The following is a 45,901-nucleotide window of genomic DNA, read 5'->3' on the forward strand; positions in this document are numbered from 1 at the left end:
AGCAGCGCCGTTTTCGCGTCCGTTCGCGCGATCTCCGCCTTCACCTCAGCGTGGGCGGCGGTCAGGTTCTTCTCCGTCGTGGTGCTCACGCGGCACCCCCCGACTGTTCCGTGCTGGCCGCCCGGTTCAGCAGGGCGACGCGAGCAGCAAGCGCCCGGCGGCGAGCCCGGCGGACGCGACGGGCATCCAGCTCGGTCGGGGTGCGGTCGAGGGTGACGATGTGCGCGTCCAGCAGGTCGACGTCCGCGAGAATCACGGGCATCTCGGTCTCGATCGCGTCCAGCTCTGCGTCGGTCGGCTCGCGCCAGTCGGCGAACGCGGTAACAGCGTCCTGAACAGTAACGATGGGATCCATTGGGTCTTGTTCCTCTCGCATAGGAACGGCCCGAACAGCGCCCCCGGTGTTCCCGCACCGGGGGCGCGCGCCGTTGAAGTCGGAACATCCGGCTCCCCTCGGCGCCACTCGTACGAGACGAGCGGCGGAGGCAACCGGCCGCCACGGCGAACCTGGCGGAGAGATTGATGTGCGCGGCGATCGCTGCCGCGCGATCCGTCTTTTCGACTCGGGGAGACGGGGCCCACCTATGCAGTTCTCAAGCGATGACTGGCGGCGGGGCTCCCTCGTGGACGACAGAGCTATCCCGAACCAGCGCAGCTAGCCCTCATTCGAAGCGGGGCGGCCTCGCATGCAACAGACTGGACCGGTGGACCGGTCCAGTCAAGCTCCTGAGCGGCAACGAATGACGGTGCGTCAGTAAACGCGCATGTCAACGCCACTACCCAGTCGAAAAAGCTGGACCGGTAGACCGGTCCAGCTAGGTGATGTCGGATGCGCGGCTACATCGCATAGGTGTCGATCTGCTCGAAGAGCGAAGACGGCGTCACGCCCTCTTCGCAGACCAGAGGGCGCCCCTGCTCATCCTTCGCCGTGTGGAGCAGGACAGCAACGGCCGTACCTGTCGGGACACCCAGCCGCTCGGCCTCCACCTCCGTGGCGAGGCGCACAGTTGTGATGTCCACGCCTTCAACTGGGAACCGCCCTGTCTGCCTACGAACATAACGCGTCGTACCTTCGGCGATCGGTGCAGTGTCGGCTAGGCGGGGCGCGGCCTCCGCGATCTCAGGAGGGAACCACGCCTCCACACAGCTATTTGCGGTGCCGTCCGGAAGTTGAAGGACCCGGACCCGCCTTAGGGCCAGCACTCCGTCAGCGAGCCCCAGTGCGACGGCGACCCGCGATGGGGGCTCGGCCCAGTCTGGCGTCCCGACCCGCTTGAACGGCATGCCCCCTAGGATGCGCGCTGACCCCGCGCGCCGGGCGCCGGCAGGTCGCGCGACGGGAGTTTCCGTCACCACGAAGCCGGTGCCTTGCTTGGCGACAACGACGCCATCATTCCGCAGCACGTCCACGGCCTTGATGGCGGTGGCGCGTGACACGCCCCACTGCTCGGCCAGGTCGCGCCCTGACGGGATAACTCCCCCGGGAGGGAACTCACCAGCGGCAATACGGACGCGCAAGGACTCGGCGATCTCTTCGTACTTCAGGACTGCCATGCCATCCTCTATTCCGCCCACTGGACTGGTCCACCGGTACACAGGATACTGCGAGCATGTCGAACCTCGAATTGGACTCCTCCGTCATGCGGTTCTACGGCGAGACAGTGAACGAGGACAGCCGCCTGCGAGTCTCGGCAGACGGGCGCATGGAACTGGTCAGAACGCAGGAGCTTCTCCGCCGCTTCATGCCCCCCGCGCCGGCCCGCGTGCTCGACGTGGGCGGAGCGACCGGGGTTCACGCAGAGTGGCTCGTGAAGGATGGCTATGAGGTCACCCTCGTAGACCCCGTCCCCCGCCACGTCGAGAGTGCGTCGGCCGTCTGTGCAGCGGTCCTCGGTGACGCCCGTGACCTGCGTGAGCCAGATGGCAGCTTCGATGTTGTGCAGCTTCTCGGCCCGCTGTACCACCTCCCCGATCCGGCCGACCGCGCCAAGGCGCTGTCGGAGGCGTGCCGTGTCGTGAAGCCGGGCGGCCTGGTAGCCGCGGCTGCAATCAACCGCTACGCCTCGCTCTTCGAGCACGTGACGTACGCCCACCTGCATAAAGAGCGGATTCACGACTCCGTCTCCAAGATTCTTGAGACGGCCACTTACGACGGCGTACGCGGTTTCACTGTCTCCTACTTCCACCGAGCCGAAGAACTGGTGGCTGAGCTGGTCACGGCCGGCCTGACAGGCGTGCAGGTCTTCGGTATCGAGGGGCCCGCGTGGTCACTGGTCAAGGCGGCAGAGCAGCAGCCGGGCGAGGGGCCTACGGACGATCTGATTGCCTCCGCCTTGGCCGCCGCGCGCATGGCGGAGCCTTACCCCGAGCTGCTTGCCGCCAGCTCGCACCTTCTGGCCGTAGGCACGGCTCCGGCCTGATGGCTGGTCACTATTGGCGTACGCCTGCAGTGGCGTACAACGATGACCGAAGACGCCTGGCATGACCTGCACCACGTGGCACGGCCCCCTCCCAGGCTCGGCCTTCGGGGGCCACCCTCTGGCCAAAGTGAGCTTTCAATCGTCGCGGCAGCCGGAAAATACCCGGTCAAAGGCGTTCGATGGCATTTGGGTAACGTTCTTGAAAACCGTCGTGCTCTTTGTCGAGTCTCAGCTGATGATTGACAGGTTGGCGTCGGGTGATGCTTGACGTCTTTCCTAGACGATCTTCCGGCGATTGTGTTCGCCGGACTTGCGGACCACCACCTCCTTCCTGGTGACACGGGGGACGGTGGTGATCAGCTCCTGACCGTGGAAGACACGGATCGTTTTCTCGCCCAGGTGGGCGGTGACGACCTGGTGGGCATAGCCGCGGCCGAGCTGGACGCGTTGTCCGGCGACCATGAAGCCGCCGACACTACTGACCGTCCGCTCGGCGATCTGCTCGGCGGGCGGTGGCAGCTGGGGAGGCGGCCCGGCCGGGCGGCCCCCTTGCAAGCGCCCGCAGGCCGAGGCCGGCAGCGGGCTGGGCAGGGTGGCCTGCAGAACACGCTGCTCGTTGAGGACCTGCAGCACTTTGCCGTCGAGCCGGAGCGTGACCCGCTGTCCGGCGAACGGCCAGCCGATCAGGACCTTGTCACCGCCCAGGCCGACGTAGCCGACCGCGTTCACGGTGCGGTCCACCTCCACCGCCCCCTTCGTGTCCTGCGCCGGGCCGGGGCCGTCCGCCCATGGTCCGGCTGGACGGGCGCCTCCGCCTGCCAGCAGGGCTTTGAGGTCCCGGCCGGACAGCTTCGAGGGCAGCGTCTTGTGCCGGCCGCCGCCGATCAGCACGTGCAGGCGGTTCACGTCGATCCGCAACGTCACCGTGGTCCCGGCCAGGGCCGGGCCGAACCAGATCTGCTGCCCGCGCAGGCTGAGGTTTCCCGACGCGGGCACCACCCGCTCCAGCTCGATCGCGCCGACCTCGCCCTCGGTCATCGGCCAGGAAACCGGCTCGGGCGGAGGCACCGGGACATCCGGGCTCGGGACCGGGTCGAGGCGGGCGGGCAGGACCACCGGCAGCGCGTCCTGCTCGGACCGCGGACGGGGGACGAACCGGCTGGCCGGGACGGCCATGTCCAGGGCCTGGTGCGGCCGCATCCGGTTGTAGTCCTCCAGCCAGGCATCCACCACCGCCTGCGCCGCCGCCAGATCGGCGAACGGATCACGCCGGTCGAGGAGTTCACGCCGCAGGGTCTGGTGGAAGCGTTCGATCTTCCCCGTGGTCGTCGGGGACTGCGGGCGGGTGAGCCGGTGGGTGATGCCGTTCTCCCGGCAGATCCGGTCGAACATCGTCTCTCCCGGCTTGCCGGGACTGAAGCGGGCGGTGAACTGCTTGCCGTTGTCCGTCAGCACCTCCTCGGGCACTCCGAACCGCACCAGTGCCTCGCCGAAGGCCGAGCAGACCGCCCGGGCTGTGGCCCGCTGCACCACCTTCGCGATCACCATGAACCGGGAGTGGTCGTCGATGCCGGTGACCATCTTGCACTCACTGCCGTCCGCCAGCAGGATGCCGCCGACGATGTCCATCTGCCACAGCTCCATCGCCGCCGACCGCTCCCACCTGCGGTAATCCGACCGGCGACGCTTACGCACTCCCGGCTCGACCAGACCGTTGCGGACCAGGACCCGATAAACAGTCGCCCGGGACGGCACCGGCGTGACGCCCCTGCCCTCCAGCTCATGCACCAGCCGCCGCGGACCCCACTCGGGATGCCGGCGCCGTAACTCACACACCACCGCCTCCACCTCCCCGGCGATCCGGTGCGGACACGACTCCGGCCGGTGCGACCGGTCCGCCAACCCCGGCAGACCCGACTGCTCGTACTTGCGCACCCAGGAGTGCACCGACTGCCTCGACACCCCATACCTGGCCGCTACTTGAGTGACCGGAACCCCCGCGGCGACCTCCATCACCGCGTGATACCGCTGCTCGACCACGCTCAGCCCCACCAGCACGGCCCCGGCCCTCCCTGCACGCGGATACGACGCGCACAGCCAAGCCGAGGCAAGCGGTGTCAAGCATCAGGTGAAGCCACAACGTCAAGCATCAACCGAGACAAGACAAACCGTCGTGCTCTTAGCGCGGTACAACCTTCTCTACTTCGTCAAGGGCCGGACCGCAGCGTGCTCTAGCCTGCCAGCCTTGCGTCGCGACCATGAGCACGCAAGCGGCGTATCGATAGGCTGTGGGCTTCTCAGCTGAGTCTTCCTCTAGCGCTCTTCACGCGTTGTTGGCGGATTGCGCGGGCGAGGTTATTGCGGCAGGTCAGAGTGTGGGGGTGCTTGGCGCCAAGGACCTGCTCGCACTGGGCCAGAGCGGTTTCGTACAGCGGAATAGCCTGGGCAAAGTAACCGGCGGACGCGTATGCAGCGGCTAGATTGTTTCGCAGAGTCAAGGTGTGAACGTGAGTGTCACCGAGAATCTGCTCGAACTGGACGAGGCTCTCCTCGCCCAGCGGAATAGCTTGAGCAAATTTTCCCGCCAGTCGATATACCTCGACCAGATTATTGCGTGAGACGAGGGTGTCGGTATGGGTCTCACCAAATATTTGCTTGCACTGGGCGAGAGCGGTCTCATACAGCACAACGGACCGGGGGAGGTCGCCAGCCATTCTGTAGGCCTCGGCTAGCCGCCTGCAGGAGGTAAAAGTACTGACGTGAGTGTCGCCTTGAGTCGCACTGGATAATGTCAGGTCAGATTCAAAAAGTGGAATGGCCTGGGCTAGGCGGTCGGTCATCGAGTAAGCGTGAGCCAAGTTAACACGGCTAGTCATCGTATAGCGATGGGTGCTACCCAATACTCGTTCACAGTCAATAAAAGACGACTTCAGTATTTCAATGGCCCGGTTTGGGTCGCCATCTTCCATGTAGGCGCATCCAAGATTAATTCGACTGAGCAGAGTTGTAGGATTTACGTTACCCAGGATCCTTCCGAAGTCGGCGCAGTTATCCTCGAACAAGCTGATTGCCTGGGGCAAGTTGCCGCTCGAACTATAGGCCGATGCGAGGTTGTTGCGACAGTTCAAAGTTTGGGGGTGGCTACCCCCGAGAGTCTCCTCGCACTGAGACAAAGCTTCCCGGAGTGCACTGAGTCCCTCGGCCACCCTTCCTGACTGAACATATTCGGTAGCCAGATTGATGCGGCTAAGTAGGGTATCTGGGTGGGTGTGACCCAGAAGATCTTCACGCTGGGCGAGGGTGTTTTCGCAGATATTTATTGCCCTAGTTGTATCCCCGGCGGACGAGTAGGCATGCGCGAGGTTGGATTGGCTGGTTAGAGTCTCCGGATGCATCTCGCCGAGAATTTTGATACGTTCGGTGAGGGTTTCTTCGAGCAGTTGGATGGCTCGATCCAAGTCGCCGAATTCCTCATATGCGAGCGCGAGATTGTTGCGACTTGTCAATGTCAGAGGGTGGGTCTCGCCGTGGACCTGTTCGCGCTGCGCAAGGGTGGACTCAAGTAGTGGGATGGCTTTCATCAGGTTGCCAGCCAAGCGGTATGCGCCAGCAAGATTATTTCGAGTGAGCAAAGTGCCGGGGTGGGTTGCTCCAAGGGCTTTTTCGCTCTGGGTTAGAGTCTTCTTATACAACGGGATGGCTTGAGCTAGATTGCCAGCCGACTCGTAAGCATGGGCAAGGTTGTTTCGGACGTTGAGAGTGTTAGCGTCGGTGTGGCCGAGTCTCTTCTCACTCTGGGTGAGAATGGACTTGAATAGAGAGATGGCGCGGGGAAGGTCGCCAGCTGTTTCATATGTGCAGGCGAGACCATTTCCGATTGTCAAGGTGGTCGGGTGGGTGCCCCCGAGGACCTCCTTGCTTTGAATAAAGGCAGTTTTTAGGAGCGGAAGCGCTCGTTGCAAGTCGCCAGCCATCCAGTAGGCGGCAGCGAGATTATTTCGGCCTACTAGGGAGTGGGCGTGGGTGTCGCCCAATTTCTCCTCTGAGTGGGAAAGGGTGGCTTTGTATAGAGGAATAGCGCGAACCTCGAGACCTTGACTGTGCAGATACTCTGCCGCGGTCTCGTACAGTGCTGCCGTGGGCTCATCTATTGGTCCAGGTGGACTACTTGAGGCCATGGCGATCAAATGTGGCAATAGGATGTCCCATTGCCGTGCAGATCCGACCACTGGTTCCGGCAGGCTCGCGAGGGCGCTCGTAAGTGCCTTTTCGGCTTCTCGACGGCCTACTGGGTGACGGTCACGTTCCCCCAATGCGGAGCGACGCAGGACAGTCTGGACGAGGCGGTGGACGCTGACAGTGTCCCGAGTGACGTTAGCCAGACTGTAGGCACGCAAGAGGCCGATGGCTTCGTGCAGATCATCGTTGTCGGCGTCAGCCGCTGTCAGCAACGTAATGGGGACATCGTCGGGGGCGAGCCAGGCCAGGGTGTATAGGGTGGTGACTGCAAGCGGGTTGCGCGCAGTCAGGGCTCGAAGGCTCTGCATCCAGATGCTGGCAATGGTGCGTTCGGGATCGATGCCTTCGGCAGCTTTATCCAGCTTGGTATCCAAGCGTCGGCGGTACTCGTCGATGCCGACAGTGGTGTGCTGTTGCAGGTAAGAGCCGGCCTGTTCCAGGGCCAAAGGTAGGTAGCCGAGATCAGCGGCGAGGGCGCGCGCGTCCCTGAGCTGGTGCGGATTGGCTGGAGCGCCATCCAGAGCGTAAGTGCACACCAACTCAGTGGCTTCATCTGGCGCAAGAACGCCGAGGGAGTAGGTGCGGTTTGTGGGAGGCCAGCCGATAGCGCGGCGGCTGGTGACGAGGTGATGCCCGGCATTCATGGAACCGATGTATGGCCGGAGGTCGGTGGTGTCTTCCACATTATCGAAGACCAGCAGCCATCCGGGGTGCCATTGGAGCCAGGTCATCGCCCATGCGGCCTGTTCGCTCTGGGATGCGCTGCTGGCCCAGCTTGGGTACAGCCGCAAGGCGAGGTCTGCGAGTGACCGTTCAATGCTGGCCGGGGAGTCGGCGGTGATCCACCAGACGAGGGTGTAGTCCTGGCGGTGCCGGTGCGCATAGGCAAGGGTCAGTGTCGTCTTGCCGACGCCGCCGAGGCCGTGGACAGTAGGAATCTGCCTGATCGCATTCTCTCCATCATCAGCCAGGGTGCGCCGGATCCAGCCCAGGGCGCTCTCGCGGCCAAGGCACAGCGATGGTGGGGAGAGGTTAGTGAGACCAGGCGGAGCCTGGATGTCGCGGGTCGTATTTAGGACTTCGCTGGGCAGTACGGTCACGTCGCCGGTCACGGCGGTCCCGATGGTATTGGCGGATACCGCTCTTGAACCTGAGGCCTGGAACTGGTTGGTGGTCACTGGCCGGGGCGGTGGCCGTCGCCAGTGATGGCCGTGGTGATGGTCTGGGCTGCGATCGCCCGCTCTCCAGACGCGGTGATAGTCACGGGACCGGTCGCTGGCGTGGGCAGCAACTCGGTGAGCTCCCTTCGAAGCTCCGCGTCCTCGCGTAGGGCCCGCTTGACGCACTGGCGAAGTGCAGCCGCGGCATCCGCGTCCTCGAGGTTCTCAGCGGCGTCGTGCACCGCAGCTTCCATCGCGGCCTGTTCGGCTTCTCCTCGGCGGCGCCAGACGACATGGAAGATACGGCGTCCCAGGTTTGCGGTGGCATCCACCGCGGTGCTTTCTGCGCGCGTGAGCACTGCACCTCCGTAGGCACCCAGCGCCGCCGTGAGGTACGGGCTGGCCTGCTCCACCAAACCCACGATCTCCGCACTCATCCCGCAGCCCCCTCGCGTGTCTCTGCGGCTACCAGGCCGCCACGATGCAGCGTAGATGTGACAGCAGCGGTACTCGAAGGGTTTCAGCGAATGCGCTGCGTAGGGCCAACGGCGTTGGAGCGCCGACCAGGGTTGCTCCCGCCGTCGCCAGAGCGCGCATGGGGTGCTTCACTGCCCGAAGCGTAGGCACGTTGAGCAGCGAGCAGCACTTGTCGTTCCCCCCATGCGTCCCCCGACGACATCAGTTTCACGGGAACCCACAGGTCGCAAGAGTCGGACTGGGCCCGCTGTAAACCTGCTGCCGAGCCGAGCCAGGGCGACGGGTGCCGTGCTCACTCAGGATTAGGAGCGCGCACGGCTCCAGCCCGGTGGTGCATCAGGAGCGGGGGTTTGGATAGGCGCCGAGGAGGTTGGGTACGCCGCAGGCGGTGGCGAGGAGGTCGGCGTACGCGGTAAGGACGCGACTGGTGTCGTTCACTGCGGTGCGGAGGTGAGCGGCCTTGTCTCAGGCGCGCTCGTGGTCGCAGCGGGAGCGGTCCGCGGGCCGGCGGCTCTCCCCTGGCGAGCCGCACCGGTTCGGTGCGGCAGCGCCGTCGCGTCGACATGCTCAGTGCGCGGCTGTGATTCCCTGCGCGCGCCGGGTGGCCAGGATGTGCAACAGCGCAACGAGGGTGCCTGACCCCCATCAGCTCATCGCGAGCCATGAGCCCCGGGACGTCGGCGAGGGGAACCCACTCGATGTGGCCCGCTTCTTCCTGGTCTGTCGGTGAACCGACCTTCTCGGCTCCGTGGCCGACGAAGATCTCGTGGGGCGAATCGACCATGCCGACCATGAGCTGTTAGCTCACGACGTGTTCCAGCGTCTTCGGACGCCACCCGGTCTCTTCGACCACTTCCCGCAGCGCCGTATCCAGCGGTTCCTCGCCAGGGTCAACAATGCCGCCCGGGAGCTCCCAGCCGAACTGTTGGGGGACGAAGCGGTACCTCCACATCATGAGAACGCGGTCTTGGTCGTCCAGAACGGCGGTGACGGCCATGGTGCAGCTTCACCATGTGATGCTCAAACGACTTCATGCCGGGTGGCTCCACGTCCCAGAGCTGAAGCTTCACCCACGGTTGTCGTACAGGTCGCGCTCACCGTGGATGCGCCACGGCTCCACTCCTTCCGGCCGCCCAACGCTCACCGCGCCCGGCACCCGATACGAACTACGGCCCCGTACCTCCAACGCACCTTCGGCAACGAGACGGGCCAGCACTTGCCGCAGTGCCGTCCGACCGATGCCAAGTTCTTCGACCAGCGCACGTTCCGAAGGGAGCTTGTCTCCAGGGGCGTACTCGCCAGCTGCGAGCCGCTCACGAAGCGTGTCGTAAACCTTGGTCGTCTTCGGTCCCATCCGCGGAGCACTCTCTGAAGTGGTGCGTACCAGCGTAGCGGGCCCGACTGTGCTAGCCCGGCCCCGTGAGCGATGACCGCCCTGCCGCACGTAACCGTGAGCCGTGGCCTATACCTGATCAACCTGACAGGTACTCGAGTACTGCGGTCACAGCCGCGTTTCTCATCTGCCTTGCGCGCTTAGTTCCGACATAGTAGGCACGCTTGAATGCCTCCTCGTCCGACTTCAATACTTCCCCAATCGTACGGAAGCCCAGTTCCTCCAATTTTTCACGCTGGAAATTGGTTATATCGAGGTACTTGATCGGCCGCTCAAGTTGTGCTTCAAGGGCCTGATTGCCAGTCGAGTTAACCGCGTCTAGCGAGAACTTATCGATCGGCCGATAGGAGGGATGGTTCGCTCCAAACTCAACCATTCGTTTGACGTAGAGGTGCTGCCTGACATTCTGTCCGAACTTGATCGGCTCGGCATCCTGTGAGAACAGGCACCCGAGATTCACCATATACCTGGTCCCGATTTCTCCCCTGGTGGCACGCATACCAGAGTCACCTTCTTGGACGATCCCGCTGTAGCAGAGAAGTCGAAGTGCTTCTCGTACGGCCTGAGGTGCGTCTCGATGGATCCAGAAGAAGGAGGAAGTCTGCGACGATCTTCCAACGTTCCTTGCGTGGAGAGTGGACAGAACCGTCTCTTCGATGAAGGTTCGTCCCCAGTCGATTAGTTCGCGATGTCCTGGATAGCGCTCAGCTAGATTCGAATGCTCACGCCAGATGTCTCCGCGGTAGTACTCGCGGATCGTTTCCTGCGTGTTTCTGCGGTTGAACGGGGACCGCATTAGCAAGGTCTTGAGAAGAATTCGAGGATTGCCCGCCGCGGCATAGGCGAGAGTATCGAATACCTCCCCATTTGGTTCGATCTGCTTCTTTAGCGCTCCATCCTGCTTATACACGATCGACCGCATCGCTTGTGCATACCCAGGATCAGTGACTTGGCGATCAACCGAGAGTACCGTAGCATCGTGCGTGGGCTGGAATGCGTGCCCGTATGACGTTGCCCCTGGGTAAACGGCGGCCTTTACCGTCAGATATGGACTCCGCACGTCACGCATAAGCGTGAAGAATTGACGTTGCTGTTCGGGAATGAAGACGTGTGCCGCCTCGTCAACGAACAGGACAACCCTTCTGATGCCTGTAAAGCGGCAAAGGTCCTCTACCGCGTCACGCAGCACTTCCGGATCCGGTACCGAAACCGGCAGTGATTCCTGCTGCTCATGCTTCCAGGACGACTCGAAGATCGCCTCTACCTTCTCCATCCCGGAGTAGTTTCCGATAGCGGCAGTGCCTTGGATAGCGGTGATCGCGGATCCGCCGGGGAGGGTCAAGCCGAACGTGGAAGCGGCGCGGAGGATGCTGGTGCAAAGCTTAGCCATCATCCACATCAGGAAGCTGTCGGGCGTGTCTTGCCGAATTAGACCTGCCTGGGCAAAGGTGACGTATACGGGAAGCACCTTCCGGGAGGGAAATTCCTCCTTTATCTCGGCCTCGGCGGCGCGCATGAGGAATGATTTCCCTACTCCGCGGCTTCCCTTCAAGACGACCGGCGAGCGACCCTTGAGGGAATCAATAAGAGAGCGGTCGGTCTCGGTTTCTACCAGGAGATCGAGAATTTCCTCAGGAGGAATGTCTTCAGTTCGATAGACGATTTCAGACTGCAACTTCAAGCCCCTTCCACGGGAAGTCCGAGAGTCCCCCGGACAGACTTCAGGTGAGAGAACCAGTGTTCCAGGCTGGCGCCGAGTGCACCGCCGTCAGTCGGTAGAAATTCAACGGCGTAGCGGCCGTAGAGTGCGAAGAGTACGGCCTGTGCGGCGTTTCTCCCTGTTGCAGCCCAGTCAGTCAGAGACTCCTGCGAGAAGCTAAGATTATGAGGGACTGTCTTTGTGACGGCCAACTTGCCGTGAATGAATTGGGAGCAATGACGATATGATTTCGCTGCCATTGCTGCATAGTTCTGAGCTTCATTCACCCCTTCAGGTAGGAATTCTTGCATGAATTTGGGTGCGAGTATTCCCTTTTCTTCGTCGAGCGCCTCTGACCAAGAGAAGTCTCGCCTATCTGAAACCCATTGACGGCGATGCAGTTCGTTGGCGGAAAAATAGACTGCCGCAAAGCTGAGTTCCAGGAATGTCCTCAAGCCGCTGAATGCCAGCCTATAGAGCCCGGAGCATGCCGCATAGGTGGCAAAGCCTAGTTCTCGGCGGGCATCAGCTATTTGCTGCGCCTCAGGTCGCCCCGCCATGCGTGCTTCCCAAAGCCCGATATCCGCTTCCAGTTGCAAGATTTCTCCGAGTGTTGTGCTGCACTCGGATGTGGACTCGCGAATCACGTCACTGCTGAGCTGGGATAGATGGAGGAAGTGACCGAGGATACCCTGTCCCCCGTCGTTCATTTTCGGCATAGGTCCCCCCGACCTTTGGTATGCACAGGATGCCCAACGGGGTACGCCCATTGGGGGAGACACTCTACTGCCTGAGTGACTCGGCGCACACTGCTCGAAGGCCTATTGCAGCCTTAACGTCCGGGGCCCTGGGCACGTCCTTGTGAGGCGACAGGAAGACGGCATGGGGCAGCGCTCGGCGCGGTGGCGGTTGCATCTCAAGCGCATGGTGAGCTGGGACGCGTTGCCTCAGCGGTCGGCTGTGGGGCGCACGCGGAGCTCAGGAAGCCTTGGCGACGTTCGTGCTGGTGGGCTCTTTAAGCGTGGACCGGGCAGCGTAGCTTCTCGGCGTGGCGAGGGTAGAGCGGCGCTGCGGCTTAAAGTAGCGATCCAGATCCGTCTGGTCACCTGGGCTTGCTTGCGCAAGCAGGCCCAGGTGACTGTCTCGGACGTCAGGACGCCTTGAACCTGATGATGCAGGGGTTCGCCGAGCGTCTGTCGGCACTCAGCCCGGCACCGCTAGGCAAGCAGAGCCCTCGGTGGCGGGAGAGGCGGGTCAGCCTGCGTGAGCAGGTACGCTCCGAAGCCCGCCAGAATGTTGACGAAGTACGGCGCGAGGTCGAGCGGTACCGCTTCGTCGATGGCAGCAAGCACGACGCTCACCAGCACCAATGCGGCGAGGGCCTCGGTCACGCCACCGGGGTCGTAGTTGTCGTGCCGCGGCTCGTTGAGGTTCACTGGCATAAGCATCCCTTCGGGGTTGTCTGGGATGGGGCCGCGGACTGTTCGCTGCAGGGTGCGGCCCCATCTGCTTTGTTCGCGCGTAACCGCACGAAGCCGAGATCGCGTTGAGCGTCTTGCGCTCCTGTCGTCAGGCCGTGTCGGACCCCTCTCCGTTAAGCCGAATGACCTCAACGTCCACGGCGTGGCACAGATCGATCAGGTCTGTGCGTGGACGCGGGGGTAAGTAGCGGGGTGCTGCAACCCTGCTGTTCAGGCCGGGTTTTTGCGTGGGCGACCACGCCGTGCAGTGGCTCTTAGGCCTAGATGGCGGAGGGTAGATGGTGACGCCAGGTTGCTGAACGAGCTGTCCGCGGTGCTCAGCAAGCGGAGCAGTCGCTCGGTCGCGGCCTCGTAGTTCGTGCGAGCCCCACCGGTGGTCGTCGGCGCCCATCCAGCAGTGCCGTCGTCGTGCCGGACTTTTTCGAAGCGCACCAGGGTTCCATCGAAAACCGGGTGCACTGCCTTTCCGTCGTTGTTCAGTTCGTAGGTTGCGCGGTGCCATTCCAGCGTGGCGAGGGCATCGATCACCTTGGGTAGAGGCACTCCGCAGAACCGCGCCGCTCCGAGGGTGCCACCGATGGCGTAGAGGCCGGCGGGTGCGCCGTGGAGGTAGGCGGCGCGGAACTGCTTAGGTGTCAGCTCGCCGCTCTGGAGCTCTCTCCAGCCCGGCATGCGGCCATACGCGTAGTCCAGCACCTCGACAATCTCATTGACAGCGACGTCCAGTTCTTCATCGAGGCTCCACTCGCTGTCACAATGCTCCTCCAGCACCTTGCGGAGGTTCTCCTCGCGGGCGTCGGGCGTCCGGTCCCTGAAGCCGATGTAGACCGCTGCGGCGAATCCTCGAACATGTGCGGTTGAGTACAGAGCGCCCTGGCTAGCGGAACTGCTCAGGTAGACGAGTCGTTCGGGGGCATCGGTGAACAGCCGTGCGTTGCGGCCGACTTGCACACCAAGGCGGTTGGCGTAGGAAGACTGGTCAAGTGCGGCGATCAGAGCCGGAGAGATCGGCTTCGTCTGGCCGGCGATCACAAAGATCCGATTGACCTCGTTGCGGTCGCTTTGTACTAGCACTTGGATCGGAACGGAGCTCCGAGCGAGCTCTTCCTTGGCGTCGGTGGCGTTGCCATCCATGACGCTTTGAAGGGCCGCGAGGGTGTGCTGTCCGTTTTGGGTATGGGCGATCGCATCCCGGTACATCCTGAACTGTCCCAACTCAACCGGGCCGCTGGTGCGGGCCCGCGCGCGCGTCCACTGGTATGTGGGGGCCCCGTTGAGTTCCTCTGGGATGGCCAGGGTGATCATCTGGATCGGGGTGTCCGGCCGCTCTGTCAGGCCGGCAGCGATCCTGGCCACATGCTTCGTGTCGAGAGGGCGGTTGCCGTAGTCGTCACTGTCCAGGCTGAAGTTGTTCCGTACGACTTGCCCCAGTTCCTTCACGAGGCGCAGCAAGTCGGGCACCGGCAATGTGAAAGTGAAGGTCGGCATTTTGCCGACCATTGTTTTGAACGCCAGCGTCTCAAATGAAAACGAGCGCAAGTCAAACGTGTCGATGTCATCGAGACTGGTTTCGTCGTTCACTGGTCCTCAAATAATCGCCTGGCGAATTTATGTTGGCTTGCCTGGCCTCGTTGTGTGATGGACGGTAGCGCACGGTGATCTCGGCTCGCAACCGCGTGCCTGATTTGCGGCGAAAGTTCGTTTCGGGTGTGGGGTGTTCCAACGGCGTCGCGGCTGGACCGTCGCGGCACCGGCCGCGCGTTGAGGGCGCCGGCCGCGCCGCGCCCGGGCCGTCTCCGGGCCGTCCGAGGGCGGCCATCGGCGACCGCTGACGACCAACAACGACCACGAGGGCGCGGCTGACAGCCGCGCCCTCGTGGTGTGTCTTTCCAGTTAGACCCAGGTGTCCAGCCACATCCGCGATCTCCACGAGTCGATCGGGATCGCCGTCCCCGTGTACAGCGGCCAGAAGTAGACGAAGTTCCAGGCGATCAGGAGGACCAGGACGCCCGCTCCGGTGGCGCCCGCGACACGGCGGGTGTCCGTGGAGCCGGGCGGACCGGCCAGCGCGCCGATCATCATGGCCACCGCCAGGCACAGGAAGGGCACGAACACGACGGCGTAGAAGAAGAAGATCGTGCGCTCCTGGTACAGGAACCAGGGCAGGTAGCCGGCCGCCACGCCGCACGCGATCGCGCCCGCCCGCCAGTCGCGGCGGAAGAACCAGCGCCACAGGACGTACAGCAGGGCAACGGCGGCCGTCCACCACAGCACCGGCGTGCCCAGGGCCAGGACCTCGCGGGCGCACTTCTCGCCGGCGTCCGCCGGGCAGCCGTCCACGCCGGGCGCCGGCGACTCGTAGAAGTAGGACACCGGGCGGCCGTCGACGATCCAGCTCCAGGGGTTGGACTGGTATGTGTGCGGCGAGGACAGGCCGACGTGGAACTTGTAGACCTCGTGCTCGTAGTGCCACAGGCTGCGCAGCCAGTCCGGCAGGAAGGCCCAGCTGCCGCCCCTGCCGTCGGTCGCCGCCCAGTTGCGGAAGTAGCCGCCCGAGCCGTCCGTGGGCGACCGGATCCAGCCGATCCAGGAGACCAGGTAGACGGCGAGTGCCACCGGGACGGTGGCCAGGAACGTCAGCGGCACGTCCCGCTTCAGCACCGCCACGTACGGGTGCCGGGCGCCGGCCACCCTGCGCGAGCCCACGTCCCACAGCACCGCCATGACGCAGAAGGCCGCCGTGACGTACAGGCCGTTCCACTTGGTGCCGATCGCCAGGCCCAGCATCAGACCGGCCGCCCAGCGCCAGGGACGCAGCCCCAGGCGGGTGGACTCGGCCGTGTGCGCGTCGGGGCGGACCCGGCCGTCGGGGTCCGCCGGGAGCGCGGCGGCGAGTCTGCCCCGTGCCCGGTCGCGGTCGATCAGCAGGCAGCCGAACGCCGCCAGCACGAAGAACATCAGCACGCCGTCGAGCAGCGAGGTGCGGCTCATCACGAAGTGCAGGCCGTCCACCGCCATCAGCGCGCCCGCCAGGCAGCCGAGGAACGTGGAGCGGAACAGCCGGCGGCCGATGCGGCACAGCATCAGCACCGACAGCGTGCCGAGCAGGGCCGTCATGAAGCGCCAGCCGAACGGGTCGAACCCGAAGAGCAGCTCGCCGAGGCCGATGACGTACTTGCCCACCGGCGGGTGCACGACGTAGGCCGGGTCGGAGGGGACGGGGACGTGACCGCCGGTCCTGAGGATCAGGTCGTTGGCGCTCTTGGCCCAGTTGACCTCGAAGCCGCGGTGGACGATCGCCCACGCGTCCTTGGCGTAGTACGTCTCGTCGAATATCACCGCCTTCGGGCTGCCCAGGTTCCAGAACCGCAGCACGCCCGCCAGCAGGGTCACCAGCAGCGGAGCGCCCCAGCCCGACCAGCGGGCGAGGCGGTCGGAGAGCGGCGGCGGGACGCGCAGGGCCGCCCACAGGCGCGGACCCGGCTCCGCGTAGGGCGGCACCAGTCGATCGATGACACCGCTGACGTGGGGTGCGGGCCCCGCCGAGTAGCCGAGACGGCGCAGCCGCTGCTGCCACGACGGCCGGTGGTCGTACGGGGACGGGCCCTGCCGGGTGTCCGTGGAGGAGGCGCTACTGGTCACCGCGCCATCGTAGGGAACCGCTCTGCGGGAGTCCCGCGCACGGGCGGTTGTGGGCGAAGGGCGTCCCGGCGCCCGCGCCGTTCGCCGGGGCCGGGACCCGTGCCGGTGCCTGCGAGGATGGGAGCGTGACTGGAACCCTTGTTTTGGCTGGCACCCCCATCGGCGACCTCCAGGACGCGCCGCCCCGGCTCGCCGAGGAACTCGCCGGCGCCGACGTCGTCGCCGCCGAGGACACGCGGCGGCTGCGGCGGCTGACGCAGGCCCTGGGCGTGCAGCCCAAGGGGCGCGTGGTGTCGTACTTCGAGGGCAACGAGTCCGCCCGCACCCCGGAACTGGTGGAGGAGCTGCTGGGCGGTGCGCGGGTCCTGCTGGTGACCGACGCGGGCATGCCGTCCGTGTCCGACCCCGGGTACCGGCTGGTCGCGGCGGCCGTGGAGAAGGACGTCCGGGTCACCGCCGTGCCGGGGCCGTCCGCCGTGCTGACCGCGCTCGCGCTGTCCGGGCTGCCCGTCGACCGGTTCTGCTTCGAGGGCTTCCTGCCGCGGAAGGCGGGGGAGCGGCTGTCCCGGCTGCGGGAGGTCGCGCAGGAGCGGCGGACGCTGGTCTACTTCGAGGCTCCGCACCGGCTGGACGACACGCTCGCGGCGATGGCCGAGGTGTTCGGCGCCGAGCGGCGGGCCGCCGTGTGCCGGGAGCTGACCAAGACGTACGAGGAGGTGCGGCGCGGCGCGCTGGGCGAGCTGGCCGCGTGGGCGGCGGAGGGCGTGCGCGGCGAGATCACCGTGGTGGTGGAGGGCGCGCCCGAGAAGGGTCCGGAGGAGATCGGCGCCGAGGAGCTGGTGCGGCGGGTACGGGTGCGGGAGGAGGCGGGGGAGCGGCGCAAGGAGGCGATCGCGGCGGTGGCCGCGGAGGCCGGGGTGCCGAAGCGGGAGGTCTTCGATGCGGTGGTGGCGGCGAAGCACAGCGGGTGACGTGCCGGTGACGCCGTGACGAGGCGATGTCGTTCCGGGGCGGTGAGGCCGCCCGTCCGCGCGGGCGGTGCAGGCAGTCCGGGGAGCGGGCCCCGGCGGCGCGGTCCGTGCGGCCCGTCCCCTCGCCCCGGCGCCGGATGCGCCGGGCGCCTCGGTGTGCGCAGGCGTCGTGCGCGGCGCACGACGGGTCGTGGGCCGCTCCGGGCAGGGCGTGCCTGGTGGCCGGTGTGCTCCCCATGCCCGGGCAAAGCGGTGACGCCGGAGGCAAAGCCACACCCCGCGCGGGAGGCCCGCAGGGCAAGCGGACTCCAAATCGGCTCCAACACTCGACAGGCCTGTCGCCCTCCCGCCGGTGACGCGCGTCCACTGGACGGCGGGGAACGCACCCGCGTCCCCCGTCCCCGGCGGGATCCGCGAGGACCCGCCCGACCGGGGACGCTCGTCCGGCGGACACGAGGAGCTGGCATGAGTGAGATACCGGGAGGGACCGGCCCCCGCGACACCGGGGCCGCCGTCGTCACCGAGTCCTACTCCTTCGCCTGCATGCGCTGCGGGCACGGCTGGGAGCAGTCCTACGAGATCGAGCACCACACGGACGGCGACGGCAACCGGCTCGTGCTGTACGTGGCCGACGACCGTGTCGTGCCGTCCCCGCTGAGCCACCCCGGCTGCCGGAACTGCGACAGCCGCGTCGTCCGCATCATGCGGGCCGGCCAGGTCTCCTCGGTCCAGCACCACCTGAACCGGCGGCAGCGCCCGGCGGGCCCCGTGGCCGCTGCGGCACCGGCGTTCCCGGCCGCGGAGGAGCCGGCGGACCGGGAGCGGCGCCGGCGCCACCACTGGCACCTGTCCGGCCTGCTGCGTCCCTTCCAGCGCAAGGCGGTGTGAGGCCCCGGTGCGGTGCAGGGCGGCCGAGGTCCCCGGCGCGTGCGGGCGGCGGCCGCCGGCGCGAGGGGCGGACCGCTCGGAGCCTCCGCCGTGAGGGCGGCCGGCCCGGAGTCTTCGCCGTGAGCCGGCCCGTCCTTCCCGGCGCGAGGGGCGGGCCGGGGCTCGCCCGTGGCCCGGAACGACAGCCCCTTTCGTAGGATCGGGGCATGCCTTCGAACGCCGACAAGAACGCGGCGCCACCGCTCCCGGAGCCGCTCCGGGTCCCGGTCGCCGACTCCCACACCCACCTCGACATGCAGGCCGGCACGGTCGGGGAAGGCCTGGCCAAGGCCGCGTCCGTGGGGGTGACCACGGTCGTCCAGGTCGGCTGCGACGTGACGGGCTCGCGGTGGGCCGCGGAGACGGCCGCCGCGCACACGAGCGTCCACGCCTCCGTCGCCCTGCATCCGAACGAGGCCCCGCGCATCGTGCACGGCGACCCCGTCCAGGAGGCGCCCGGAAGCGACTCGGACCAGGGCGGCGGGCGACGGACGGGACGGCCGCGGCCGGGCGGGCGTGGCCCCGGCGGGGACGCGGCGCTGGACGAGGCGCTCGCCGAGATCGACCGGCTGGCCGCGCTGCCCCAGGTCAGGGGCGTCGGTGAGACGGGGCTCGACTACTTCCGCACCGGGCCCGAGGGGAAGGCGGCGCAGGAGCGGTCCTTCCGCGCCCACATAGAGATCGCCAAGCGGCACGGCAAGGCCCTGGTCATCCACGACCGGGACGCCCACGCCGACGTGCTGCGCATCCTCAAGGAGGAGGGCGCCCCCGAGCGGACGGTGTTCCACTGCTACTCCGGCGACGCGGAGATGGCGGAGGTGTGCGCCCGCGCGGGCTACTACATGTCCTTCGCCGGCAACGTCACCTTCAAGAACGCGCAGAACCTGCGGGACGCGCTCGCTGTCGCCCCGCTGGAGCTGGTCCTGGTGGAGACCGACGCGCCGTTCCTGACCCCGGCGCCGTACCGCGGACGGCCCAACGCGCCCTACCTCGTTCCGGTCACGGTGCGCGCCATGGCCGCCGTCCGGGGCATCGACGAGGACGCGATGGCGACGGCGCTCGGCGAGAACACGGCCCGCGCCTTCGGCTACTGACGGCCGGCCGGGACGGCGGCGCCCCCGCCGGCGGCCGGCACCTGGAGCGTCACTCTCGGTGTTCACTCCGCTTTGGAGAGTGACGGGCACTCCGCTAGGTTCTGGGGTTCCGATCCGGACCCCCTCGCCCTTGGAGCGTGTCGGCGTGAGCAACTCGCAGGACGAGACGTATCTGTCCCGCGGCCCGGGCGTCAGCCCGGCCGGTCCGCGGCCGCCGCACCCCCCGCCGCACGGTGCCCCCGCCGGCCGCGGCGGTGCGCGGCACGACCTGCACGACGCCGAGACGGTGGCGGCACCCGGCCCGTACGGACCGCCCGGAGTCCACGAGGACACCTACCGGCCCGCCTACGAGCGGACCGAGCCGGTGCTCCCGCGGCAGACCGGCCGCGGGCCGGCCGGGGGCCCGCGGCCGCGGACGTCCGGCGCGGGCGCCGTCGGGACGGGACGGCGGGGCGTACGCCGGCGCAGGCCGACGTACGCCGAGCGCACGGAGGCGGGCGTGCGGCGGCTGCTGCCGCGGGCGCTGGTCGTGGCGTTCCTGGCGGGCGGCACCACCGCGTTCGTCGCCCAGGACAAGGCGGTCGAGCTGGACGTCGACGGCACCCCGCGCACCCTGCACACCTTCGCCGACGACGTCTCCGAGCTGCTCTCCGAGGAGGGCGTGCGCGTGGGCCCCCATGACGAGGTCGCGCCCGCCCCCGGCGCCGAGCTCGCCGGCGGCACCCGGGTCGCGGTGCGCTACGGGCGGCCGGTGCGGCTCACGCTCGACGGGGACCGGCACGAGGTGTGGACGACCGCGCACACGGTGGACGCGGCGCTGCGGGAGTTCGGGGTGCGGGTGGAGGGCGCCCACCTGTCCGTCCCGCGCTTCGGACGCATCGGACGTGCGGGGATCACGCTCGACGTCCGAACCGAACGCACCGTGACCGTCATGGCGGACGGCCGCGCCCGGACCGTCCGCACCAACGCGGCGACCGTGCGGGAGGCGGTGGCCCAGGCGGGCGTCACCCTGCGCGGGCAGGACGCCACCTCGGTCGCGCCGGACGCCTTCCCGCGCGACGGGCAGACCGTCACCGTGCTGCGCATCACCAGCCGGAGGGAGGTCCGGGAGGAGGCGATCCCCTTCACCGTCCGGCGCACCGCGGACCCCTCGCTGTTCCGCGGCACGGAGGTGGTGGAGCGGACCGGGCAGCCGGGCGTCCGCCGGGCCACGTACTCCCTGCGCACCGTCAACGGCGTACGCCAGCGGCCCCGGCGCCTGGACTCGACGGTCGTGCGCGCCCCGCGCGCGCAGATCGTGAAGGTCGGCACCAGGCCGCGTCCGCCGTCGGTGCGCGGCGCCGACCACCTGAACTGGCGGGGGCTGGCGGCGTGCGAGTCCGGGGGCAGGCCCGGGGCGGTCGACTCCACGGGCACGTACGGGGGGCTGTACCAGTTCGACACGCGTACCTGGCACAGCCTCGGCGGGGCCGGCCGCCCCCAGGACGCCTCGGCGGAGGAGCAGACCTACCGGGCGAAGAAGCTGTACGTACGCAGGGGCGCGAGCCCGTGGCCCCACTGCGGGGACCGCCTTCACGGATAGACCCGGTCTCCGGGGCCGGTGCGCGACGGACCGGGCGCGCGGGCCCGCGCCCGGTCCGAGCAAGCCCCTTGAGCCTGGCGGCCCGGTGGCTCCTGGCCGGGTGGTCCCCTGGGCCCGGTGGCCCGCTGGCCCGGTGGCCCGGTGGCCCGGTGGCCCGGTGGCCCGGTGGCCCGGTGGCCCGGTGGCCCGGTGGCGCCGTCCGGCCGCCGTCCCCCTGCTGCGTCGTCCGGGCGCCCCGGCCGCGCCAGAGCGTCGCCCTTGGCCGCCCGGCCGGACGCCGCTCGCCTGCCCCCGGCCGCGCGGCAGCCCCGGCCCCGGCCCGCGTGAGCGTCATCGGCCCCCCGGCCGCACGGTGGGCACCCGAGCGCCGTCCCCCGGCTGCTGGGCGTCGTCCGGCTGCCCCCGGACCGTGTCGCACCGTCCGGTCGCCCCGGCTGCGTGCGCGCCGCCCGGCGTGCCGGACGGGCGGGTGCCCCCGCGTGCCCCCGGACGCGTGGGCGGCTGCCGGGGGCACCGTACCCTTGCTCCGTGAGCAGCAGCCCCGTCCCCGACGCCCTCCTGGGTCCCGCCGACGTCCGTGAGCTGGCGGCAGCCCTCGGCGTGCGCCCCACCAAGCAGCGCGGCCAGAACTTCGTCATCGACGCGAACACGGTCCGCCGCATCGTCCGCACCGCACAGGTACGCCCCGACGACGTGGTCGTCGAGGTCGGTCCGGGGCTCGGCTCGCTCACCCTGGCGCTGCTGGAGGTCGCCGACCGCGTCACCGCCGTGGAGATCGACGACGTCCTCGCCGCGGCGCTGCCCGCCACCGTCGCGGCCCGCATGCCCGAGCGCGCCGACCGGTTCGCGCTCGTCCACTCCGACGCCATGCACGTGACCGAGCTGCCGGGGCCGGCCCCGACCGCGCTGGTCGCGAACCTGCCGTACAACGTCGCCGTCCCCGTGCTGCTGCACATGCTCGACACCTTCCCGAGCCTGGAGCGCACCCTCGTGATGGTGCAGGCGGAGGTCGCCGACCGGCTCGCGGCCGCGCCCGGCTCGAAGGTGTACGGCGTGCCGTCGGTCAAGGCCAACTGGTACGCCGAGGTGAAGCGGGCCGGGGCCATCGGCCGCAACGTGTTCTGGCCCGCGCCGAACGTCGACAGCGGGCTGGTCTCCCTGGTCCGGCGCACGGAGCCGCTGAGGACGACCGCGACGAGGCGCGAGGTGTTCGCCGTCGTCGACGCGGCGTTCGCCCAGCGGCGCAAGACCCTGCGGGCCGCGCTCGCGGGCTGGGCCGGTTCCGCGGCGGCCGCCGAGGCGGCGCTCGTCGCCGCCGGCGTCTCGCCGCAGGCGCGGGGCGAGTCGCTCACCGTGGAGGAGTTCGCGCGCATCGCCGAGTCCGCGCCGGTGCGGGACGCGGCCCCCGCCCCCACGAACGAGGAGTCCGGCAAGTGAGCGTGACCGTGCGCGTCCCGGCCAAGGTCAACGTCCAGCTGGCGGTCGGCGCCGCGCGCCCCGACGGCTTCCACGACCTGGCGAACGTCTTCCTCGCGGTCGGCCTCCACGACGAGGTCACGGCGACCCCGTCGGCCGGCGGCCTCCAGGTCACCTGTGAGGGCCCGGACGCCGGACAGGTCCCGCTGGACCACACGAACCTGGCCGCCCGCGCGGCCCTCGCGCTCGCCGAGCGGTACGGCCGCCCGGCCGACGTGCACCTGCACATCGCCAAGGACATCCCGGTCGCCGGAGGTATGGCGGGCGGCAGCGCGGACGGCGCGGCCGCGCTGCTCGCCTGCGACGCGCTGTGGGGCACGCGCGCCCCCCGCGCGGAACTGCTCGACATCTGCGCCGAGCTGGGCAGTGACCTGCCGTTCAGCCTGGTCGGCGGGGCGGCCCTGGGTACCGGGCGGGGCGAGCGGCTGGCGCCGCTGGAGGTGGGCGGTACCTTCCACTGGGTGTTCGCGATGGCCCACCGCGGGCTGTCCACCCCGGCGGTCTTCCGGGAGTTCGACCGGCTCGGCGAGGGCACGGACATGCCCGAGCCGGTCGCGTCCCAGGACCTGCTGGACGCCCTGGCCAAGGGCGATCCCGACGCGCTGGCCGCCGTGGTCTCCAACGACCTGCAGCCGGCCGCGCTGTCCCTCTTCCCCGAACTGGCCCATACCCTCGCCGCGGGCCGCGCCGCCGGCGCCCTCGCCGCGCTCGTCTCCGGCTCCGGCCCGACCACGGCGTTCCTGGTCCGCGACGCCGAGGCCGCGGACCGGGTGGCCGCGGCCCTGCGCGCGTCCGGCACCTGCCGCGCGGCCCGCACGGCGCCCGGCCCGGTGCCGGGCGCGACGGTCCTGGCCGACCGCCCCTAGGCACCACAGCGCACCGCACCGGGCGGCGAAGACTCCCGGAGCCCCGGCCCCGGGCCGACCGTGCCGCCCCGGCGAGGGGAAGGCCGTTCCCGGCGGAACGTCGCACGGTGGACCGCGCTCCGGCGCCGGCGTCGAAACCTGCGGACGGAGCACCGCTCGCGCCGACTACCCTGGAGGGTCGATCGATCCCCCGGGCAGGAGTGAAATGGCCGTCAACCTGGTCAATGTCGAGAACGTCAGCAAGGTGTACGGCACGCGTGCCCTGCTCGACGGTGTCTCGCTCGGCGTGTCCGAAGGGGACCGGATCGGGGTGGTCGGACGCAACGGCGACGGCAAGACCACCCTGATCCGGATGCTGGCCAAGCTGGAGGAGGCCGACACCGGGCGCGTCACGCACTCCGGCGGGCTGCGGCTCGGGGTGCTGACACAGCACGACTCCCTGGATCCCGAAGCGACCGTCCGGCACGAGGTCATCGGCGACCTCGCCGACCACGAGTGGGCGGGCAATGCCAAGATCCGCGACGTGCTGACCGGCCTGTTCGGCGGGCTGGACCTGCCCGGCTTCGCGAAGGGGCTCGACACGGTCATCGGACCGCTGTCCGGCGGCGAGCGGCGCCGGATCGCGCTCGCCAAGCTGCTCATCGAGGAGCAGGACCTGATCGTCCTGGACGAGCCCACCAACCACCTCGACGTCGAGGGCATCGCCTGGCTCGCCCAGCACCTGCAGAACCGCCGGTCGGCGCTGGTGTGCGTCACCCACGACCGGTGGTTCCTCGACCAGGTCTGCACCCGCATGTGGGACGTGCAGCGCGGCACCGTCCACGAGTACGAGGGCGGCTACTCCGACTACGTCTTCGCCCGCGCCGAGCGCGAGCGCATCGCGGCCGGCGAGGAGGTCAAGCGGCAGAACCTCGTCCGCAAGGAGCTGGCCTGGCTGCGGCGCGGCGCGCCCGCCCGCACCTCCAAGCCCCGCTTCCGCGTCGAGGCGGCCAACGAGCTCATCAGGGACGTGCCGCCGCCGCGGGACCGCAGCGAGCTGATGAAGTTCGCCTCCTCCCGGCTCGGCAGGACCGTCTTCGACCTGGAGGACGTGACCGTCCAGGCCGGCCCCAAGGTGCTGCTGCGGCACCTCACCTGGCAGCTCGGACCCGGCGACCGCGTCGGCCTGGTCGGCGTCAACGGCGCCGGCAAGACGTCCCTCCTGCGGGCGATGGCCGAGGCCGCCCGGTCGGAGGGCGAGCGGCAGCCCGTGGGCGGGCGGGTCGCCGTCGGCCGGACCGTCAAGCTCGCCTACCTCTCCCAGGAGGTCGCCGAACTCGACCCGGACTGGCGGGTGCTGGAGGCCGTGCAGCGGGTGCGTGAACGCGTCGACCTCGGCAAGGGGCGCGAGATGACCGCCGGGCAGCTCTGCGAGACGTTCGGCTTCAACAAGGACAAGCAGTGGACGCCGGTCGGTGACCTCTCCGGCGGCGAGCGGCGCCGGCTGCAGCTGCTGCGGCTGCTGATGGACGAGCCGAACGTCCTCTTCCTCGACGAGCCCACCAACGACCTCGACATCGAGACCCTCACCCAGCTCGAGGACGTGCTCGACGGCTGGCCCGGCTCGATGATCGTCATCTCGCACGACCGGTTCTTCGTCGAGCGCACCACCGACACCGTCTACGCCCTCCTCGGCGACGGCGCCCTGCGGATGCTGCCGCGCGGCATCGACGAGTACCTGGAGCGCCGCCGGCGGATGGAGCAGCAGGCCGCGGCAACCGTTCCCGCCCCGGCCGCCGCGTCCGCCGCCGAGAAGGCCGCGCCGGGGCGGAGCGCCGCCGAGCTGCGCACCGCGAAGAAGGAACTGCAGAAGATCGAGCGGCAGTTGGACCGGGTGTCGGAGAAGGAGTCCACGCTGCACGCCCGGATCGCCGAGAACGCCACCGACTTCGAGAAGGTCGCCCGACTCGACGCCGAACTGCGCGACTTGGCGGGGGAGCGCGAGGAGCTCGAGATGCGCTGGCTCGAACTCGCCGAGGACGCCTGAGGGCAGGCCCCGACGGCACGCGCGGCCACCGGGCGCCCGCCCGGGACCCGGCGCCGCCGCCGTCCCCGCTCCCGGCGCCGTCCCCGAACCGGGCCTCGGCGCCCGCCCGGTGCGCGCGCCGGGCCCGCACCCCGGTGTCCGGAACCACACGGCGCGCGCCCCCCGTCGCGTGCGCCGCGTAAAAGGGGGGTGAAGGCGCGTAACAGGGGCATCACAGGGCGGTTCTCCCTTGGGAACAGCGGCCGCTTTGGGCCGGTGGACCGTCGGCGGTGGGTGATAGAAAGACCGTCTGAGAACCATGCGAAGACGGCTCTGGGTCCACCGACAGCCTCAGGGCGTGGCTAAGAATCAGTGAATGAGGGGGAGCGCGCTGATGACTCAGCCGCCGGACCAGCCGCCGCGGGGCGGCTTCGGGGCGCCACGGGATCACTCCCCGGGTTCCGCACAGGGTTCGACCGGGGGACACCCCGACCAGCCACCGCAGCCCGGCGGCTCCGGTGCTCCGCACCCGCCGTCCGCTCCGGGCGGCGGCTTCGGCGCTCCCCAGGCCCCGCGTCAGGGCACGCCCCCGCCCCCGGCCCAGCCGCCGCAGCCCCAGCCCGGTTACGGCTACCCGCAGCAGCCCCCCGGTGGCCCCGGCCCTTACGCCCAGCCCGGGCCGGGCCCGTACGGCGCGCCCGCCGCGCCCGGCCCCTACGGGCAGCCCGGCCCCTACGGACCGCCGCAGCAGCCGGGGCCGTACGGACCGCCGCAGCAGCCGGGACCCTACGGGCAGCCGCAGCCCGGTCCGTACGGACAGCAGCCCGGCTACGGCTATCCGCAGCCGCAGTTCCCCGGAGCCCCCGGCACCCCGCCGCCCGGCGGTTCCCGCAACCCGTTCCGGGGCAGGCCGGCCGCCGTCGTCGGGGCCGCGGTCGCTGCCCTGCTCGTCGTGGGCGGCACCGTGTGGGCCGTGACCAGCGGCGACGACGGCGGGAAGAAGCCCGTCGCGGAGAAGAGCGGCGGCCCCGGACGCTCCGCCTCCGGCGCGCCGGCCAACCCCGGCGACGGCAGCGGTGACGGCCGCGAGGACCCGGAGAACCTCAACGACGGCCGCAAGCCCGGCGAGGCGAAGGTGCTCTGGTACAAGGAGGCGCCGGACACGCCCGGTTCCGGAGCCGACGCCCCCGGCATGTGGATCACCGGCAGCACCGCGGTCAAGGCGGCCTACAAGCAGCTCCTCGCCTACGCCGTGGGTGACGGCAAGCCGGCCTGGGACCCCGTCACCTTTCCGCAGAAGATCTGCGCGGTGACCCCGCAGAAGTCGGCCGACGACAAGGTCGTCGTGGCCTACATGAGCGGGGCCAGCGACCGCGCCAAGTGCAACCAGCTCCAGCAGATCGACCTGAACACCGGTGCGAAGGGGTGGAGCGGCGAGGTCGCCGAGGGCGCGCTGTTCGACAGCACGCTCAGCGTCGAGCTGTCGATCAGCGGCAGGACGCTGATGGTGGGCCGCTCGCAGTCCGGCACGGCGTACGACATCGGCACCGGCAAGAAGCTGTTCGACAAGCAGAAGTACGGTGCGGCCTGCTTCCCCACCGCCTTCGCGGGCGGCGCCCGGCTGATCGCGGTCGCCTCCTGCGGCGCCGGCCGCGCGGACGCGCACGACGAGGTGCAGGAGCTCGATCCGACGACCGGCACGGCCAAGTGGACCAAGAAGATCCCCAAGGGCTGGTCGGTCGCGCGCGCCTACTCCGTCGACCCGGTGATCCTCTACATGACCAACGAGGACAAGAAGCACTGGAACATCTCGACCCTGAAGGCCGACGGCTCCGTCCTCTCCCAGGTCGACACCAAGGCCTCCTTCCGGCCCGAGTGCGGCTGGGCCGTCCTCGAGCGCGACCTGCAGGGCTGCCGGGGCGTCGCGTCCGACGCCGACACCCTGTACCTGCCCACGGAGGCGACCAGCGGTCCCAACGAGATCGTCGCGATCAGCCTGGCCACCGGCAAGGAGAAGTGGCGCGTGAAGTCCCCGGCGGACACCACGATGCTGCCGGTCGGGGTGGAGGGCGGCAGGCTCGTCGCGTACGTCGAGCCGTCGTACTCCTCCGGCGGCCGGGTCGTGTCCGTGCCGACCGCCGGCACGCGTCACACGGCGACGACGCTGCTGCAGAACCCGCAGGCCACGGCGCAGATCGAGAACGGCTTCTTCTCCCGGGACTTCGACTGGGTCGACGGCCGGTTCTACCTCTCCACCACCCGGCTGAGCGGCAGGGACGAGGCGAAGGAGAAGTTGATGCTCGCCTTCGGCAAGTGAGGCGGGCCGGCCGCCCCGCGGCGGCCGGCCCTCCCGCGCCGTCCCGATCACCAGACTTCTTCCCGTCCCCGTTTCCCGAGGTGCACCCCCGATGACCCAGCCGCCCCCGCCCCCCAACCAGCCGCCGCAGCAGGGCGGTTTCGGCCCACCGCAGGACCAGCCGCCGCAGGGTTCCGGACCCGCGCCGGAATCCCGGCAGCCGCAGACGCCCGGGTCCCAGCAGCCCCAGCCGCCACAGCCCGCGCAGCCCCAGCCCCCGCAATCCGGGCCGGTCCCCGGGGCCGCACAGCCCCCGCAGGGTGCGCCCCCCGCCGGTCCGCCGAGCCTCACCAAGTCCCCCGGGTCCGCGCCGGACCAGGGCCAACCCCAGCAGCCGCCGCAGGGCGCCCCGCAGACGCCTCCGCCTCCGGCCCCGCCGGTGCCCGGCCCGCCGCCGCCCGGCTACGGCCACCCGCAGGCGCCCCCGCCCCCGCCGCCGCCCGGCTACGGCTATCCCCAGGCCCCGCAGGTGCCGCCGGGGTCCGGTTACGGCTACCCCACCGGGCAGCCGAACCCCTACGCCCAGCAGCCCGGCCCCTACGGCGCCCAGCAGCCCGGTTACGGCTACCCGGGGCAGCCGACGGTGCCGCTGCACGCGCAGGCGGCGCAGCCGGCGGGTGCCGGCGGCAGGCGGGGCCTGAACGCGCAGGTGGCGATCATCGTCGCGGCCGTCGTGGCGATCGCGCTGATCATCGGCGGCGGCGTCTGGTACGCCAACTCGTCCGGCCACGACGGCAGGAAGGACACCGCCGGGTCCAGCGGCGGCACCGGCGGTGAGGACGGCGAGGGCAGCGGCGGCGACTCCGCCGGCAACGGCACGGAGAAGGTGCCGGACGACCCGGCCGCCCGGGTGCTCTTCCAGATCCCCGCGCCGGTGGTCAAGGACGCCCAGATCGACAGCGTCGAGGGCTCCTGGCTGACCGACACCGTGTACGCCAAGGCCGGCGTCAACCAGATCGTGGGCTACGAACCCGACACCGGCAAGGCCAGGTGGACGCTGCCGCTGACCGGTCAGACCTGCGCCGCCTCCCGCCAGATCACCGCGGACAGGACCGCCGTCGTCCTCACCGAGGGAGCGAAGCGGAACAGCAAGGGCGACCACGTGCCCTGCACGGAGATCACCGCGTTCAGCCTGGACACCGGCAAGCAGCTGTGGACGGGGAACGTCGAGCTGAGCGGCACGAAGGTGGTGTTCGGCGAGGTCAGCATCTCGGGCAGCACGGTCGCGGTGGGCGGCGGATACAACGGCGGCGCCGGCTTCGACGTCAGGACCGGCAAGGTGCTGTGGCAGCCCAAGGTCGGCGGGTGCCGGGACGCCGGCTACGCGGGCGGCGAGCAGCTCGTCGCGGTCCGCAAGTGCGGCACCTACGGCAGCGAGACGCTGGAGGTCCAGCTGCTCGACGCCGCGACGGGCAGCGTCAAGTGGACGTACAAGCTGCCGGCCGGCATCGACAACGCCAAGGTCATCTCCACCAAGCCGGTCGTCTTCGGTGCCGACTCGAGCGACATCACCGCGTCCGGCGCCACCGACGTCTTCTCGCTGGACGACGGCGGCAAGCTGCGGTACAAGATCGCGCTCAAGGACGGCGAGTACGCCCACCGTTGCGAGATCAGCAGGGTCGACGGCTGCAAGGGGATCGTGGTCGGCAACGGCAAGCTGTACGTCCCGACCAAGGAACACGACGGCTCGGCGCAGTTCAGCAACACCAACGAGATCGTCGCCTTCTCCCTGGCGACGGGGAAGACCACCGGTGACCGCGTCGACGCGGGCGACCGCTACACGATCTTCCCGATCCGGATGGACGGGGGCGACCTCATCGCCTTCAAGGACGGCCCGTACGACAAGGGCGCCCAGGTGGTCTCCGTGAACGGCAGGACGCTGAAGCAGACCGAGCTGCTGGAGACGCCGGCCACCAGGCCGGTCCTGGACGCGATCAGCAGCATGGTCCCCAGCTCCGCGGAGCTGCTGTACACCGGCGGGCGGCTCTTCCTGGGCAAGGAACTGGTGAGCAAGCCCTACTCGGCGGACGAGAAGCGGTACACGGCCATCGGCTTCGGCACCCGGTAGGCCCGAGGAGACGGCCCCGCCCCCACTGGAACGGAAGCTTCACGGGGCGGGGCCGTTCGCGTACCCCGCCCGTCGTCCCCGCGTGGTCAATTTCGGCGATCCGGGCGCTTCTCGCCGGTAGGGGCAGCGCGGCGTGCCATGAGCGTGTAGCTTCCGGGGGCATGCGGGGCGGCTGCGCCGGGGGGTCACCGCCCGTGGGGTGGGGTGTGCGTGGGGTCCGGTGGGCATCCACAGGGGGCATCCAGGGGGAGCTGGGGGTTGCTCATGGGAGTGCGGCTGATGGTGGTGGACGACCACCGCCTGCTCGCCGAGGCGCTGGCCTCGGCGCTGAAGCTGCGCGGACACCGGGTGCTGGCCGCGGCGGCGCCCGTCGCGGGAGCGGCGGAGCTGGTGATCACACGGGCGCCGGAGGTGTGCCTGCTGGGCACGGCGGCACCGGCCGGGGCGGGGACGTTCGACCCGGTGCTGCGGATCAAGCGGGAGCGTCCGCAGGTCGCGGTCGTGGTGCTGGGGCCCGTGCCCTCGCCGCGGGGGATCGCGGCGGCCTTCGCCGCGGGCGCCTCGGGCTACGTCCGCCACGACGAGCGCATCGAGGGCGTCGAGCGGGCGATCACGAAGGCCCGCGCGGGTGAGGCGGCGGTGGCGCCCCAGCTGCTCCAGGGCGCCTTCGACGAGCTGCTCCACCCGGCCGCGCAGCCCGACGACGAGGGCCGGCGCCTGCTGCAGCTGCTGACTCCCCGGGAGGTGGAGGTCCTGGTGCGGGTGGCCGAGGGCGAGGACACCCGGCTCATCGCGGCGGGCATGGGCATAGCGCCGAGCACGGCCCGCACCCATGTGCAGCGGGTGCTGATGAAGCTGGAGGTGGGCTCCCGGCTGGAGGCGGCGGCTCTCGCGGCCCGCACGGGCCTGCTGGACCGCGCGGGCCCGCTGCTGAGGAAGGACACCGGGCCGGAGCGGACATCCCCGGCCCCGCCCGCCGGCGGCCGGTGAACGAGACCGCCGGCCGCGGGCGTCCCCGTGACGGCGGACGGCCGCCCCACCCGGCACCGGACCCGAGGCCGGCACCGGCACCGGCACCGGCCCCCGCGCCGGGTGCACGGCGGGCCCGCGCCCGCCGCCGTCGCGTCACTCCGCCGGTTCGTCCTCCCGCGGTGCCGCCGGCCGCAGCTTCAGCCACACCAGGAAGAACACGCCCAGGGCCAGCATCCCGATCCCGGTCCACAGGTTGATGTTGACGCCCTGCGCCTTGGCGATCGCGGCCTGCGAGTCCGTCAGGCCCGTGATCGTCACGATGATCCCGTAGAGGACGAACAGCCCGCCGATGATGCGCCGCAGGTCGAAGATCCGCGCGGCGGTCGCGGACTTGGTCTCCAGCTCGGAGACCTCCCGCTGGACGTCCTTCTCGGAGAATCCGTGGTTCTCGGTCATGGTCTCTCAATCCTCCCGCGTCAGAGCGAGAACGGGATGTAGCAGAGGGCGGCGAGGACGACCGCTCCCCAGCCCAGGAGCGCGGGCCTGCGGTACCAGACCTCGTCGCCGGGGGCGGCGGGCTCGGCCACGCCGGGGGAGGTGGTGCCGTAGACCAGGCCCCGCAGCTCCTCGGCGGGCTTGGGCCGGGTGAACAGCGACACGGCCACCATGACCACCGCGCCCGCGACGAAGCCGGCGATCGCGGAGACGAAGTTGGCGCCCTGGTCGGTGGGGATGTGGATGATGCCCTGCTTGTAGATGACGAAGTAGTTCACCATCGCGGTCACGGTGCCGGCGAGCAGGCCCCAGAAGCCGGACTTCGTGGACGCGCGCTTCCAGAACATGCCGACGATGAACACCACGAACATCGGCACGTTGAAGAAGGAGAACAGCGTCTGCAGGTAGGCCATGATGTTCGAGAACGACGAGGCGAGGAAGGCCGTACCGACCGAGGCGAGCACGCCGACGGCGGTGATGAGCCGCCCGAACCGCACGTAGTAGCCGTCCTCGCGGTCCTTGACGACGTACTTGGCCCAGATGTCGTTGGTGAACACCGTGTTGAAGGACGACACGTTGGCCGCCATGCCGGCCATGAAGGCGGCGAGGAGGCCGGTCACCGCGATGCCGAGCACGCCGTTGGGCAGCAGCTCCTGCATCAGGTACGGGATGGCGTCATTGTACTGCAGGCCGGAGCCGGCGGTGCCGATCCTGGGCACGAGGGCGGCGGCGACCAGACCGGGGATCATCACCAGGAAGACGATGAAGATCTTCGGGTACGCGGCGATCAAGGGGGTGCGCTGGGCGGCGGAGAGGTTCTTCGCGGACAGCGCGCGCTGGACCTCGGCGAAGTTGGTGGTCCAGTAGCCGAAGGAGAGCACGAAGCCGAGGCCGAGGACGATCGTCAGCCAGTTGGCGCCCAGCGGGTTGGCGCTGCCGATGCCCGTGCCGCCCCAGGCGCTCACGAAGTTCTCGCCGTGCTGCCTGGTGAGGGTGGCGGTCAGACCGTCCCAGCCGCCGACCCGCTTCAGGCTGAGCACCACGATCGGGATCAGGGCGGCGAGGATGACGAAGAACTGCAGCACCTCGTTGTAGATCGCGGACGACAGGCCGCCGAGGGTGATGTAGGCGAGGACGAAGAAACCGGCGACCACGATGGCCACCCACTGCGGCCAGCCGAGCAGGGCCTCGACGACGATCGCCAGGGCGTACAGGTTCACGCCCGCGATGAGGATGGCGGCGAACGCGAACAGGATCGAACTGAGCAGGTGCGCGCCCCTGTCGAAGCGCAGCAGCAGGAACTCGGGGACCGAGCGCACCTTGGAGCCGTAGTAGAAGGGCATCATGACCAGGCCGAGGAAGACCATGGCGGGGATGGCGCCGATCCAGTACCAGTGCACGGTGTAGACGCCGTACTGGGCACTGTTGGCGGCCATCCCCAGGATCTCGGTGGCGGCGAGGTTGGCGGAGATGAACGCCAGACCGGTGATCCAGGCGGGCAGGGACCGTCCGGCGAGGAAGAAGTCGAGGCTCGTTCTCACCGAGCGGCGGGCGGCGAAGCCGACGCCGAGCACCACGACGAAGTAGATCCCGAGGATCGTGTAATCGAGCCAGTTGGTGGGGAGTCGTAGCTCTGCTGCCAGGTACGTGGGGGTTTGCATAGGAACTCGCTTCGTTGCGCGAACTGGTCCAGCGTGGAACCTACGCCTCCGCGTTCAGTATTTGAACACTTGTGTTGAGGGTCTTTGTTGGATCGTGATGTGGCGCCGCTTGTGATCGGTTGTGACATGTTATGTTTGATTGTGTTGAGTGATTGGGTCCGGGCATAGGGAGTCCGAAGTGAAGAAGACCTCGACCCGGCTGGCCGACGGTCGTGAGCTCATCTACTACGACCTGCGGGACGACATCGTGCGCGACGCGGTCGACCGGCGTCCGCTGGAGCGGACGGTGACCACGTCCGAGATCCGCCAGGACGTGCTGCTCGGCGACGCGGTCGCCGTGGCCTCGCACCGCCAGGGCCGCACCTACCACCCGCCGGCCGACGAGTGCCCGCTGTGCCCGTCGCGCGGCGAGCGGCTGAGCGAGATCCCCGACTCCTCCTACGACGTGGTGGTGTTCGAGAACCGCTTCCCGTCGCTGGCCGGCGACTCCGGCCGGTGCGAGGTCGTGTGCTTCACCTCCGACCACGACGCCTCCTTCGCCGGCCTGACCGAGGAGCAGGCGCGGCTCGTCCTCGACGCGTGGACGGACCGGACGTCGGAGCTGTCGCATCTGCCCTCCGTGGAGCAGGTCTTCTGCTTCGAGAACCGCGGAGCCGAGATCGGCGTGACCCTGGGTCACCCCCACGGTCAGATCTACGCCTACCCCTTCACCACCCCGCGCACCGCGCTCATGCTGCGGTCGCTGGCGTCCCACAAGCGGGCCACCGGCGGGGAGAACCTCTTCGACGCCGTCCTGGAGCGTGAGCTCGCCGGCGAGCGGGTCGTCCTGCGCACCGACCACTGGGTCGCCTTCGTCCCGTACGCCGCGCACTGGCCGTACGAGGTCCACCTGTACCCGCGCCGCCGCGTGCCGGACCTGCTGGCGCTCGACGAGGCGGCGCGCGCGGAGTTCCCCCGGGTGTACCTGGAACTGCTGAGGCGCTTCGACCGGATCTTCGACGCGCCGGACGGCGGGCAGGGATCCGCGGACCGGCTGCCGACGCCGTACATAGCGGCCTGGCACCAGGCCCCGTTCGGCGCGCTGGAGGAGTTCGACGGCGTCGGCCGGGACGACTTCGCGCTCCACCTGGAGCTTTTCACCATCCGACGTACCGCCGGCAAGCTCAAGTTCCTCGCGGGTTCCGAGTCCGGCATGAACGTGTTCATCAATGACGTGCCGCCGGAGCGCGCGGCCGAGCGACTGCGAGAGGTAGCGAGTTCATGAGCGGGAAGTACCTGGTGACGGGTGGCGCGGGCTACGTCGGCAGCGTCGTCGCCCAGCACCTGCTGGAGGCCGGCCACGAGGTGACCGTCCTGGACAACCTCTCCACCGGCTTCCGCGAGGGCGTCCCCGCGGGCGCCGCCTTCGTCGAGGACGACATCCGGCGCGCCGCCAAGTGGCTGGACCCCTCCTACGACGCCGTGCTGCACTTCGCCGCGTCCTCACAGGTCGGCGAATCCGTGGTGAAGCCGGAGAAGTACTGGGACAACAACGTCGGCGGCACCATGGCGCTGCTGACCGCCATGCGCGAGGCCGGCGTGCGCAGGCTGGTGTTCTCGTCCACGGCGGCCACGTACGGAGAGCCCGAGCAGGTCCCGATCGTCGAGACCGCGCCGACGAAGCCGACCAACCCCTACGGCGCCTCCAAGCTCGCCGTCGACCACATGATCGCCGGGGAGGCCGCCGCGCACGGCCTGGCCGCGGTCTCGCTGCGCTACTTCAACGTGGCCGGCGCCTACGGCTCCCACGGGGAGCGCCACGACCCGGAGTCGCACCTCATCCCCCTCGTGCTCCAGGTCGCGCAGGGCCGCCGGGAGGCGATCTCCGTCTTCGGCGACGACTACCCGACCCCCGACGGCACCTGCGTCCGCGACTACATCCACGTCGCCGACCTCGCCGAGGCCCATCTGCTGGCCCTGAGGGCCGCCGGTCCGGGCGAGCACCTGATCTGCAACCTCGGCAACGGCAGCGGCTTCTCGGTCCGCGAGGTCGTCGAGACCGTCCGCCGGGTCACCGGCCACCCCGTCCCCGAGGTCGTGGCCCCGCGCCGCGGTGGCGACCCGGCCGTCCTGGTTGCCTCCGCCGAAACGGCGCGCGAGAAGCTCGGCTGGACCCCGTCCCGCACGGACCTCGCGGGTATCGTCGCGGACGCATGGGAGTTCGCGCAGCAGGTCGCAGACACGGCAGGGGAGCGGTAGTGGGGGCACAGCAGGTGCGGGACGGCTTCGTCGAGCTGTACGGGGCCGAGCCCGAGGGCGTCTGGGCGGCGCCGGGCCGGGTCAACCTGATCGGCGAGCACACCGACTACAACGACGGCTTCGTCATGCCGTTCGCCCTGCCGCACGTCACGGTCGCCGCGGTCTCCCGGCGCACCGACGGCGTGCTGCGCCTGCACTCGGCGTCCGTAGAGAGCGGCGAGGGCGACGGCGGCCCGGGGGCGGCCGTCGAGCTGCGCGTCGACGAGCTGGCCCCCGAGTCCGCCAAGGGCTGGACGGCCTACCCGGCCGGTGTGGTGTGGGCGCTGCGCGAGGCCGGCCACGCGGTCACCGGCGCGGACGTCCACCTGACCTCGACCGTGCCGGCCGGCGCCGGCCTGTCGTCGTCCGCCGCGCTGGAGGTCGTCGTCGCCCTCGCCCTGAACGACCTGTTCGCCCTCGGGCTCAAGGGCTGGCAGCTGGCCCGTCTGTGCCAGCGCGCCGAGAACGTCTACGTCGGTGCCCCCACCGGCATCATGGACCAGACGGCGTCGGCGTGCTGTGAGGCCGGCCATGCCCTGTTCCTCGACACCCGCGACCTGTCCCAGCATCAGATCCCCTTCGACCTCGCGGCCGAGGGCATGCGCCTGCTGGTCGTCGACACCCGCGTCGAACACGCCCACAGCGGCGGCGAGTACGGCAGGCGCCGCGCCGGCTGCGAGAAGGGCGCCGCGCTGCTCGGCGTGGACGCCCTGCGGGACATCCCCCACGGCGAGCTGGACGCGGCGCTGGAGCGGATCGGCGACGACGAGGAGGTGCGCCGCCTGGTGCGCCACGTCGTCACCGAGGACGAGCGGGTCGAGCGCGTGGTGTCGCTGCTGCGGAAGGGCGACGCCCGGGCGATCGGACCGGTGCTGACCGAGGGGCACCTGTCCCTGCGGGACGACTTCCGCGTCTCCTGCCCGGAGCTCGACCTGGTCGTCGACTCCGCGAACGCCGCCGGCGCGCTGGGCGCCCGCATGACCGGCGGCGGTTTCGGCGGCTCGGCGATCGTGCTGGCCGAGGAGGGCGACGTGCCCGCGATCACCAAGGCGGTCGAGGAGGCCTTCGCCGCGGCCGGCTTCCGGGCTCCGCGGGTGTTCGAGGCGGTGCCCTCGGCGGGGGCGCGCCGGCTCAGCCCAGCGGCTTGATCAACGTGTACTCGGTGATCCCCGGCGGATAGTCGGGGATCGCGCACACCACCTTGTAGCCGTGCCGGCGGTAGAACTCCGGCGCCTGGAAGTCCCAGGTCTCCAGGCGTGCGGCCCGGCAGCGGCGCTCGCGGCGCGCCGTCCGCTCCGCCCGCGCCAGCAGCCGGGAGCCCAGGCCCCGGCCCCGGTGACGGGCGTCGACCCACAGGTACGCGACATGCAGCCAGGTCGTCCACGTGTGGCCGACCAGACCGCCGGCCAGGTGCCCTGCGTCGTCCACCGCCCAGACGTGCAGCGGCAGCTCGCGATCGGCGGGAGTGCCGCGCAGGGCGGCGAGGACCGGCGAGGCCGCCGCGTTGGTGTCGCGGAGACGGGAGCGGAGCAGAGCGTGCCGCTCTTTGTCTACTTCTGCCTCGATTCGGAACATGCGGCACACCCTAAACGCGCCCGGTGGTCAGTTCTGCGAATTGCCTTCCGCTCCTGCCCCCCGTCCGTAGTCTGAAAACAGCACCGGTGGGGGCCGGTGCCGATCAGGGGGCGAGACAGCCGGGTACGACGCCCTGAGTGGGGGTAGCTCTTCCGCATGGCGGCGGCCGTGCGGTCGTGACCACGGGGCGCCGTACCCGCGCCGGTCGGCGTTCTCCGGACGGACGATGGCGCGTCCCCTGCCCTTCACAGGGCGTGGGGAAAGGGGGGTTTTCAGTGGTTCGCATCCGAGTGCTGGTGGTCGACGACCACCGCATCTTCGCCGAGTCCCTCGCCGCCGCCCTGGCCGCCGAGCCCGACGTCGAGGTGGCCGCGGCCGGCTCCGGTCCGGCGGCGCTGCGCTGCCTGGAGCGGGCGGCCGCCGAGGGCCGCCGGTACGACGTGGCACTCGTCGACGCCGACCTGGGCGGCACCGTGCCCGGCTCGCGCACCGCCGTGCCGGTGCGCGACGGCGACGCGGACGGCCTGGTCGACGGGATCTCCCTCGTCGCCGGGGTCCGGGGCGCCCAGCCCGGCGTGCGGACCGTGGTGCTCGCCGAGCGGGACGACCCCCACCGGGCGGCGCTGGCCCTGCAGGCCGGGGCCTGCGGCTGGGTGGCCAAGGACTGCTCGCTGTCGCGGCTGCTGACCGTCATCCGGGGCGTGCTGCGTGACGAGACGCATCTGCCGCCGGCCCTGCTGACGGGGGTGCTGCGCGAACTGACCGCCGCGCGCAGGCACCGCAGCGAGAGCGAGCGGCTGGTGGAGTCCCTGACCCCCCGCGAGCGGGAGGTGCTGCGCTGCATGGTCGCCGGACTCGGCCGCAAGGCCGTCGCCGAACGGCTCTACCTTTCCCCGCACACCGTGCGCACCCACATGCAGAACGTCCTCGGCAAGCTGGGCGTGCACTCCACGCTCGCCGCCGTCGCGCTCGCCCGGCGCGCCGGGGTCGGGCCGGCGGAGACGGCACCCGCCACGCCGATCGGGGTGAAGGTGAGGGAGAGCAGCAGCGCCTGAACCGGGGCGCTCGGCCGGATCCGGAGGAGAGTCCCTGGTCTAGCCCGGGATGTTGTCGAACGGGGCGGTCAGCTGACGCAGCAGGGCGGCCAGCTCGCTGCGCTGGGCGTGCGACAGCTCGCCCAGGATCGCCCGCTCCTGGTCGAGCAGTCCCGCGAGCGACTGGTCCGCGCGGTCCCGGCCCTCCTCCGTCAGCCGGACCAGCACACCGCGCCGGTCGCTGGGGTCGGGCAGGCGCTCGACCAGGCCCTTCTTCGCCAGCCGGTCGATGCGGTTGGTCATCGTGCCCGAGGTGACCAGGGTCTGGGTCAGCAGCTGCCCCGGCGACAGCTGGTACGGGGACCCGGCGCGCCGCAGCGCCGTCAGCACGTCGAACTCCCAGGGCTCCAGGCTGTGCTCGGAGAAGGCGAGCCGGCGCGCGCGGTCCAGGTGCCGGGCCAGCCTGCTCACCCGGCTGAGCACCTCGAGCGGTTCCACGTCGAGGTCCGGGCGCTCGCGGCGCCATGCTGCGACCAGCCGATCGACCTCGTCCTCCATGACGATCAGTGTAGTGGTTGTGTCGACGTGAAGTCTCTTGACGTCGATTGTCTTGACGTCAAGATACTTTGCGCGGGAAAGTGGTGACCGCGGGCCCGCACGATCCCGAGGACCGTGGTCACCGACCGCCGAGAACATCCAGGAGGCCGCCATGCCGTCCCCCCTCACCCCCGTCTGGGACCCCGCCCAGTACCTGCGCCACGCCGGGCACCGCGCCCGCCCCTTCACCGACCTCCTCGCCCGCGTCCCCGATCCGCCCGGCGGCCGGCCCCGCGTCGCCGACCTCGGCTGCGGCCCGGGCAACGTCACCGTCCTGCTCACCGACCGCTGGCCCGCCGCGCACGTCACCGGGTACGACAACTCGCCCGAGATGCTCGACCGGGCCCACGTCGACCACGAGGGCCCCACCCGCGGCGGCGGCCGCCTCGACTTCGCCGGCGCCGACCTGCGCACCTGGACGCCGCCGGAGCCGTACGACCTCATCGTCTCCAACGCCACCCTGCAGTGGGTGCCGGGGCACGCCGGCCGGTTCGCCGACTGGATCGCGGCCCTGAGGCCCGGTGGCACCTTCGCCTTCCAGGTCCCCGGCAACTTCTCCGCACCCAGCCACCGCCTGATGCGCGACCTCGCCCACTCCGCCCGCTGGCGCGGCCGCCTCGCCGCGGTCCTGCGCCACGACGACGCCGTCCTCACGCCGCAGGACTATCTGGAGCGGCTGACCGGCCTCGGCTGCGCGGCGGACGTGTGGGAGACGACGTACCTCCACCTGCTCCAGGGGGAGGACCCGGTCCTCGACTGGGTCAAGGGCACGGGCCTGCGCCCGGTCCTCACGGCGCTCGCCGACGACCCCGGGGCGCGGGAGGAGTTCGTGGCCGAGTACCGCGACGCCCTGCGCGAGGCCTACCCGGCCGGCCCGCACGGCACCCCGTTCCCCTTCCGCCGCGTCTTCGCGGTGGCCACGAAGGAGGCCTGAACAGATGCTCACCGCGGTCGACCACGTGCAGCTCGCCGCGCCGCCCGGCGCGGAGGACCGGCTGCGGGCGTACTACGCCGGCGTCCTCGGCATGACGGAGATCCCCAAGCCGCCGGTCCTGGCGGCGCGGGGAGGGTGCTGGTTCCAGGCCGGGGCCGTGCAACTCCACCTGGGCGTCGAGGAGGACTTCCGGCCCGCCCGCAAGGCACATCCGGGACTCAGGGTGACGGGGATCGAGGAGTACGCCTCCCGGCTGGCGTCCCGCGGCGCGCCGGTCACCTGGGACGACGCCCTGCCCGGCCACCGCCGCTTCTACTCCGAGGACCCGGTCGGCAACCGCCTGGAGTTCCTGGAGCCCGTCGCCCCCGCGCAGTGACCGCGCCGGCGCCCCCGCCCGGTCAGCTCTTGCGGTGGCCGATCAGCCGCGGTTTCTGCTCCAGGCCGTCCAGGCCGTGCCACGCCAGGTTCACCAGGTGCGCGGCCACCTCCGCCTTCTTCGGGCGGCGCACGTCCAGCCACCACTGGCCGGTCAGCGCGACCATGCCCACCAGGGCCTGCGCGTACAGCGGGGCCAGCTTCGGGTCAAAGCCGCGGTTCTTGAACTCGCGGCCCAGGATGTCCTCGACCTGGGTGGCGATGTCGGAGATGAGGGAGGCGAAGGTGCCCGTCGACTGGGGGATGGGGGAGTCGCGGACGAGGATGCGGAAGCCGTCCGTGTACTCCTCGATGTAGTCCAGCAGCGCGAACGCGGCCTGCTCGCACAGCTCCCGCGGGTGCCCCGCGGTCAGTGAGCCGGTCACCATGTCCAGCAGGCGCCGCATCTCACGGTCCACGACGACCGCGTACAGGCCCTCCTTGCCGCCGAAGTGCTCGTAGACCACCGGTTTGGAGACGCCGGCCTTGGCCGCGATCTCCTCCACCGACGTGCCCTCGAAACCCTTGGTCGCGAACAGGGTGCGGCCGATCTCCAGCAGCTGCTGGCGGCGCTCGGCACCGGTCATGCGGGTGCGGCGCGCGCGCCGGGGCTTGTCGTTGCTGGGGGTGCTCGAGTCGGTCGCCACGGCGACCATCATGCCGCCTGCGCGGCTTCCCTCCGGCGCCGGGAGCCGCCTTCACCGCCGTTGCGGCGGGAATCGATGCGCGAGCGTGACGGCCAGCGCACGTCGTACGCCCAGCCCAGCTGCTCGAACCAGCGGATCAGACGGGCGGAGGAGTCCAGCTGGCCGCGCTCCACACCGTGCCGCGCGGAGGTCGGGTCGGCGTGGTGAAGGTTGTGCCAGGACTCGCCGCAGGACAGGATCGCCAGCCACCACACGTTGCCCGAGCGGTCGCGCGACTTGAACGGGCGCTTGCCGACCGCGTGGCAGATGGAGTTGATCGACCACGTCACGTGGTGCAGCAGGGCCACCCGGACCAGCGAGCCCCAGAAGAACGCCGTGAACGCGCCCCACCACGACATGGTCACCAGCCCCCCGATCAGCGGCGGCAGCCCGAGCGACACGATCGTCCACAGCACGAACTGGCGGGAGACCGCGCGCAGCGTCCGGTCCTTGATCAGGTCCGGCGCGTACTTGTCCTGCGGGGTCTGCTCCTCGTCGAACATCCAGCCGAGGTGGGCCCACCACAGACCCTTCATCAGCGCCGGGATCGTCTCGCCGTAGCGCCACGGGGAGTGGGGGTCGCCCTCGTGGTCGGAGAACTTGTGGTGCCTGCGGTGGTCGGCCACCCAGCGGACCAGGGGCCCCTCGACCGCCATCGACCCCATGATCGCGAGCGCGATCTTCAGGGGCCGCTTCGCCTTGAAGGAGCCGTGCGTGAAGTGCCGGTGGAAACCGATGGTGATGCCGTGGCAGCCGAGGAAGTAGAAGAACACCAGCAGGCCGAGGTCCAGCCAGCTCACCCCCCATCCCCAGGCCAGCGGCACGGCCGCGACCAGCGCGAGGAACGGGACGGTGATGAACAGCAGGAGCGTGAGCTGTTCGATCGAACGCTTCTGCTCCCCGCCCAGCGTCGCGGAGGGCAGTGAGGGGTCGGTCGCCTCCGGGGCGTCTGCGATCACATCGGAGCTTGTGGTCATGGGCGTCCCCTGTGGGGTCGAGGAATGCGGCAGGTGCCGGAGGTGGAGGAACCCGTCAGCCTGGCAGCTCCCTACGGGTCCGTAACCTACGGCATCGTAAGTATGTCAGTGCGTCGCCTCCCGGCAAGAGCCCCTAGCCAGCGAGTCCGGGTCGACACCTAGACTTGGACTCGGTCGGACAGCGCGGTCCGCTCTGTTTTCTTCCCGGTTGCCCCCCTCCTGAAGCGGCACCGCCGCGCGGGTGCGGCTGCCCGGGTTCCCTCCCAGACGAGCTTCAACACTGCAAGGAGCCGCACCTGTGAGCAGTGCCGACGACCAGACGACGACCAGCAGCGAGCTGCGCGCCGACATCCGCCGACTGGGTGACCTCCTCGGTGAGACCCTCGTCCGGCAGGAGGGTCCCGAACTCCTCGACCTGGTCGAGAGGGTGCGCCACCTGACCCGCGAGAACGGCGAGGCCGCCGCCGAGCTGCTGCGCGGCATCGAACTGGAGACCGCGGCCAAGCTGGTCCGCGCCTTCTCCACCTACTTCCACCTCGCCAACGTCACCGAGCAGGTCCACCGCGGCCGCGAACTGCGCGCCAGGCGGGCCGCCGAGGGCGGCCTGATCGCCCGCACGGCCGACCGCCTGAAGGACGCCGACCCCGAGCACCTGCGGCAGACGGTCGAGCACCTGAACGTCCGCCCGGTGTTCACCGCCCACCCCACGGAGGCCGCGCGCCGGTCGGTTCTGAACAAGCTCCGGCGCATCGCCGCGCTGCTGGAGACCCCCGTCCTCGACTCCGACCGCCGCCGCCACGACACGCGTCTGGCGGAGAACATCGACCTGGTCTGGCAGACCGACGAGCTGCGCGTCGTCCGGCCGGAACCGGCGGACGAGGCCCGCAACGCCATCTACTACCTCGACGAGCTGCACGCCGGCGCCGTCGGCGACGTCCTGGAGGACCTCACCGCCGAACTGGAGCGGGTCGGCGTCAGGCTGCCCGACGACACCCGCCCCGTCACCTTCGGCACCTGGATCGGCGGCGACCGCGACGGCAACCCCAACGTCACCCCGCAGGTGACCTGGGACGTGCTGATCCTCCAGCACGAGCACGGCATCAACGACGCCCTCGACATGATCGACGAGCTGCGCGGCTTCCTGTCGAACTCGATCCGCTACACCGGCGCCACCGACGAACTCCTGCAGTCCCTCCAGGCCGACCTCGAACGGCTGCCCGAGATCAGCCCGCGCTACAAGCGGCTCAACGCCGAGGAGCCCTACCGGCTCAAGGCCACCTGCATCCGGCAGAAGCTGGAGAACACCAAGCAGCGCCTGGCCCGCAGCACCGCCCACGAGCCCGGCCGCGACTACCTCGGCACCTCCGAACTGCTGCGCGACCTGCGGATCATCCAGGACTCCCTGCGCGCGCACCGCGGCGGCCTGTTCGCCGACGGCCGCCTGGGCCGCACCATCCGCACCCTGGCCGCCTTCGGCCTCCAGCTGGCCACCATGGACGTCCGCGAGCACGCCGACGCCCACCACCACGCCCTCGGCCAGCTCTTCGACCGGCTCGGCGAGGAGTCCTGGCGCTACGCCGACATGCCCCGCGAGTACCGCGCCAAGCTGCTCGCCAAGGAGCTGCGCTCCAGGAGGCCGCTCGCCCCCACCCCCGCCCCCGTCGACGCGGCCGGCGCCAAGACGCTCGGCGTGTTCGAGACGGTCGGGCGGGCGCTGGAGGTGTTCGGGCCGGAGGTCGTCGAGTCGTACATCATCTCGATGTGCCAGGGCGCCGACGACGTGTTCGCCGCGGCCGTGCTCGCCCGCGAGGCCGGCCTGATCGACCTGCACGCCGGCTGGGCGAAGATCGGCATCGTGCCGCTGCTGGAGACCACCGACGAGCTGAAGGCGGCCGACACGATCCTGGAGGACATGCTCTCCGACCCCTCCTACCGGAGACTGGTCGCCCTGCGCGGCGACGTTCAGGAGGTCATGCTCGGCTACTCCGACTCCTCCAAGTTCGGCGGCATCACCACCTCCCAGTGGGAGATCCACCGCGCCCAGCGCCGCCTGCGCGACGTCGCCCACCGCTACGGCGTCCGCCTGCGCCTCTTCCACGGCCGCGGCGGCACCGTCGGCCGCGGCGGCGGCCCCAGCCACGACGCCATCCTCGCCCAGCCCTGGGGCACCCTGGACGGTGAGATCAAGGTGACCGAGCAGGGCGAGGTCATCTCCGACAAGTACCTCATCCCCTCCCTCGCCCGGGAGAACCTGGAACTGACCGTGGCGGCCACCCTGCAGGCGTCCGCCCTGCACACCGCCCCCCGCCAGTCCACCGAGGCCCTCGCCCGCTGGGACGCGGCCATGGACGTCGTCTCCGACGCCGCCCACGCCGCCTACCGGCGCCTCGTCGAGGACCCCGACCTGCCCGGCTACTTCTTCGCGTCCACCCCCGTCGACCAGCTCGCCGACCTGCACCTCGGCTCCCGCCCCTCGCGCCGCCCCGATTCCGGGGCGGGCCTGGACGGCCTGCGCGCCATCCCCTGGGTGTTCGGCTGGACCCAGTCCCGGCAGATCGTCCCCGGCTGGTTCGGCGTCGGCAGCGGCCTGAAGGCGCTGCGCGAGGCCGGCCTGGACACCGTGCTCGACGAGATGCACGAGCAGTGGCACTTCTTCCGCAACTTCGTCTCCAACGTGGAGATGACCCTCGCGAAGACCGACCTGCGTATCGCGCAGCACTACGTCGACACGCTCGTCCCCGACAACCTCAAGCACGTGTTCGACACCATCAGGGCCGAGCACGAGCTGACCGTCCGCGAGGTCCTGCGTATCACCGGCGAGAAGGAACTCCTCGACGCCCAGCCCGTCCTCAGGCAGACCTTCGCCATCCGCGACGCCTACCTCGACCCGATCTCCTACCTCCAGGTCACCCTGCTCAAGCGGCAGCGCGACGCGGCAGCCGCCGGCGAGGAACCCGACCCGCTGCTCGCCCGCGCCCTGCTCCTCACCGTCAACGGCGTGGCAGCCGGTCTGCGCAACACCGGCTGATCCCGGCCGGACGGCACGAACGGGGGTGCCCCCGGGTTCCGTACGGGCCCGGGGGCACCCCCGTGCGAGGGAGGCGAGCGGATCGGCACGCTCGCGCGGGGATCCGCGGGCGGCTCACAACGTCACGAACGCGCCCGTCAGCAGGGCCACCCCCGCGCCCGCCAGCACCCATGCCGCCCGCGTCCGCCGCAGCCCGCCCGCGACCACCACCGACGCCAGCAGCAGCGCGCCGCCCAGTGGGGCCCACGCGTACAGGATCCCGGCGGGGCCCGACCGCACCACCTCGTCGGTGCCCGGCTTCACGATCACGCGGTACGTCCGCCCGAGGCGCACCCCGGCCGTGTGGGCGACCACGACCCGGTCCCGCGCCGTCGACCCCTGCGACACCGGTGCGTAGGGGCCGCTGCAGGTGTCCTCACCGCACCACGTCACCCGCACCGTGCCGCTCTCGCGGCCCTTGGCCAGCATCACGTGCTGCGCCGTGCCCCACGACGCCCACACCCCGGCGATCAGGATCAGCGCCGTGACCGTGGCCATCGCCGCGTTCCGCCCGAACCGCAGCACGGTGGACGCGGCCCGGCGAGCAGGGGTGGCTGTGGCAGGCATGGCCGGGATCATTGGCCACACCTCTGCGTCAGGTCAACTTCCCGGGGGACAAGTCAGGAGTTGTACGCGCTTTGCGCCCGCTCAAGGCCCTCCGTGACCAGGCACTCCACCGCGTCCGCCGCGCGGTCCACGAAGTAGTCCAGTTCCTTGCGCTCCGCGGAGGAGAAGTCCCTCAGCACGAAGTCCGCCACCTGCATCCGGCCCGGCGGGCGCCCGATCCCGAACCGCACGCGGTGGTAGTCCGCGCCCATCGCCTTCGTCATCGACTTCAGGCCGTTGTGCCCGTTGTCGCCGCCGCCCAGCTTCAGCCGCAGCGTGCCGTAGTCGATGTCCAGCTCGTCGTGCACGGCCACGATGTTCGCCACCGGCACCTTGTAGAAGTCCCGCAGCGCGTTCACCGGGCCGCCCGACAGGTTCATGTACGACAGCGGCTTCGCCAGCACCACCCGCCGGCTGCCCGCCCCCGGCGGCCCGATCCGGCCCTCCAGCACCTGCGCCTGCGCCTTGCCGGCCCGCTTGAACCGTCCGCTCATCCGCTCGGCCAGCAGATCCGCCACCATGAACCCCACGTTGTGCCGGTTCATGGCGTACTCCGGTCCGGGATTGCCCAGCCCGACTACCAGCCAGGGGGCGTTGGCGGGGGTGGTCACGTCCGTCTCTCCTTGATACGCGCCGGCCGCCGCCTCCCGTGCACGAGCACGGGCTGCGGCAGGGCGGCGGTGATGCCGAACTCGGGCGAGAAGTAGGCGATCGCGGCGGGCAGCTCGGCGGACCGGGTCTGGTTCCAGC

General features: G+C 70.1%; 37 protein-coding genes and 1 pseudogene (1 of these 38 running past the window's edge). 18 read left to right on the top strand and 20 right to left on the bottom strand.

Annotation, left to right across the window (positions count from 1 at the left end; all coding sequences use genetic code 11):
- The 3 genes from ACWDNY_RS10390 to ACWDNY_RS10400 all read right to left on the bottom strand — a co-directional run.
- Nucleotides 1-89, bottom strand: partial view of a Pycsar system effector family protein gene (locus ACWDNY_RS10390; RefSeq protein ID WP_451645314.1) — the start only. Its footprint begins 361 nt before the window's first position; 89 of the gene's 450 nt are visible here — the first part of the coding sequence; the start codon lies at nucleotides 87-89; its stop codon lies off the left edge, out of view.
- Nucleotides 86-355 carry a DUF6284 family protein gene (locus ACWDNY_RS10395; RefSeq protein ID WP_451645315.1) on the bottom strand — a complete coding sequence of 90 codons (270 nt, stop codon included), beginning with the start codon at nucleotides 353-355 and terminating at the stop codon, nucleotides 86-88. The genes ACWDNY_RS10390 and ACWDNY_RS10395 overlap by 4 nt, the downstream gene beginning before the upstream one ends.
- A gap of 482 nt (nucleotides 356-837) precedes the next feature.
- Nucleotides 838-1,554, bottom strand: coding sequence for a GntR family transcriptional regulator (locus ACWDNY_RS10400; RefSeq protein ID WP_451645316.1), 717 nt, complete (start codon nucleotides 1,552-1,554; stop codon nucleotides 838-840).
- Nucleotides 1,555-1,610: 56 nt separating this feature from the next.
- On the opposite strand from ACWDNY_RS10400, the gene ACWDNY_RS10405 reads away from it, so the two are divergent.
- The gene (locus ACWDNY_RS10405; protein WP_451645317.1) at nucleotides 1,611-2,420 is read left to right on the top strand and encodes a class I SAM-dependent methyltransferase; all 810 of its coding nucleotides are present in this window, start codon (nucleotides 1,611-1,613) and stop codon (nucleotides 2,418-2,420) included.
- A gap of 276 nt (nucleotides 2,421-2,696) precedes the next feature.
- On the opposite strand, the gene ACWDNY_RS10410 is transcribed toward ACWDNY_RS10405, so the two are convergent.
- From ACWDNY_RS10410 to ACWDNY_RS10450, 9 genes and pseudogenes are all read right to left on the bottom strand, one after another.
- On the bottom strand, nucleotides 2,697-4,466 hold the full coding sequence (locus ACWDNY_RS10410; protein ID WP_451645351.1) for an IS481 family transposase: 1,770 nt from the start codon (nucleotides 4,464-4,466) through the stop codon (nucleotides 2,697-2,699).
- A gap of 251 nt (nucleotides 4,467-4,717) precedes the next feature.
- Entirely contained in the window at nucleotides 4,718-7,837 is a 3,120-nt protein-coding gene (locus tag ACWDNY_RS10415) for a tetratricopeptide repeat protein (RefSeq protein ID WP_451645318.1), read from the bottom strand.
- Nucleotides 7,834-8,256, bottom strand: a complete 423-nt coding sequence (locus ACWDNY_RS10420; protein ID WP_451645319.1) for a hypothetical protein — start codon at nucleotides 8,254-8,256, stop codon at nucleotides 7,834-7,836. The genes ACWDNY_RS10415 and ACWDNY_RS10420 overlap by 4 nt, the downstream gene beginning before the upstream one ends.
- A gap of 607 nt (nucleotides 8,257-8,863) precedes the next feature.
- Nucleotides 8,864-9,650, bottom strand: a pseudogene (locus tag ACWDNY_RS10425) (GntR family transcriptional regulator).
- 118 nt (nucleotides 9,651-9,768) lie between these two features.
- Nucleotides 9,769-11,364, bottom strand: coding sequence for a hypothetical protein (locus ACWDNY_RS10430; protein ID WP_451645320.1), 1,596 nt, complete (start codon nucleotides 11,362-11,364; stop codon nucleotides 9,769-9,771).
- A gap of 2 nt (nucleotides 11,365-11,366) precedes the next feature.
- Nucleotides 11,367-12,107, bottom strand: coding sequence for a hypothetical protein (locus tag ACWDNY_RS10435; protein WP_451645321.1), 741 nt, complete (start codon nucleotides 12,105-12,107; stop codon nucleotides 11,367-11,369).
- Nucleotides 12,108-12,605: 498 nt separating this feature from the next.
- Nucleotides 12,606-12,824, bottom strand: a complete 219-nt coding sequence (locus ACWDNY_RS10440) for a hypothetical protein (protein WP_451645322.1) — start codon at nucleotides 12,822-12,824, stop codon at nucleotides 12,606-12,608.
- A 255-nt stretch (nucleotides 12,825-13,079) separates the two neighbouring features.
- The gene (locus ACWDNY_RS10445; RefSeq protein ID WP_451645323.1) at nucleotides 13,080-14,450 is read right to left on the bottom strand and encodes a DNA sulfur modification protein DndB; all 1,371 of its coding nucleotides are present in this window, start codon (nucleotides 14,448-14,450) and stop codon (nucleotides 13,080-13,082) included.
- A 312-nt stretch (nucleotides 14,451-14,762) separates the two neighbouring features.
- A complete protein-coding gene (locus tag ACWDNY_RS10450) occupies nucleotides 14,763-16,511 on the bottom strand; it encodes a dolichyl-phosphate-mannose--protein mannosyltransferase (RefSeq protein ID WP_451645324.1) in 1,749 nt (582 codons plus the stop codon).
- A gap of 125 nt (nucleotides 16,512-16,636) precedes the next feature.
- Between ACWDNY_RS10450 and rsmI the strand changes: the two genes are divergently transcribed.
- From rsmI to ACWDNY_RS10500, 10 genes are all read left to right on the top strand, one after another.
- Nucleotides 16,637-17,482 (top strand): 16S rRNA (cytidine(1402)-2'-O)-methyltransferase, encoded by an 846-nt coding sequence (rsmI, locus tag ACWDNY_RS10455; protein ID WP_451645325.1) that lies wholly within the window; start codon nucleotides 16,637-16,639, stop codon nucleotides 17,480-17,482.
- 465 nt (nucleotides 17,483-17,947) lie between these two features.
- Nucleotides 17,948-18,370 (top strand): hypothetical protein, encoded by a 423-nt coding sequence (locus ACWDNY_RS10460; protein ID WP_451645326.1) that lies wholly within the window; start codon nucleotides 17,948-17,950, stop codon nucleotides 18,368-18,370.
- A 206-nt stretch (nucleotides 18,371-18,576) separates the two neighbouring features.
- Complete coding sequence (locus ACWDNY_RS10465; RefSeq protein ID WP_451645327.1) at nucleotides 18,577-19,503, top strand: TatD family hydrolase; 927 nt, start codon at nucleotides 18,577-18,579, stop codon at nucleotides 19,501-19,503.
- Nucleotides 19,504-19,648: 145 nt separating this feature from the next.
- Entirely contained in the window at nucleotides 19,649-21,085 is a 1,437-nt protein-coding gene (locus ACWDNY_RS10470; RefSeq protein WP_451645328.1) for a ubiquitin-like domain-containing protein, read from the top strand.
- A gap of 528 nt (nucleotides 21,086-21,613) precedes the next feature.
- A complete protein-coding gene (gene rsmA / locus ACWDNY_RS10475) occupies nucleotides 21,614-22,522 on the top strand; it encodes a 16S rRNA (adenine(1518)-N(6)/adenine(1519)-N(6))-dimethyltransferase RsmA (protein ID WP_451645329.1) in 909 nt (302 codons plus the stop codon).
- Nucleotides 22,519-23,427 (top strand): 4-(cytidine 5'-diphospho)-2-C-methyl-D-erythritol kinase, encoded by a 909-nt coding sequence (locus ACWDNY_RS10480; RefSeq protein ID WP_451645330.1) that lies wholly within the window; start codon nucleotides 22,519-22,521, stop codon nucleotides 23,425-23,427. The genes rsmA and ACWDNY_RS10480 overlap by 4 nt, the downstream gene beginning before the upstream one ends.
- 205 nt (nucleotides 23,428-23,632) lie before the next feature.
- Nucleotides 23,633-25,453 carry an ABC-F family ATP-binding cassette domain-containing protein gene (locus ACWDNY_RS10485; protein WP_451645331.1) on the top strand — a complete coding sequence of 607 codons (1,821 nt, stop codon included), beginning with the start codon at nucleotides 23,633-23,635 and terminating at the stop codon, nucleotides 25,451-25,453.
- Nucleotides 25,454-25,826: 373 nt separating this feature from the next.
- The gene (locus ACWDNY_RS10490; RefSeq protein ID WP_451645332.1) at nucleotides 25,827-27,749 is read left to right on the top strand and encodes an outer membrane protein assembly factor BamB family protein; all 1,923 of its coding nucleotides are present in this window, start codon (nucleotides 25,827-25,829) and stop codon (nucleotides 27,747-27,749) included.
- A 418-nt stretch (nucleotides 27,750-28,167) separates the two neighbouring features.
- Nucleotides 28,168-29,856, top strand: coding sequence for an outer membrane protein assembly factor BamB family protein (locus ACWDNY_RS10495; RefSeq protein WP_451645333.1), 1,689 nt, complete (start codon nucleotides 28,168-28,170; stop codon nucleotides 29,854-29,856).
- A 264-nt stretch (nucleotides 29,857-30,120) separates the two neighbouring features.
- On the top strand, nucleotides 30,121-30,846 hold the full coding sequence (locus tag ACWDNY_RS10500; RefSeq protein ID WP_451645352.1) for a response regulator transcription factor: 726 nt from the start codon (nucleotides 30,121-30,123) through the stop codon (nucleotides 30,844-30,846).
- Between the two features lie 135 nt (nucleotides 30,847-30,981).
- Here ACWDNY_RS10500 and ACWDNY_RS10505 read toward each other — a convergent pair whose 3' ends face one another.
- Both ACWDNY_RS10505 and ACWDNY_RS10510 read right to left on the bottom strand, forming a co-directional pair.
- Complete coding sequence (locus ACWDNY_RS10505) at nucleotides 30,982-31,284, bottom strand: hypothetical protein (protein WP_451645334.1); 303 nt, start codon at nucleotides 31,282-31,284, stop codon at nucleotides 30,982-30,984.
- A gap of 20 nt (nucleotides 31,285-31,304) precedes the next feature.
- Nucleotides 31,305-32,984, bottom strand: coding sequence for a sodium:solute symporter family protein (locus tag ACWDNY_RS10510; RefSeq protein WP_451645335.1), 1,680 nt, complete (start codon nucleotides 32,982-32,984; stop codon nucleotides 31,305-31,307).
- Nucleotides 32,985-33,162: 178 nt separating this feature from the next.
- Here ACWDNY_RS10510 and galT point away from each other — a divergent pair, with 178 nt between their 5' ends.
- Genes galT through galK form a run of 3 tightly spaced genes read left to right on the top strand, consistent with a single transcriptional unit; the run spans nucleotide 33,163 to nucleotide 36,409 of the window.
- Nucleotides 33,163-34,248 (top strand): galactose-1-phosphate uridylyltransferase, encoded by a 1,086-nt coding sequence (gene galT, locus ACWDNY_RS10515; protein WP_451645336.1) that lies wholly within the window; start codon nucleotides 33,163-33,165, stop codon nucleotides 34,246-34,248.
- The gene (galE, locus tag ACWDNY_RS10520; protein ID WP_451645337.1) at nucleotides 34,245-35,222 is read left to right on the top strand and encodes a UDP-glucose 4-epimerase GalE; all 978 of its coding nucleotides are present in this window, start codon (nucleotides 34,245-34,247) and stop codon (nucleotides 35,220-35,222) included. Before galT ends, galE begins: the two co-directional genes overlap by 4 nt.
- A complete protein-coding gene (gene galK, locus ACWDNY_RS10525; protein WP_451645338.1) occupies nucleotides 35,222-36,409 on the top strand; it encodes a galactokinase in 1,188 nt (395 codons plus the stop codon). The genes galE and galK overlap by 1 nt, the downstream gene beginning before the upstream one ends.
- Here the strand turns inward: galK and ACWDNY_RS10530 are convergent.
- Nucleotides 36,393-36,836 carry a GNAT family N-acetyltransferase gene (locus ACWDNY_RS10530; protein WP_451645339.1) on the bottom strand — a complete coding sequence of 148 codons (444 nt, stop codon included), beginning with the start codon at nucleotides 36,834-36,836 and terminating at the stop codon, nucleotides 36,393-36,395. The genes galK and ACWDNY_RS10530 overlap by 17 nt on opposite strands.
- A gap of 275 nt (nucleotides 36,837-37,111) precedes the next feature.
- Between ACWDNY_RS10530 and ACWDNY_RS10535 the strand changes: the two genes are divergently transcribed.
- Nucleotides 37,112-37,891: a LuxR C-terminal-related transcriptional regulator gene (locus tag ACWDNY_RS10535; RefSeq protein ID WP_451645340.1), complete on the top strand. Its 780-nt coding sequence runs from the start codon at nucleotides 37,112-37,114 to the stop codon at nucleotides 37,889-37,891.
- A gap of 39 nt (nucleotides 37,892-37,930) precedes the next feature.
- On the opposite strand, the gene tamR is transcribed toward ACWDNY_RS10535, so the two are convergent.
- The gene (gene tamR / locus ACWDNY_RS10540) at nucleotides 37,931-38,428 is read right to left on the bottom strand and encodes a MarR family transcriptional regulator TamR (RefSeq protein ID WP_451645341.1); all 498 of its coding nucleotides are present in this window, start codon (nucleotides 38,426-38,428) and stop codon (nucleotides 37,931-37,933) included.
- Nucleotides 38,429-38,579: 151 nt separating this feature from the next.
- Here tamR and ACWDNY_RS10545 point away from each other — a divergent pair, with 151 nt between their 5' ends.
- Together ACWDNY_RS10545 and ACWDNY_RS10550 are read left to right on the top strand one after the other, a co-directional pair.
- Nucleotides 38,580-39,401 carry a trans-aconitate 2-methyltransferase gene (locus ACWDNY_RS10545; RefSeq protein ID WP_451645342.1) on the top strand — a complete coding sequence of 274 codons (822 nt, stop codon included), beginning with the start codon at nucleotides 38,580-38,582 and terminating at the stop codon, nucleotides 39,399-39,401.
- A 4-nt stretch (nucleotides 39,402-39,405) separates the two neighbouring features.
- On the top strand, nucleotides 39,406-39,777 hold the full coding sequence (locus tag ACWDNY_RS10550; protein ID WP_451645343.1) for a VOC family protein: 372 nt from the start codon (nucleotides 39,406-39,408) through the stop codon (nucleotides 39,775-39,777).
- 22 nt (nucleotides 39,778-39,799) lie between these two features.
- On the opposite strand, the gene ACWDNY_RS10555 is transcribed toward ACWDNY_RS10550, so the two are convergent.
- Both ACWDNY_RS10555 and ACWDNY_RS10560 read right to left on the bottom strand, forming a co-directional pair.
- The gene (locus ACWDNY_RS10555; protein WP_451645344.1) at nucleotides 39,800-40,474 is read right to left on the bottom strand and encodes a TetR family transcriptional regulator; all 675 of its coding nucleotides are present in this window, start codon (nucleotides 40,472-40,474) and stop codon (nucleotides 39,800-39,802) included.
- Entirely contained in the window at nucleotides 40,471-41,478 is a 1,008-nt protein-coding gene (locus ACWDNY_RS10560) for an acyl-CoA desaturase (RefSeq protein ID WP_451645345.1), read from the bottom strand. The genes ACWDNY_RS10555 and ACWDNY_RS10560 overlap by 4 nt, the downstream gene beginning before the upstream one ends.
- Before the next feature lie 298 nt (nucleotides 41,479-41,776).
- Here ACWDNY_RS10560 and ppc point away from each other — a divergent pair, with 298 nt between their 5' ends.
- A complete protein-coding gene (gene ppc, locus ACWDNY_RS10565; protein WP_451645346.1) occupies nucleotides 41,777-44,506 on the top strand; it encodes a phosphoenolpyruvate carboxylase in 2,730 nt (909 codons plus the stop codon).
- 114 nt (nucleotides 44,507-44,620) lie between these two features.
- On the opposite strand, the gene ACWDNY_RS10570 is transcribed toward ppc, so the two are convergent.
- Nucleotides 44,621-45,124 (bottom strand): hypothetical protein, encoded by a 504-nt coding sequence (locus ACWDNY_RS10570; RefSeq protein WP_451645347.1) that lies wholly within the window; start codon nucleotides 45,122-45,124, stop codon nucleotides 44,621-44,623.
- 41 nt (nucleotides 45,125-45,165) lie between these two features.
- Nucleotides 45,166-45,762, bottom strand: coding sequence for an aminoacyl-tRNA hydrolase (pth, locus tag ACWDNY_RS10575; RefSeq protein WP_451645348.1), 597 nt, complete (start codon nucleotides 45,760-45,762; stop codon nucleotides 45,166-45,168).
- Between the last annotated feature and the right edge of the window lie 139 nt (nucleotides 45,763-45,901).

The organism is Streptomyces sp. NPDC003697, assembly GCF_053587115.1.

What these genes read in the sequence shown, in the direction of transcription:
- ACWDNY_RS10465 (WP_451645327.1), top strand. Translation starts at nt 18,577, where the DNA reads ATGCCTTCGAACGCCGACAAGAACGCGGCGCCACCGCTCCCGGAGCCG.
- ACWDNY_RS10405 (WP_451645317.1), top strand. Translation starts at nt 1,611, where the DNA reads ATGTCGAACCTCGAATTGGACTCCTCCGTCATGCGGTTCTACGGCGAG.
- ACWDNY_RS10545 (WP_451645342.1), top strand. Translation starts at nt 38,580, where the DNA reads ATGCCGTCCCCCCTCACCCCCGTCTGGGACCCCGCCCAGTACCTGCGC.
- galE (WP_451645337.1), top strand. Translation starts at nt 34,245, where the DNA reads ATGAGCGGGAAGTACCTGGTGACGGGTGGCGCGGGCTACGTCGGCAGC.
- ACWDNY_RS10420 (WP_451645319.1), bottom strand. Translation starts at nt 8,256, where the DNA reads ATGAGTGCGGAGATCGTGGGTTTGGTGGAGCAGGCCAGCCCGTACCTC.
- ACWDNY_RS10490 (WP_451645332.1), top strand. Translation starts at nt 25,827, where the DNA reads ATGACTCAGCCGCCGGACCAGCCGCCGCGGGGCGGCTTCGGGGCGCCA.
- ACWDNY_RS10500 (WP_451645352.1), top strand. Translation starts at nt 30,121, where the DNA reads ATGGGAGTGCGGCTGATGGTGGTGGACGACCACCGCCTGCTCGCCGAG.
- ACWDNY_RS10555 (WP_451645344.1), bottom strand. Translation starts at nt 40,474, where the DNA reads ATGATGGTCGCCGTGGCGACCGACTCGAGCACCCCCAGCAACGACAAG.
- ACWDNY_RS10400 (WP_451645316.1), bottom strand. Translation starts at nt 1,554, where the DNA reads ATGGCAGTCCTGAAGTACGAAGAGATCGCCGAGTCCTTGCGCGTCCGT.
- ACWDNY_RS10560 (WP_451645345.1), bottom strand. Translation starts at nt 41,478, where the DNA reads ATGACCACAAGCTCCGATGTGATCGCAGACGCCCCGGAGGCGACCGAC.
- ACWDNY_RS10460 (WP_451645326.1), top strand. Translation starts at nt 17,948, where the DNA reads ATGAGTGAGATACCGGGAGGGACCGGCCCCCGCGACACCGGGGCCGCC.
- ACWDNY_RS10435 (WP_451645321.1), bottom strand. Translation starts at nt 12,107, where the DNA reads ATGCCGAAAATGAACGACGGGGGACAGGGTATCCTCGGTCACTTCCTC.
- ACWDNY_RS10550 (WP_451645343.1), top strand. Translation starts at nt 39,406, where the DNA reads ATGCTCACCGCGGTCGACCACGTGCAGCTCGCCGCGCCGCCCGGCGCG.
- ACWDNY_RS10395 (WP_451645315.1), bottom strand. Translation starts at nt 355, where the DNA reads ATGGATCCCATCGTTACTGTTCAGGACGCTGTTACCGCGTTCGCCGAC.
- ACWDNY_RS10510 (WP_451645335.1), bottom strand. Translation starts at nt 32,984, where the DNA reads ATGCAAACCCCCACGTACCTGGCAGCAGAGCTACGACTCCCCACCAAC.
- ACWDNY_RS10530 (WP_451645339.1), bottom strand. Translation starts at nt 36,836, where the DNA reads ATGTTCCGAATCGAGGCAGAAGTAGACAAAGAGCGGCACGCTCTGCTC.
- ACWDNY_RS10570 (WP_451645347.1), bottom strand. Translation starts at nt 45,124, where the DNA reads ATGATCCCGGCCATGCCTGCCACAGCCACCCCTGCTCGCCGGGCCGCG.
- ACWDNY_RS10505 (WP_451645334.1), bottom strand. Translation starts at nt 31,284, where the DNA reads ATGACCGAGAACCACGGATTCTCCGAGAAGGACGTCCAGCGGGAGGTC.
- tamR (WP_451645341.1), bottom strand. Translation starts at nt 38,428, where the DNA reads ATGGAGGACGAGGTCGATCGGCTGGTCGCAGCATGGCGCCGCGAGCGC.
- ACWDNY_RS10485 (WP_451645331.1), top strand. Translation starts at nt 23,633, where the DNA reads ATGGCCGTCAACCTGGTCAATGTCGAGAACGTCAGCAAGGTGTACGGC.